Below are 55,639 nucleotides of genomic sequence, written 5' to 3'. Positions count from 1 at the left end.
CTTGATGTGAAGCCTGCCGACGGTACGCTTTACTACTTCGTCGGTTCCGACAAGCTGCGCTTCCGCCAGCCTGTGTTGCCAGGCGACCAGTTGATCCTTGAAGCCAAGTTCCTGAGCTGCAAGCGTCAGATCTGGAAATTCGAATGCCAGGCTTCGGTCGACGGCAAGCCGGTCTGCTCGGCTGAAATCATCTGCGCGGAACGCAAGCTATGAGTTTGATTGACCCTCGCGCAATCATCGATCCGTCGGCCGTTCTGGCTGACGGTGTCGAGGTCGGCCCGTGGTCGATCGTCGGCGCCGGTGTGGAAATCGGCGAGGGTACCGTGATCGGGCCCCATGTAATTCTTAAAGGCCCGACCCGCATCGGTAAGCACAATCGCATCTACCAGTTTTCTTCGGTAGGCGAGGACACGCCCGATCTGAAATACAAAGGTGAAGAAACCCGTCTGGTGATTGGTGACCATAACGTCATCCGCGAAGGCGTGACCATTCACCGTGGCACCGTTCAGGATCGTTCCGAAACGACGCTGGGCGACCACAACCTGATCATGGCCTATGCCCACATCGGTCACGACAGCGTCATCGGCAACAACTGCATTCTGGTCAACAACACCGCGTTAGCCGGCCATGTACACGTTGATGACTGGGCGATCCTCTCCGGTTTCACCCTCGTACATCAGTATTGCCACATCGGCGCCCACAGCTTTTCCGGCATGGGCACGGCGATCGGCAAGGACGTTCCGGCGTTCGTGACAGTATTCGGCAACCCGGCGGAAGCACGCAGCATGAACTTCGAAGGCATGCGCCGTCGTGGGTTCAGCGAAGACGCGATCCACACCCTGCGTCGCGCCTACAAAACCGTGTACCGCCAAGGCCTGACGGTCGAGCAGGCACTGGCTGAGCTGGCAGAACCGGCGGCGCAGTTCCCGGAAGTTGCGATTTTCCGCGACTCGATCCAGTCGTCGACTCGCGGCATCACTCGCTGATCATGGCCAATCTGCGTATTGCGCTGGTGGCGGGTGAGGCTTCCGGCGACATTCTCGGCGCCGGTCTGATGCGCGCCCTCAAGGCACAGCATCCGGCGGTCGAGTTCATCGGCGTCGGTGGCCCGTTGATGCAGGCCGAAGGCCTGACTTCCTACTTTCCCATGGAACGCTTGTCGGTCATGGGCCTGGTAGAAGTGCTCGGGCGTCTGCGTGAGTTGCTCAAGCGCCGCAAGGAGCTGATCGCCACGCTGATCGCCGAGAAACCCGATGTGTTCATCGGCATCGATGCCCCGGATTTCAACCTTAATATCGAATTGAAGCTGCGTCAGGCCGGGATCAAAACCGTGCACTACGTCAGCCCGTCGGTGTGGGCATGGCGGCAGAAACGCGTGTTGAAGATTCGCGAAGGCTGCGATCTGATGCTGACGCTGCTGCCGTTCGAAGCGAAATTCTACGAAGAGAAGGGCGTGCCGGTGCGGTTCGTCGGCCACACGCTGGCCGATGCCATTCCGCTGGAGGCTGATCGTGCTGCCGCGCGTGCCGAGTTGGGCTTGCCTGACGGCCCGCTGGTGGCCTTGATGCCCGGCAGCCGTGGCGGCGAAGTGTCTCGACTTGGTGCGTTGTTCCTCGATACCGCCGAACGTCTGCGTGCCATGCGTCCGGGGCTGCGCTTCGTTATCCCTTGCGCCAATGCCGAGCGTCGCGCGCAGCTCGAAGAGCTGCTCGCCGGCCGCGATCTGCCGGTGACCTTGCTCGACGGCAAATCCCATCTGGCCCTGGCCGCGTGCAACGCCGTGTTGATCGCTTCCGGTACCGCGACCCTTGAAGCGCTGCTGTACAAGCGGCCGATGGTGGTCGCCTATCGCTTGGCACCGCTGACGTTCTGGATTCTCAAGCGCATGGTAAAGAGCCCTTACGTGTCCTTGCCGAACCTGCTCGCCCAGCGTCTGCTGGTGCCAGAATTGTTGCAGGATGATGCGACGGTTGAGGCACTGGCCCAGACCTTGTCGCCGTTGATCGAGGGCGGTGAGGAGCAGACGCGCGGTTTCGACGAGATCCACCGCACGCTGCGCCGGGATGCCTCCAATCAGGCGGCGGACGCCGTCCTTAACCTGATCGGTCAAAAACAATGAGCAAGACAAGCATGCAGATGGGTCTGGATTTCACCCTGGTCGCCGAAGTCGAAGAACTGGTGGCCGGTGTCGATGAAGTCGGTCGCGGCCCGTTGTGCGGTGCCGTGGTGACGGCGGCGGTGATCCTCGATCCGAACCGGCCGATTCTCGGTCTCAACGACTCGAAGAAGCTCACCGAAGCCAAGCGTGAAAAGCTCTACGACGAGATCATCGAGAAGTCGCTGAGCTGGTGCATTGCCCGCGCCGAAGTCGAAGAAATCGACGAACTGAACATCCTTCACGCGACCATGCTCGCCATGCAGCGCGCGGTCGCTGGCCTGCATATTCAGCCGAAGCTGGCGATGATCGACGGCAACCGCTGCCCACACTTGCCGATGCGCGCTGAAGCGGTGGTGCAGGGCGACGGTAAGGTGCCGGCCATCGCAGCGGCATCGATTCTGGCCAAGGTCAGTCGTGACCGTGAAATGGCTGCATTTGAATTGATCTACCCGGGTTACGGCATCGGCGGCCATAAAGGCTACCCGACGCCCGTTCATCTGGAAGCCTTGGTACGTCTGGGCCCGACGCCGATTCACCGGCGCTCGTTCGCCCCGGTGCGTCTGGCTTACGAAGCGCTGGAAGGCCTGACGCAGGTTTAGTCGCAAGGCTGATGTTTTGTTCGAGGCCCGGTACAATCCGGGCCTTGTTGTCTCTATGTAACTGGACAGGATCACTATGCCGGCTTCATTCGTTCATCTACGCCTGCACACTGAATACTCGCTGGTCGACGGGCTGGTGCGGATCAAGCCGCTGGTCAAGGCGCTGACCGCCATGAACATGCCGGCGGTCGCGGTCACCGACCAGAACAACATGTGTTCCCTGGTCAAATTCTATAAAAACACCATGGGCGCCGGCATCAAGCCGATCTGCGGCGCCGACCTGTGGCTGTCGAACAAAGATCCGGACGCGCCGCTGAGCCGGCTCAGCCTGTTGGTGATGAACGCCAAGGGCTATCGCAACCTCACCGAGTTGATCTCGCGCGGCTTCATCGAAGGTCAGCGCAACGGCATGATCATCATCGAGCGTGAGTGGGTCGCTGAAGCCAACGAAGGCCTGATCATGCTGTCCGCCGCCAAAGAAGGTGAGATCGGCATGGCCCTGATCAGTGGCAACCCGGCTGAAGCCGAGGCCCTGACGCGCGAGTGGATGACGGTGTTCCCGGATCGCTTCTACCTGGAAATCCAGCGCACCAACCGTCCCAACGATGAAGAACAACTGCACGGCGCCGTGGCGCTGGCCGACAAACTCGGCGCGCCGCTGGTGGCGAGCAACGATGTGCGCTTCATCAAGCAGGAAGACTTCGCCGCCCACGAAACCCGCGTGTGCATTGGTGAGGGCCGCGCCCTCGACGACCCGCGTCGTTCGAAGAATTACAGCGATCAGCAATACCTGAAAAGCGCCGAGGAGATGATCGAGCTGTTCAGCGATATTCCCGACGCGATTGAAAACACCGTCGAGATCGCCAAGCGCTGCAACATCGACGTGAAACTGGGCACGCACTTCCTGCCCAACTTCCCGATCCCCGATGGCATGACCATCGACGAATATTTCCGCAAAGTCTCCTTCGACGGTCTCGAAGAACGATTGGCGGTGCTGCTGCCCAAGGACACCACCGAAGACTACGAAGCCAAGCGTCAGGTCTATGTCGATCGCTTGAATTTCGAGCTGGATATCATCATCCAGATGGGCTTCCCCGGTTACTTCCTGATCGTTATGGACTTTATCCAGTGGGCCAAGAGTAACGGCGTGCCGGTAGGCCCTGGCCGTGGTTCGGGTGCCGGTTCGCTGGTGGCCTACGTGCAGAAGATCACCGACCTCGATCCGCTGGAATACGATCTGCTGTTCGAACGTTTCCTTAACCCGGAACGGGTCTCGATGCCCGACTTCGACGTCGACTTCTGCATGGACGGTCGTGACCGCGTGATCGACTACGTGGCCGAGAAATACGGGCGCAACGCGGTAAGCCAGATCATCACTTTCGGTTCCATGGCCGCCAAGGCTGTGGTGCGCGACGTGGCGCGGGTGCAGGGCAAGTCCTACGGTTTGGCGGATCGTCTGTCGAAGATGATTCCGTTCGAAGTCGGCATGACCCTGGAAAAAGCCTACGAGCAGGAAGAAATCCTCCGTGACTTCATCAAGGTCGATGAAGAGGCCGCCGAAATCTGGGAGATGGCGCGCAAGCTCGAAGGCGTGGTGCGTAACGTCGGTAAACACGCCGGTGGTGTGGTTATCGCGCCGACCAAGCTGACTGACTTCTCGCCGATCTATTGCGACGAGGCCGGTGACGGTCTGGTAACCCAGTTCGACAAGGACGACGTTGAAGCCGCCGGTCTGGTGAAGTTCGACTTCCTCGGTCTGCGGACGCTGACGGTCATCGACTGGGCGCTGAAGACCATCAACCGCGACCGCGCCAAGGTCGACGAGCCGCCGCTGGACATCGCGTTCATTCCGCTCGACGACAAACCGACTTACACGCTGTTGCAAAAAGCTGAAACCACCGCGGTGTTCCAGCTTGAGTCGCGAGGCATGAAAGAGCTGATCAAAAAGCTCAAGCCCGACTGCCTGGAAGACTTGATCGCACTGGTGGCCCTGTTCCGTCCGGGCCCGTTGCAGTCCGGCATGGTTGATGACTTTATCAACCGTAAGCACGGTCGCGCCGAGCTGGCGTATCCGCACTCCGACTATCAATACGAAGGCCTCAAGCCGGTATTGGCACCGACCTACGGCATCATCCTGTATCAGGAACAGGTGATGCAGATTGCCCAGGTCATGGCCGGTTACACCCTCGGTGGTGCGGACATGCTCCGTCGGGCCATGGGTAAGAAAAAACCCGAAGAGATGGCCAAGCAGCGCGGCGGTTTTATTGAAGGTTGCAAGACCAACAATATCGAAGCCGACCTCGCCGGTAACATTTTCGACCTGGTGGAAAAATTCGCCGGTTACGGTTTCAACAAGTCTCACTCGGCTGCTTACGGTCTGGTTTCGTACCAGACGGCCTGGCTGAAGACCCACTACCCGGCGCCGTTCATGGCTGCGGTACTGTCGGCGGACATGCACAACACCGACAAGGTCGTGACCTTGATCGAAGAAATTCGCACCATGAAGCTGCGTCTCGACGCGCCGGATGTGAATACTTCGGAGTTCAAGTTCACGGTGAACGACGAAGGCCGCATCATTTATGGCCTCGGCGCGATCAAGGGTGTGGGCGAGGGGCCGGTCGAGGCGATCACTGAGGCGCGCGCGGACGGGCCGTTCAAGGATCTGTTCGATTTCTGCGCCCGCGTCGACCTCAAACGCATCAACAAGCGCACCCTCGACGGTTTGATCCGCAGCGGGGCGCTGGATCGTCTCGGCCCGTTCTTCCATGAAGAGCAAAAGGCTTATCAGGCCAACATCGACCGCAACCGTGCGGTGCTGTTGGCCGCGATGGAAGAGGCGATCAAGTCCGCTGAGCAGACGGCGCGCACTCACGACAGCGGCCACGCCGACCTGTTTGGCGGCTTGTTCGTCGAGGAAGACGCCGACGTTTACGCGGTGCATCGCAAAGCCAAAGAGCTGACCCTCAAGGAACGCCTCAAGGGTGAAAAAGACACCCTGGGCCTGTACCTGACCGGTCACCCGATCGACGAATACGAAGGTGAGATCCGCCGTTTCGCCCGTCAGCGCATCATTGACCTGAAACCGGCGCGTGACACGCAGACCGTGGCCGGGATGATCATTGCCCTGCGCGTGATGAAGAACAAAAAGGGCGACAAGATGGGCTTCATCACCCTCGACGACCGTTCGGGGCGGATCGAGGCGTCGCTGTTCGCCGATGCGTTCCACTCCGCGCAGTCGCTGTTGCAGACCGACGCGATGGTGGTGGTTGAAGGCGAGGTCAGCAACGATGACTTCTCCGGCGGCCTGCGCCTGCGGGTCAAGCGAGTGATGAGCATGGAAGATGCGCGCACCAACCTTGCCGAGAGCCTGCGCCTGAAGCTGCAAACCCAGGATCTGAAAGGCGATCAGCTACGCTGGTTGGGTGATTTGCTCAAGCGCCATCGCGGCGCGTGCCCGGTGACCATGGAGTACACCAGCCCCGATGCGAAGACCTTGCTGCAGTTTGGCGAGACGTGGCGGATCGACCCGGCGGATGCCTTGATTCAGGCTCTGCGTGACCAGTTCGGGCGAGACAACGTCTTCCTCCAATACCGTTGACCGGCGAGTGCCATCATTGCACTTGCCCGAAACCTGAATTTTTAATCTCGACCTCAGCGCGCCTCTCCCTTAAGGTAGGGCGCGAATAGACAACCGGCCGGCCCAAGCTTATTTGGGACTCGACCCAAGACGGACGCCTATGAACCCGAATTTTCTAGATTTCGAACAGCCGATCGCCGACCTGCAAGCCAAGATCGAAGAGTTGCGCTTGGTCGGTAATGACAATTCGCTGAATATCGGCGATGAGATCTCCCGCCTGCAGGACAAGAGCAAAACGCTGACCGAAGACATTTTCGGCAAGCTGACCAGCTGGCAGATCGCACGCCTGGCGCGTCACCCGAAACGCCCGTACACCCTCGACTACATCGAGCACATCTTCACCGAGTTCGACGAGCTGCACGGCGACCGTCACTTCTCTGACGACGCCGCCATCGTTGGCGGTATCGCTCGTCTGGAAGACCAGCCGGTGATGATCATCGGTCACCAGAAAGGCCGCGAAGTGCGCGAGAAGGTTCGCCGCAACTTCGGCATGCCGCGTCCGGAAGGCTACCGCAAGGCGTGCCGTCTGATGGAGATGGCCGAGCGTTTCAAAATGCCGATCCTGACCTTCATCGACACCCCGGGCGCTTACCCTGGGATCGACGCTGAAGAGCGCAACCAGAGTGAAGCGATCGCCTGGAACCTGCGTGTGATGTCGCGCCTGAAAACCCCGATCATCGCCACCGTTATCGGTGAAGGTGGTTCCGGCGGTGCACTGGCGATTGGCGTTTGCGATCAGTTGAACATGCTGCAGTACTCGACCTACGCGGTGATCTCGCCGGAAGGTTGTGCATCGATTCTGTGGAAAACCGCCGAAAAAGCGCCGGATGCTGCTGAAGCGATGGGCATCACCGCTGAGCGTCTGAAAGGCCTGGGCATTGTCGACAAGGTGATTGGCGAGCCTCTGGGCGGCGCGCACCGTGATCCGGCGACTGCCGCTGCTTCGATCCGTGCCGAGCTGAGTTCGCAACTGGCGATGCTGAAGAAGTTCGATAACGAAGCGCTGTTGAAGCGCCGTTATGATCGACTGATGAGCTACGGCCTCTAAGTCGAACGCAATACCCCTGTAGGAGTGAGCCTGCTCGCGATGAGGGCGTAACATTCAACCAATGTGTTGGCTGTCACACCGCTATCGCGAGCAGGCTCACTCCTACATTTGTTTTGGGGCAAAGAGTTGAATATGCGCCAGTCCATGATTGATTTGCCGTCCCGGCTGTTGCTGAACCTTGAGCCCTGGCGCAATGCCGCTCATTGGCGTATCGCCTTCTCTGGTGGTCTCGACTCCACCGTCCTGCTGCATCTGCTGGCCTCTCTGGCAAAATCCGAATCCCTCCCGCCGCTAAGCGCTGTCCATATCCATCACGGCCTCCAGGCTGCGGCTGATGCGTGGCCGCAACATTGCCAAGCCATTTGCAATGCGTTGGGTGTTCCGTTGCTGATCGAGCGGGTTACGGTGCAACCGGGTGCGAGTCTGGAGCGAGCAGCACGGGATGCGCGTTACGCGGTGTTCAGTGCGCTGACGCAGACCAATGATGTGTTGCTGACCGGGCAGCATCGCGATGATCAGGCGGAGACGCTGTTATTTCGCCTGTTGCGCGGCGCCGGTGTACGCGGATTGTCCGCGATGCCGGCGCAGCGGCCGGTGGGGCAGGGCACGCTGGTTCGGCCGCTGCTGGACATCTCCCGCGCCGAACTGGAGGCGTACGCACAGGCTCATCAATTAACCTGGATCGAAGACCCGTCCAATCAGGATCGGCAATTCTCTCGCAACTATCTGCGCCATCAAGTCATGCCGCTGCTGACCGGGCGCTGGCCGCAAGCGCAGGCGAGCATGGCCCGCAGCGCGGCGCATCTGCGTGAGGCGCAGGGGCTGCTCGATGAACTCGCGCAGATCGATCTGGCGCAGGCGAACACCCCGCACGATTTCCAATGGCTGGGTTTGCCGTCGCTGGAACTGGCGCCACTCGCCGCACTGTCCGCCGCGCGCCAACGCAACGCGATCAGTCATTGGCTCGAAGCCTTCACCCAACTGCCGGATAGCGACCATTGGTCGGGTTGGACGGATCTGTGCGAAGCGGCTTCCGATGCTTCGCCTATCTGGCGTCTGGCCAATGGCGAACTGCATCGCAGCGCCGGACGTGTGTGGTGGCTCAGCGGCCACTGGTTGCGCACGCCGATGATCGGCGCCGACTGGCAAGCGCCGTCGTCAACGCTACGCTTGGCCGATAACGGCCGTGTCATGTTCGCTGGGCATACTCCTTGCGGATCATTGCGCATCGCCTATCGTCAGGGCGGCGAAGTGATGCATTTGGCGGATCGCGGTCATCGTGATCTCAAACGCCTGCTCAATGAGCGCGCGGTACCGGGTTTTGTGCGTGGCAGATTGCCGCTGCTGTTTCGCGGCGACGAATTGCTCGCGGTGGCAAACCTGCCGGGGCTTGATGGCAATGGGCAGGACGGCTGGAAATTGCATTGGCAGCCAACAGGCGAAGATCTGGGTTTGAGCTGAAAGGAGCATTCCGGTAGACTACGCTCCCTTCTTGATACAACTTCTGTGGATTCGCCTGAATTGCAGGAGTTGCCGATTACCAAGCAGTCTTTGCTGGGCGATTCCAAAAAATGTGTAGCGAGCAACGTACCGGTGTTTCATCTGCCGGTCTGTCCCAACGCGGCGGTTTTTTTGAAAGGTGCACTGTGATTAATGCAGGTGATCGGGGGCTTCGGCCTTCCTTCGCTTCCCCCGGCGGCTCGGACCGCTTTAACGCAGACTTCTAGGGTTTTTCATGACGCGCTACATATTCGTCACGGGCGGTGTTGTTTCTTCTTTGGGGAAAGGCATTGCATCGGCTTCATTGGCAGCCATCCTGGAGGCGCGGGGACTTAAGGTCACCATGCTGAAGCTGGATCCGTACATCAACGTTGACCCGGGCACCATGAGCCCGTTCCAGCACGGCGAAGTGTTCGTCACCCACGACGGCGCCGAGACCGACCTGGATCTGGGCCACTACGAGCGGTTCATCCGCACGACCATGACCCAGAACAACAACTTCACCACTGGCCGTGTTTACGAACACGTGCTGCGCAAAGAGCGCCGTGGTGATTACCTGGGTGCAACCATCCAGGTGATTCCGCACATCACCGACGAAATCAAGCGCCGCATCATCAAGGGTGCTGGCGACGCTGACGTGGCGATGGTTGAAATCGGTGGCACCGTCGGTGACATCGAGTCGCAACCGTTCCTCGAAGCGATCCGCCAACTGCGTTTCGAAGTCGGCGCCAAGCGCGCGATGCTGATGCACCTGACTTTGGTGCCGTACATCGCCACTGCCGGCGAGACCAAAACCAAGCCAACCCAGCACTCGGTGAAAGAACTGCGTTCGATCGGCCTGCAGCCAGACGTACTGGTGTGCCGTTCCGATCACCCGATCGACATCTCGTCGCGTCGCAAGATCGCTCAGTTCACCAACGTTGAAGAACGTGCGGTGATCGCGCTGGAAGACGCCGATACCATCTACAAGATCCCGGGCATCCTGCACTCGCAGGGTCTGGACGATTTCGTCGTTGAGCGTTTCGGTCTGCAGTGCGGCAGCGCTGATCTGTCCGAGTGGGAAGCGGTGGTTGACGCCAAGCTGAACCCGGAACACGAAGTGACCATCGCCATGGTCGGCAAGTACATGGAGCTGCTGGACGCCTACAAGTCGCTGATCGAAGCGATGAGTCATGCCGGCATCAGCAACCGCACCAAGGTCAACCTGCGTTACATCGATTCCGAAGACATCGAAAACCAGGGCACTGCGCTGCTCGAAGGTGTCGACGCGATCCTCGTACCGGGCGGCTTCGGTCTGCGCGGCGTGGAAGGCAAGATCACCGCCGTTCAGTACGCTCGTGAGAACAAGGTTCCGTACCTGGGCATCTGCCTCGGCATGCAAGTGGCGGTCATCGAGTTCGCCCGTAACGTGATGGGCTGGAAAGACGCCAACTCCACCGAGTTCGACCGCGCCAGCGGCCACCCGGTTGTGGGTCTGATCACCGAATGGGAAGACGCGACCGGCGCTGTTGAAGTGCGTACCGAAGCGTCCGATCTGGGCGGCACCATGCGCCTCGGCGCTCAGGAATGCCTGCTTGAAGCCGGCTCCAAGGTGCACGACTGCTACGCCAAGGATGTGATCGTCGAGCGTCACCGTCACCGTTACGAAGTGAACAACAAGCTGCTGCCACAACTGATCGAAGCCGGCCTGAAAATCTCCGGTCGCTCGGCTGACGCAGCGCTGGTTGAAGTGGTAGAGGCGGCCGATCACCCATGGTTCGTTGCTTGCCAGTTCCACCCAGAGTTCACCTCGACACCACGCGATGGCCACCCGCTGTTCAGCGGTTTCGTCAAAGCAGCGTTGGCTCAACACCAGAAGAAGGCGTAACCCGATGGCACAGAAGATCATCCGCGTCGGCGACATCGAGATTGCCAACGACAAACCCATGGTGCTGTTCGGCGGCATGAACGTGCTGGAAAGCCGTGACATGGCCATGCAGGTTTGCGAAGAGTACGTAAAGGTCACCGAAAAACTCGGTATCCCTTACGTGTTCAAGGCCAGTTTCGACAAGGCCAACCGGTCTTCTGTGCATTCGTATCGTGGCCCTGGCCTGGAAGAGGGCATGCGCATCTTCCAGGACATCAAACAAGCCTTCGGCGTACCGATCATCACCGACGTCCACGAGCCTGATCAGGCCGCGGTCGTCGCTGAGGTCTGCGACATCATTCAACTGCCGGCCTTCCTGTCGCGCCAGACCGATCTGGTCGTCGCGATGGCCAAGACCAACGCAGTGATCAATATCAAGAAAGCCCAGTTCCTCGCGCCTCAGGAAATGAAACACATCCTGAGCAAGTGCGTGGAAGCGGGTAACGACCAACTGATCCTCTGCGAGCGTGGTTCGAGCTTCGGCTACAACAACCTCGTGGTCGACATGCTCGGCTTCGGCATCATGAAGCAGTTCGAGTACCCGGTTTTCTTCGACGTGACCCACGCGCTGCAAATGCCTGGCGGTCGTTCCGACTCCGCTGGCGGTCGCCGTGCGCAGGTGCTGGATCTGGCCAAGGCCGGCATGAGCCAGTCGCTGGCGGGTCTGTTCCTCGAAGCGCATCCTGATCCGGACAACGCCAAATGCGACGGCCCTTGCGCCTTGCGTCTGGACAAACTGGAGCCATTTCTGGCCCAGCTCAAAGCTTTGGACGAACTGGTGAAGAGTTTTCCGACGGTAGAAACCGCGTAACACTCAATTCTCCGGTAAAGTACCGCACGATTTGTCGCACATGCCCTCGGGCATGTGCGTTGTCGTCTGCAAGCTGCCCGCTGCACACCACTTGCCGACGGTAAAAAGATTTCCTCTAGCTGCGTCGTTTTCGTCAACTTTGGAGTGTTTACAACAATGGCAAAAATCGTCGACATCAAAGGTCGTGAAGTTCTCGACTCCCGTGGCAATCCCACCGTGGAAGCGGATGTGCTTCTCGACAACGGCATCATCGGCAGCGCTTGCGCGCCGTCCGGTGCATCCACTGGCTCGCGTGAAGCGCTCGAGCTGCGTGATGGCGACAAGAGCCGTTATCTGGGCAAAGGCGTACTGAAAGCAGTCGCCAACATCAACGGCCCGATCCGCGATCTGCTGCTGGGCACCGACCCAAGCGACCAGAAAGCGCTGGATCACGCGATGATCAAGCTCGACGGTACCGAAAACAAAGCGACCCTGGGCGCCAACGCCATCCTCGCCGTGTCCCTGGCTGCGGCCAAGGCTGCTGCACAGGATCAGGATCTGCCGTTGTACGCACACATCGCCAACCTCAACGGCACTCCGGGTGTTTACTCGATGCCGGTGCCGATGATGAACATCATCAACGGTGGCGAGCACGCCGATAACAACGTCGACATCCAGGAATTCATGGTACAGCCGGTTGGCGCCAAGTCTTTCTCGGAAGGTCTGCGCATGGGCACCGAGATTTTCCATCACTTGAAAGCCGTGCTGAAGGCCCGTGGCCTGAGCACTGCCGTTGGCGACGAAGGCGGTTTCGCACCGAACCTGGCCTCGAACGAAGACGCGCTGAAAGTTATCTCCGAAGCGGTGGCCAACGCCGGTTACAAGCTGGGCACTGACGTGACCCTGGCGCTGGACTGCGCGGCGAGCGAATTCTACGAAGACGGCAAGTACAACCTGTCCGGCGAAGGCCAGGTGTTCACCGCTGAAGGTTTCGCTGATTACCTGAAGGGCCTGACCGAACGTTATCCGATCATCTCGATCGAAGACGGTCTGGACGAGTCCGACTGGGCTGGCTGGAAAATCCTCACCGACAAGATCGGCGAGAAGGTGCAACTGGTGGGCGACGACCTGTTCGTGACCAACACCAAGATCCTGAAAGAGGGCATCGATAAAAACATCGCCAACTCGATCCTGATCAAGTTCAACCAGATCGGCACCCTGACCGAAACGCTGGAAGCCATCCAGATGGCCAAGGCTGCCGGTTACACTGCTGTGATCTCGCACCGTTCGGGCGAAACCGAAGATTCGACCATCGCCGACCTGGCTGTGGGCACCTCGGCTGGCCAGATCAAAACCGGTTCGCTGTGCCGTTCCGACCGTGTTTCCAAGTACAACCAACTGCTGCGTATCGAAGAGCAGTTGAATGGCAAAGCCAAGTACAACGGTCGCTCCGAGTTTCGCGGTTAAGCCGTAGATGGTAAAAAGACACCGGATTGTGTCGGAAAAGTCGTGACAGCGATGGATTTGCCACTAATCTGATGCCTTATATGCACAAGCCTGGATCTTCCAGGCTTCGTGCTATCAGATGCTTCAAAGTTTTGGCATGGCTGTCTTTTTTCACTGGATACCTGATATTCGATGCGCAGTCCCTACTGGTTGTTTCTCGTTTTGCTCTTGCTGCTGGCCGGTCTGCAGTACCGCCTGTGGGTGGGCAATGGCAGTCTGGCGCAAGTCGCCGAGCTGAATCAGCAGATTGCTGATCAACACGCCGAGAACGAAGCCCTGCTGGAGCGCAATCGGGTGATGGACGCTGAAGTCAGCGAGCTGAAGAAAGGCATGGAGACCGTTGAAGAACGTGCTCGCCATGAGTTGGGCATGGTCAAGGACGGCGAAACCCTCTACCAGTTGGCCCAATGATCAATTCCCTGCCGGCCTTCTGGGCCGTGATTCCTGCCGCGGGCGTCGGTGCCCGAATGGCCGCGGATCGTCCCAAGCAATACCTGCAACTGGGCGGACGCACAATTCTCGAACACAGCCTCGGCTGTTTCCTCGATCACCCAAGCCTGCAAGGGTTGGTGGTCAGTCTTGCTGTTGATGATCCTTACTGGCCGAACTTGGCGTGCGCAAGCGACTCGCGAATTCAGCGGGTTGACGGCGGGGCCGAGCGATCGGCTTCGGTGCTCAATGCCTTGCTGCACTTGCATGCGCAGGGTGCCGATGATGACGATTGGGTGCTGGTGCACGATGCGGCGCGGCCGAATCTGAGTCGCGATGATCTCGACAAGTTACTTGCTGAACTGATGGATGACCCGGTCGGCGGTTTGCTCGCCGTGCCGGCACGCGACACGTTGAAGCGGGTCGACAAGCACGGTCGTGTGCTTGAAACCGTCGATCGCAGTGTGATCTGGCAGGCGTATACGCCGCAGATGTTTCGTCTTGGGGCGTTGCATCGGGCGTTGGCGGACAGTCTGGTCGCGGATGCCGTGATCACTGACGAAGCGTCAGCGATGGAGTGGGCGGGGCTGAAACCGCGACTGATCGAAGGGCGCGCGGATAACCTCAAGGTGACGCGGCCGGAAGATCTGGAGTGGTTGCGGCAGCGTTGGGCGAATCGCCGCTGAGTGTTGTGGCGTTTGTCAGATTGCCTTCGCGAGCAAGCCCGCTCCCACATTTGACCGTGTTCGACAGGTAACTGCGATCAAATGTGGGAGCGGGCTTGCTCGCGAAAGCGATAGCCCAAGCGACGCATAACTCAGCTCCGATATTCCGGCCGCTCAGCCAATCCCTCCTTCAAAAAATCCACCAACTTGCGCACCTTCGGCGACAAATGCCGCTGCTGTGGATAAAGCGCCCACACCGCCGTATTCGGCGGCTGATGCGCCTCCAGCAGCGAAATCAACGCGCCATTGTGCAGGTGCTCCAGCACGTAATAATCCGGCAACTGACACAACCCGACGCCCTGCAACGCCGCGTCCAGCACCGCTTGCCCACTGTTGCAGCGCCAGTTTCCCTGCACCCGCTGAGAAAATTCCCGCCCGTTCTGTTCCAGTTGCCAAATGTCCGAACTGCCGATCAGGCAATTATGCCGACTCAATTCCGACAAACTGTGTGGGCGTCCATACCGTTCCAGGTAGGACGGTGACGCACACAGGTACATGCGCCGAGGTGCCAGTCGTGCCGCGACCAATCGCGAGTCCTGTAACCGACCCAGCCGAATCGCCAGATCCAGCCCTTCATGCACCAGATCAAGTTGGCGATTGCTCAGCTCGATATCGATGCGCAACTGCGGATACAGCCCCATAAACCGTGTCACCAGCGGCACGATAAAGCGTTCGCCGTACGCTACCGCGCAGGTCATGCGCAGCATGCCTTTCGGTTCGCTGGTCAGGTCGCCAACCGCGCGCAATGCTTCCTCGCGGCCATCCTGCAAACGTTGGCAATGCTGGAGGAACGTCTGCCCGGCCTCGGTCAGCGTCACCCGGCGGGTACTGCGATAGAGCAGACGCGTCTGCAAACGCTCTTCCAGTCGTACGATTTGTCGACTGACGTGGGAGGAAGAAACCCCAAGGCGTTCGGCCGCAGCGGTGAATTGGCTGCACTCGGCGACGGCGACGAACTCGTCGATGCCTTCCCAGCGGTTCTCGGACATTGGATTATCCCTGTACGGCAATAATATTTTGCATTTGTCCGGATTATTCATCAGCCAGCGCTGAACTACACTCGCTGTCTGGTTTTTTTATTCATTGGATTCACTGGAGAGTCAGCATGATCAAGTCGCGCGCCGCCGTTGCCTTCGAGGCCAAAAAGCCGCTGGAAATCGTAGAAGTCGATGTCGCCATGCCCAAGGCCGGTGAAGTATTGCTGCGCGTCGTCGCTTCCGGTGTCTGCCACACTGACGCCTATACCCTGTCCGGCGCTGATCCGGAAGGCATCTTCCCGTCGATCCTTGGCCACGAAGGTGGCGCCATCGTTGAAGCCATCGGCGAGGGCGTGACCTCGGTTGCCGTTGGCGATCACGTGATTCCGCTGTACACCCCGGAATGCGGTCAGTGCAAATTCTGTAAGTCGGGCAAGACCAACCTGTGTCAGGCGATTCGCGCAACTCAGGGCAAAGGTCTGATGCCGGACGGCACTTCGCGCTTTTCCTACAAGGGCGAAACGATTTTCCACTACATGGGTACTTCGACATTCTCGGAATACACCGTATTGCCGGAGATCTCCGTAGCAAAAATTTCTAAAGATGCACCGCTGGAAAAGGTCTGCCTGCTCGGTTGCGGCGTTACCACCGGCATTGGCGCAGTGCTCAACACTGCCAAGGTGAAACCGGGTGACACCGTGGCCATCTTCGGTCTGGGCGGTATTGGTCTGTCTGCGGTGATCGGCGCTGTGAAAGCCAAGGCTGCGCGCATCATCGCCATTGACATCAACCCGGCCAAGTTCGAGATCGCCAAGCAACTCGGTGCCACTGATTGCGTGAACCCGAAAGACTTCGATCGTCCGATTCAGGAAGTGATCGTCGACATGACCGATGGCGGCGTCGACTTCTCCTTCGAATGCATCGGCAACGTGCAACTGATGCGCGCCGCGCTTGAGTGCTGCCACAAAGGTTGGGGCGAATCCGTCATCATCGGCGTGGCCGGTGCCGGCCAGGAAATCGCCACCCGTCCATTCCAGTTGGTGACCGGTCGCGTCTGGCGCGGTTCGGCATTTGGCGGCGTGCGCGGCCGTACCGAGTTGCCAAGCTATGTTGACATGGCGCAAAGCGGCGAGATCCCGCTGGATACGTTCATCACCCACACCATGGGCCTGGAAGACATCAACAAAGCGTTCGACCTGATGCACGAAGGCAAGAGCATCCGTACCGTCATTCATTTCTGATCAATCGCCGGGATATGGCGACACGTCGTGAAGGCGTGTTGCCGTGACCGCGTAGGAGTCTTTACATGAGCCTGGAAAACATCTCCTGTCAGAAAAGTTTTGGCGGCTGGCACAAGCGTTACCGCCATCGCTCCGATGTGCTCGGTTGCGACATGGTGTTCGCCGTGTACCTGCCGCCGCAAGCGGAGCAGGGCGGCAAATTGCCGGTGCTGTACTGGCTGTCCGGCCTGACCTGCACCGACGAGAACTTTATGCACAAGGCCGGCGCCCAGCGCATGGCCGCTGAGCTTGGTCTGATCATCGTCGCGCCCGACACCAGTCCGCGTGGCCCGGATGTGCCGGGCGATCCGGATGGCGCCTGGGATTTCGGTCTCGGTGCCGGCTTCTATCTGAATGCCACGCAGGAGCCGTGGTCGCGTCACTATCGGATGCATGACTATGTCGTGCAGGAATTGCCTTCACTGGTTGAAGCGCATTTCCCCGCGTCGGATAAACGCAGCATCAGCGGCCACTCCATGGGCGGCCACGGTGCGTTGGTTTGTGCGTTGCGCAACCCGGGACGTTACCAATCGGTGTCAGCCTTTTCGCCGATCAATAACCCGATGGATTGCCCGTGGGGGCAGAAAGCATTCTCGCGTTATCTGGGCGAGGATCGTTCGAAATGGAAAGAGTGGGATGCCTGCGCACTGATCGCTGAAGCGGATGAACAATTGCCGCTGCTGGTTGATCAAGGTGATCGCGACGACTTTCTTGAAAAACAGCTGAAACCCGAAGCCCTGCAACAAGCGGCAAAACAAGTGGGCCATCCGCTGACATTGCGTCTGCAACCGGGCTACGACCACAGCTATTTCTTCATCGCGAGCTTCATTGACGACCACTTGCAACATCATGCACGCGCCCTCAAGGGCTAATGCGGGTAGAATCACGCCCTGACAAAAATCGGGGCGTTTTTTTTATGCGTATTGGCCACGGCTATGATGTGCATCGTTTCGCTGACGGCGATTTCATTACTCTGGGCGGCGTGCGCATTGCACACAGCTTCGGGCTGCTCGCTCATTCCGACGGTGACGTCCTGCTGCACGCCTTGAGCGATGCCTTGCTCGGTGCTGCGGCGCTGGGTGATATCGGCAAACACTTCCCGGACACCGACCCGCAATTCAAGGGCGCCGACAGCCGCGCGCTGCTGCGTCATGTGGTCGCGCTGATCCACGCCAGAGGCTGGAAGGTCGGCAACGTCGACAACACCATCGTTGCCCAGGCACCGAAAATGGCCCCGCATATCGAATCGATGCGCGCGCTGATCGCGGCGGATCTTCAAGTTGAGTTGGATCAAGTGAACGTGAAAGCTACCACCACCGAAAAGCTTGGCTTTGTCGGTCGCGAAGAAGGCATCGCCGTGCACTCCGTTGCCTTGTTGCTGCGCGCATGAATGAACTGCAACTGCTCGGCCCGCGTGCCTATGGCGAACCCCTCGGCACGGCGGTACTGAAAGCCATCGCTGAAGATTTTCAGGTTGATGAAGTCCTCGACATCCCGTTCAGCGGCGACGGTGAACACCTGTGGATCTGGGTCGAAAAACGTGGCCTCAACACTGAAGAAGCTGCACGGCGTATTGCCAAGGCTGCCGGCGTGCCGTTGCGCACCGTCAGCTATGCCGGCCTCAAGGATCGGCAGGCGCTGACCCGTCAGTGGTTCAGCGTGCAATTGCCGGGCAAGGCTGATCCGGATCTCTCGGCGGCGGAAAACGACACGCTGAAGATCCTCAAGACCACGCGCCACAAGCGCAAGCTGCAACGCGGCGCACACTCGGCCAATGGTTTCACCTTGCGCCTGACCCAGTTCGCTGGCGACAAAGACGCGATCGAACAACGTTTGCAACTGATCGCCCAGCAAGGCATTCCCAATTATTTCGGCGCCCAGCGTTTCGGCCATGACGGCGGTAACGTTGTTGATGCGCGTGGGTGGGCGGCGCGCAAAGCCTTGCCGGAGCAGCGCAACGTGCGTTCGCGACTTCTGTCGACGGCGCGTAGTTTTCTGTTCAATCAGGTGTTGGCGGCGCGTGTGGCCGATGGCACCTGGCAGCAAGCGCAAGTCGGTGATCTGCTCGCGTTTACCGACAGTCGCAGCTTTTTCCCCGCCGGTGAAGCTGAATGCAGCGACCCGCGTCTGGCGATTCTCGATCTGCATCCGACCGGCCCGCAGTGGGGCGAAGGTGACTCGCCGACCGCAGGCGTTGTCCATGAACTGGAGCAGGGGATTGCCGCGCGCGAAGCGGAGCTGCGCGATTGGTTGATTCACGCCGGCATGAGCCACGAGCGTCGCATCCTGCGGCTGCCCATTGGCGGGTTGACGTGGCATTATCCCCAGCCTGACATTCTGCAACTGGAATTCGTCCTCCCGGCCGGATGCTTTGCCACCGTATTGGTGCGCGAGCTCGTTGATCTGGTGCCGGTGGGGCAGACGGACAGCCCATGCGTATTCTGATTTCTAACGACGATGGGGTAACCGCACCCGGTCTCGCCGCGCTTTATGCTGCGCTGGCGGATTACACCGAATGCGTGGTTATCGCCCCGGAGCAGGACAAAAGCGGCGCCAGCAGTTCGCTGACGCTCGACCGTCCGTTGCACCCGCAATACCTGGCCAACGGTTTTATCAGCCTCAACGGCACACCGACCGACTGCGTGCACCTGGGCCTCAATGGCTTGCTGGAACGCCAGCCGGACATGGTCGTGTCGGGGATCAATCTCGGCGCCAATCTGGGCGACGATGTGCTGTATTCCGGAACCGTGGCAGCGGCCCTTGAAGGGCGCTTCCTCGAACGTCCGTCGTTCGCTTTTTCGCTGGTCTCGCGTCAGGTGGATAATCTGCCGACAGCGGCGTACTTCGCGCGCAAACTGGTCGAGGCCCACGCCGGGCTCGATCTGCCGCCGCGCACGGTGCTCAACGTGAACATTCCCAACCTGCCAATCGATCACATTCGCGGCATTCAGCTGACCCGTCTCGGCCATCGCGCTCGGGCGGCGGCGCCGATGAAAGTGGTCGATCCGCGTGGCAAGGCCGGTTACTGGATTGCTGCCGCCGGCGACGCCGAAGACGGCGGCCCGGGCACAGACTTCCATGCGGTGATGCAGGGCTACGTTTCCATCACCCCGTTGCAGCTTGATCGCACCTTCAACGATGCCTTCAGAAGTCTCGACGGCTGGCTGGAGGGACTGCGCTGATGGCTCGCGAACACGACGACAGACTGCGCAGCGGCATCGGCATGACTTCCCAGCGCACGCGGGAACGCCTGATCCAGCGTCTGTATGAAGAAGGCGTGTCGAACGCCAAGGTACTCGAAGTGATTCGCCGTACGCCGCGTCATCTGTTCGTCGATGAAGCGCTGGCGCATCGCGCATACGAAGACACGGCACTGCCGATTGGCCACAACCAGACCATTTCCCAGCCTTATATGGTGGCGCGCATGAGCGAGCTGCTGCTCGAGGCCGGGCCGCTGGATAAAGTGATGGAGATCGGCACCGGTTCCGGTTACCAGACGGCGGTGTTGTCGCAACTGGTTGAGCGAGTTTTTTCGGTTGAGCGGATCAAGGTTTTGCAGGATCGGGCCAAGGAACGTCTGGTCGAGCTGAACCTGCGCAATGTGGTGTTTCGTTGGGGCGATGGCTGGGAAGGCTGGCCGGCTCTGGCGCCGTACAACGGCATTATCGTAACCGCCGTGGCCACCGATGTGCCGCAAGCCTTGCTGGATCAATTGGCCCCGGGCGGGCGCATGGTGATTCCGGTTGGCTCCGGCGAAGTTCAGCAATTGCTGTTGATCGTGCGTGAAGAAAACGGTTTTTCCCGTCACGTTCTGGGGGCGGTGCGCTTCGTTCCATTGCTCAACGGGCCGTTGGCCTGAGCATTTGTTCGCTGCTGTTGAATTCCTTTCAACGGCTCCGGTCTTACACCGGCGATAGCGGATTAAACGTAGCGTATTGCCAGCTGGCAAACGTGTGCGCGAAGCGATTTCGCTTCATTAAGGGTAAAGCCGAATCTGCCCGTTATACTTGCGACAGTTCATGCCGAAATCCGGCATTCCAAATTTTTCAGCCACCACAAAGGGAGCGGCGGGTGAGTCTCACAGTCATTGCGCAGCGTATGGGTAACACGAGCTTTCAGCGCCTGGTGACTGGCCTTGTCTTGAGCACCTTGCTGGTCGGTTGCTCCAGCACCAAATCGAGCAACGTGAGTGTCGTCGATCGCAACAAGGCGGTCGCCCAGCGTCCGACAGTGACGACCGGGCAGTACGTAGTCCGTCCGGGCGATACGATGTTTTCGATCGCTTTTCGCTACGGCTGGGACTACAAAGCCCTCGCCGCCCGGAACAATATTCCTACGCCGTATACGATCCATCCGGGTCAGACAATTCGCTTTGACGGGCGCACCGGTTCAACGTCGAGCGCGGTGGTAAGTAACTCGAGTTCTTCGCCTTCTTCGTCGAGCAAAACCACGGTAATCCGGCGCCAGGCGAATGGCACGACGACCACCACAACCACCGGTTCTACGGGCGCTGCACCGTCCGTCGCGAATAAGCAAATCCCCGCTCCGATGCCTCCTGCAGGCCCGGCCCCGACCGGCTGGGGATGGCCATCTAATGGCATTCTCATTGGAAAATTCTCTTCAAACGGTAGTTTGAATAAAGGAATTGATATCGCCGGGGATTTGGGACAGCCTGTTTTAGCTGCGTCTGATGGGACGGTGGTTTACGCCGGGAGTGGCTTAAGGGGCTACGGCGAATTAGTCATCATCAAACACAGCGAAACCTACGTCAGTGCTTACGGTCACAACCGCAGGCTGTTGGTTCGGGAGGGTCAGCAGGTCAAGGTCGGACAGACAATTGCCGAAATGGGGTCAACGGGTACAGACCGGGTGAAACTGCATTTTGAGATTCGCCGCCAAGGTAAACCTGTAGATCCACTGCAGTTCCTGCCACGACGTTGATTTGTCATCCAGCCTGTTCCGTCGCGTAGAGGGGACAGGCTCCAGCGTTGCCAAGGATAAAGGCGTCGCTTGAGCTTGGGGTCGAACTCACCAAAGGACTATAACAATGGCTCTCAGTAAAGAAGTGCCGGAGTTTGACATCGACGATGAGGTTCTCCTTATGGAGGCCGGCATCGATTCGGATTCTTCGATGTCGAATGATGAAGGGGCTGCACCGCCTTCCGTTCGTTCCAAATCCAGACAATCTGCGACACTCAAACAGCATAAGTACATCGACTACACGCGGGCACTCGATGCTACGCAGCTGTATCTCAACGAAATCGGCTTTTCCCCATTGCTCTCTCCGGAAGAAGAAGTTCATTTTGCGCGCTTGTCGCAAAGTGGCGACCCTGCCGGACGCAAGCGCATGATCGAAAGTAACCTGCGGCTGGTGGTTAAAATCGCCCGGCGTTACGTCAATCGGGGCCTGTCGCTGCTGGATCTGATCGAAGAGGGCAACCTCGGACTGATCCGCGCGGTGGAAAAGTTCGACCCCGAGCGCGGCTTCCGCTTCTCGACCTACGCCACCTGGTGGATTCGTCAAACCATCGAGCGCGCCATCATGAATCAGACCCGGACCATCCGGTTGCCGATTCATGTGGTCAAGGAGCTCAACGTGTACCTGCGGGCTGCACGCGAGCTGACGCAAAAACTCGACCACGAACCTTCACCCGAAGAAATCGCCAACCTTCTGGAAAAACCGGTGGGCGAGGTCAAGCGCATGCTCGGCCTCAACGAACGGGTTTCTTCGGTCGACGTCTCGCTGGGTCCGGATTCGGATAAAACCCTGCTGGACACCCTGACGGATGATCGTCCGACCGATCCATGCGAACTGCTGCAGGATGACGACCTGTCGCAGAGCATCGATCAATGGCTCTCGGAACTGACCGACAAGCAGCGCGAGGTGGTGATTCGCCGCTTCGGCCTGCGCGGCCACGAGAGCAGCACGCTGGAAGATGTAGGCCTGGAGATCGGCCTGACGCGCGAGCGGGTGCGGCAGATCCAGGTAGAGGGCCTTAAGCGCCTTCGCGAAATCCTTGAGAAGAATGGCCTGTCGAGCGAGTCGCTGTTCCAGTAAGCGCCTCACACGACCGCCCGCAAAAAGCCCCGACTGGTTCGGGGCTTTTTGTTGCCTGCAACTTTTGATGTTGTTGCTGTTGCTGTTGCTGTTGCTGTTGCTGTTGCTGTTGCTGTTGCTGTTGCTGTTGCTGTTGCTGTTGCTGTTGCTGTTGCTGTTGCTGTTGCTGTTGCTGTTGCTTTTGTAGGAGCTGCCGAAGGCTGCGATCTTTCGATTCTGCTTTTTAAAATCAAGGTCAAAAGATCGCAGCCTTCGGCAGCTCCTACAGGGGGAGGGTTTGTAGTGTGCTGCTGTAAGCCTTGGCTTACTCTTTCGTAGGTGTTCGTTATTTTTACAGTTCGGCAGACGCCCATTCAGTCAGTCGACGATCACTAACCTGCTGACTAATAAGCTTATTTTGAAATATGAAGCGGTTATGACAAACGCTTTCGGCACCGAAGGCCGATTGCCCCCGCCGCAGAACCCTCTAGTATTCAGGTTGTGTCGACGGACAGACACACCCTTCAAGGAAGAAGGGAATGGACATCGCAGGATGCGATTCATCAGGACGATGAAAAGGAATACAGGGATTAGGGAAAAAATGTGGGCGGGTCAAACCGCCCCTTTTTTTGTCCGCAGAAAAGTAAAACCCGGAAAAACAAAAAGGCCCGCAAGGGGCCTTTTATTCGAGCGCGTGACAGATCAGCGTTCGAGGTCTTTGATCTTGCCTTTGACGCCATCCCACTCTTCGGCATCCGGCAGCGATTCTTTCTTCTCGGTGATGTTTGGCCAGATTTCAGCCAGATCAACGTTGAGCTGGATGAACTCCTGCATCTCTTCCGGAACTTCGTCCTCGGAGAAAATGGCCACGGCCGGGCATTCTGGTTCGCACAGGGCGCAGTCGATGCACTCATCCGGGTGAATCACCAGGAAGTTCGGGCCTTCGTAAAAGCAGTCCACCGGACAGACTTCTACGCAGTCGGTGTACTTGCACTTGATGCAGTTGTCGGTGACGACGAAGGTCATTTCTAATTTTCTCCTCAGGCGGCGGCAGCGTTGCCCCTTCACGGTTGGGGTCGCCAGGTTCGGGAGCGATACCTGCTGGCCAGGCTATTAGCCAGCAGCATCCCAAACCGCGCGAGATTCTAACAGCTTGAAGCCGTTTGCGTTATATCCGCTTCTTCAGTGCTTATATCCGGTTCTTCAGGGCATAGAGCATTTCGAGCGCACGGCGTGGTGTCAGGTCGTCCAGATCCAGTTTAGCCAGCTCATCGAGAACCGGGTGCGGCAGGCTGGCAAACATATCGCTTTGCTGCGGCGTCGCCGGTTTGCCCTTGGCCGCCGGTTTCGGCGCTTCATGGGGCAACGCGGTTTCTTCCAGTCGGCTCAGGTGCTCGCGGGCACGCACGATCACTTCGCTTGGCACACCGGCCAATTGCGCCACCGCGAGGCCGTAGCTCTGGCTGGCAGGCCCCGGCAGCACGTGGTGCAGGAAGACGATGCGTTCGTTGTGCTCGGTCGCATTGAGGTGAACGTTGGCCACCAACGGCTCAGCTTCCGGCAGCACGGTCAGTTCAAAGTAGTGAGTGGCGAACAGCGTGTACGCGCGTAGATGCGCCAGACGCTCAGCCGCCGCCCATGCCAGCGACAGGCCGTCGAAGGTGCTGGTGCCGCGACCGACTTCGTCCATCAGCACCAGACTGCGTTCGGTGGCGTTGTGCAGAATGTTGGCGGTTTCGCTCATCTCGACCATGAAGGTCGAACGGCCACCGGCGAGGTCATCGCTGGAGCCGATCCGGGTGAAGATGCGGTCGACCAGCGACAGTTCGCAGCTGGCCGCCGGCACGAAGCTGCCAATGTGCGCCAACAGCACGATCAAGGCGGTTTGACGCATGTAAGTGGATTTACCGCCCATGTTCGGGCCGGTGATCACCAGCATGCGCGTGTTGTCATCGAGGCTCAGGTCGTTGGCCACGAACGGCGTGGTCAGCACTTGCTCGACCACCGGGTGACGACCCTGAGTAATGCGCATGCACGGTTCGCTGACGAAACGCGGGCAGTTCAGATCAAGGTTCAGCGCACGCTCGGCGAGGTTGCTCAGCACGTCCAGTTCGGACAGGGAAGCAGCGGTGTCCTGCAACGGTGGCAATTGGCTGATCAAGTCTTCCAGCAACGCTTCGTAGAGCATTTTCTCGCGGGCGAGGGCGCGGCTCTTGGCCGACAGCGCCTTGTCTTCAAACTCTTTCAGCTCAGGCGTGATGAAACGCTCGGCGCCTTTCAGGGTTTGCCGGCGAATGTAATCCGCTGGCGCCGACTCGGCCTGCTTGCTCGGCAATTCGATGAAGTAGCCGTGAATGCGGTTGTAGCCGACTTTCAGGTGGCTCAGGCCGGTACGGGCCTTCTCGCGGGCTTCCAGATCAATAAGGAACTGGCCGGCGTTTTCGCTCAGCGATTGCAGCTCGTCGAGTTCGCTGTCGTAACCGGTTTTCAACACGCCGCCGTCACGGATTACCGCCGGCGGGTTGTCGATGATGGCTTTGGCCAGCAGCGCCGCCAGTTCCGGGTAAGTGCTGGTGGTGGTCGCCAGACCTTGCAGGTGCGGCGCTTCCAGATCAGTCATCGCCACTTGCAGCTCAGGCAGGGCGCCGAGGGCGTCGCGCAGGCGGGCCAGGTCACGAGGACGGGCATTGCGCAGGCCGATTCGCGCAAGAATCCGCTCGATGTCGCCAATTTCCTTGAGCTGTGGCTGCAGCTTTTCGAAACGGTAGCGATCGAGCAGGCAAGTGATCGAGGTCTGGCGCGCCAGCAACACGGTCAGGTCGCGCAAGGGACGGTTCAACCAACGCGTCAGCAGACGGCTGCCCATTGCGGTCTGGCAACGATCAACCACCGATTGCAAAGTGTTGTCGCGGCCACCGGCCAGGTTAGTGTCGAGCTCGAGGTTGCGACGGCTCGCGCCGTCGAGCACCACGGTGTCATCGAGACGTTCGTGACGCAGGCTGCGCAAATGGGGCAGGGCGGTGCGCTGGGTTTCTTTGGCGTAGGCCAGCAGGCAACCGGCAGCGCCGATGGCCAGCGTCAGATTCTCGCAACCGAAGCCTTTCAGATCCTGAGTGGAAAACTGTTGGCAGAGACTTTTCAGCGCCGAATCGCGCTCAAAATCCCACGGCGCACGACGGCTGACGCCACGGCGTTTTTCCGCTGGCAGATCGCGTGGCCAGTCATCCGGGATCAGCAATTCAACCGGGTTGACGCGCTCCAGTTCCGCCAGCAGGTTTTCCCAACCCTTGATTTCCAGCACGCTGAAGTTGCCGCTGGTGATGTCCAGCACGGCCAGACCAAACAGACGCTCGTCTCCCAACAGCGCGGCGATCAGGTTGTCACGGCGCTCATCGAGCAGCGCCTCGTCGCTGACCGTACCCGGCGTGAGAATCCGCACGACCTGACGATCAACCGGACCCTTGCTGGTCGCCGGGTCGCCGACCTGCTCGCAAATCACCACGGATTCGCCGAGCTTGACCAGTTTCGCCAGATAACCTTCCGCCGCGTGGTAAGGAATTCCACACATCGGAATCGCCTGCCCCGCCGACTGCCCGCGCGCGGTCAGGGTGATGTCGAGCAACTTGGCAGCCTTCTTCGCGTCTTCGTAGAAGATCTCGTAGAAGTCGCCCATGCGGTAGAACATCAGCTGATCCGGGTGCTGATTCTTCAGCCGCCAGTATTGCTGCATCATCGGAGTGTGGGAGGACAGATCTGAAATTGCTTTATTCATCAGAGGTTTAGCTATACCGAGAAAATGTGTCGGGGCAGAGGTGCTGGCCCCTGAGTTGATTCAGTGGGCGGAGTATGAAGTTTTTTTGAGGTGGATGCAGCAACGCGCCGCCGCTCGGGTTGGCATTGTGTCCTATAGTGCCGAAAAGCTATCGAATCATCGGAGTTCGTGGGTTGAAGGTCAGTTGAGGAAGCGGCGTGGAACAGTCTGAAGGCATCGGCTCGGGATCGTCATCGAGCGATTGTTACTACGATGCAGAAAAAATGACCCTCACTCGGGCGCAGCAGTCGGTCATTCTGGGCAGTAATGAGAGTGATCTGTTGCTGGCGTTGATTGCCGGGGTGACGGACAAGGAGCAGCTGATTTCGCGGGTCTGGGGCGAGCGCGGGCTGGTGATTTCCGACAGCAGTTATTACAAGACGCTGCACATGCTGCGCACGCATTTTGCTGATGTCGGTTTGCCGCGTGACAGCCTCAAGACGTTGCCGCGCCGGGGCGTTGTGCTGTTGTGTGAGATCCGTTTGATCAGCGCAGAGGTGCCTGAATCCGCACCGGCAGCGCCGGCGGTCATCTCGGTGACGAAGCCGCGGCGCCGCTACTGGCGTTTTCTGCTGCCTGCATTGGTTGTACCGGCTATCGCGCTTCCTTTGTTTTACGCCTACCTGATGTTTAAAAAACCAGCCGACCTGGAAGAGTGGAAACTCATCTGGCAAGACGGTGATGCGCAGTTGTACGTGGAAGAAAGTGAAAAGATGTCCAAGGACGAAATTGTAAAAGCACTCGGCGAGTTTGAACCGCCCATTGTGTTATCCGACATAAATTATTATGTAAGAAAGCCGCTCTCCCAGTTATTGATCAAGTGCGTCAAGCCTGAAAGTAAAGGGGAGGCCATATGCGTGAATTACCAGCTCGTTGGAAAAAAATAATCGCATTGATGGCAATCGCCTCTGTGTTGATTTTCGGTGGACTGGTGGTCAGGTATTACTACGTGATAAATCGTGATATTCCACGTGCACCGTGTTTTGCCTCTATCGACTTCGTCCATACCCATGATCACAAAGTTCGCTGGCATGGTGTCGGTGATATGACGATTGATCCAAAGGAAGGCGCTCTCTATGTGTATTACGTAGTGAAAACGCCAGAGGGGAAAGTTTTTACCTATGATCGAAAGTTCGACATTGCCCTGACGCATCTGGACACTTCAAGGTTCCTGTTCAAAACCCGTTCAGTAGTGAAATTCGACGCAGATACCGCTGGAGATGAGCTGCCGTTTATGGAACGAGGTTTTCAAGGCGGTATGGTCACGTTCAATTACTTCTCCGATGCCGAGTACTACTACAACATCAACAACCTGATCAATGGTGTCTGTCACGTTCCTCGCTGACTCAGCCCCCGGCGCGACTAAGTAAGACTGAGTAAGACGCCAGTAAGGCCACGACAGCCCCACATTGTTAATGTCATTCCCCGTAGGAGCTGCCGAAGGCTGCGATCTTTTGATCTTGCTTAAGAAGATCAGGATCAACAGATCGCAGCCTTCGGCAGCTCCTACAAAGGAAGCGATTCAAGCCAACAGCCTCTGCGACGGCACCGAAGAGTCCGCGCAGTTCGGCTGTTTTTATTGCCTTGAAGAATGTGACGATGTTTAGAGTGTTGAGGGGTTTTATACATGCTCTGGTTTTGCGTGCGCAGTAGTTGTGGCGTTCAGGCTCCAGTCTGGAAACGATCAATTGCGATAAATAGACAAGGCACTGTGTTTGTTGCGGCGGCGGTGGGTGGGAAAGAAAAAGAGGTAAGTATTTCCACACTGTCAGAACGGATCCCGGTATTGCTGTGTTTTGATCATGTTTATGTGCCGATGGCGTGGATGGTTGAACACTTTCCGATGTGCAAGGCACGTTGTCGCGACATGGTCATGGCAGCATTAACTGCGATACAAAGAAACTTGAATTGTCGCGATGCCTGGTCTCGCGTCAGTTATCTCCGTGGGCATTATGGCGAGAGAAGTTACTTGGGGTATGCCTCATGAAACTGAGTCTTTTCTGCAGTCTGTCCCTCGCAGTCAGCGGCGTATTTATCATTGAAAACTCATTCGCCGACTCGCGACAAGGTTGCGCCGAGCGCCGCGCTGAAATTATCCGCCAAATAGACCGTGCAGAAGCGGCGGATAACGTTTATCGCCAGGCCGGACTTGAGCAGGCGCTGGCCAATGTCGAGCGTTATTGCCGAGAGCCCTCTGCCGAGGATGATCATTCAAGAGCGATTCGCAAGGCCGAAGCCGAAGTGCGGCGCCGACAAAACCATCTGAAAGCAGCGCGTCAGTACGGCGATGTGAAAGTCATCAAGAAGCATGAAGCCAGGCTCGAACGCGCCGAGGAAAAATTGCAGCGGCTTGTGGATGAATAACAGCCGCCGTTGTGAACGATGTATGTGGCAATGCCCTCAGGAAACCTTCAAATGAAAACCGCAGTGATCTTCGCTTCAATCTTTACCTCAGCCATTTTGCTCACCGGCTGCACCGCCACCGATTGGGTACACGCCGCCGGTGGCATCATGGGCGCCAAAGACGATTACGACAAAAAGGCGCGCAATGATCGGATCAAACGCGCCAACGCGGCGGCTCGACGCGTTAAACCTTGATTTATGCATTTTTTATGCGCCTTTTATGCAATTCGGCATTTGTCTTGAGGTAAAACTTCAAGCACTATGCGCGTTATGCAAAAACGCAACGTAGCAACCGTCTTAAGAGCACTGCTTGATCAGCACGGGATCTCCCCCACGGAGCTTCACCGTCGCACCGGCGTGCCGCAATCCACTCTCTCGCGAATTCTCAGCGGGAAGATCGTCGATCCCTCGGATAAACATATCTCGAAGATCGCCGAGTACTTCGCCGTGAGCACCGACTTGTTGCGCGGGCGCGCGGATGCGCCGCCGGCGAGCGCTGGCGCGCGCAACAACGATGTGCACGCGGAACTCAAGGACATAAGCCTGTGGGACGACGACACACCGGTCGATGATGACGAGGTGTCGGTACCGTTTCTTCGCGAGGTTGAATTGGCGGCTGGATCAGGAAGATTCATCGTGGAAGAGAGCGAGCGCTCTAGTCTGCGCTTCGGCAAGCGCAGCTTGCGCCATAACGGTGTGCAATTCGACCAGGCCAAATGCGTGACCGTGCGCGGCAACAGCATGTTGCCGGTGCTGCGTGACGGCGCCACCGTCGGTGTCAACGCCGGCAAATGTGGCATCGGCGACATCATCGATGGCGACCTTTATGCAATCAACCACAACGGTCAATTGCGGGTGAAGCAACTCTATCGCCTGCCCACCGGTATCCGTTTGCGCAGCTTCAATCGCGACGAACATCCGGACGAGGACTACAGCTTCCAGGAAATCCAGGAAGAGCAGATCGTCATCATTGGTCACGTCTTCTGGTGGGGCATGTACGCCCGATAAGCAGATCGCCGTCAGATAAAACCCGCCTCTCGGCGGGTTTTTTTTCGCCTCGAAAAAGCCACCAGCGGCTTTAACCACGCGGCTTCTCATGCATTAACGCATTTCTAGCGCATAAATAAATGCATTTATGCATTGACTGTATATGCATCCATGCATATTCTTGTCACCAAGCCGCTCGACAAAGCGGCTGGCAAGACAAGCTCTTTAGTTCGACAAGAACAGGCAGCGATGAACCGGCCTCAACGGTTCAGAGGGTTGGCAACTGACCCGGGTGTGCAGCGTAAAGCACCAGAAGCAGTTATCCGGCGGGCAGGGACCGCGGTCGGAAAAACAATCTGAATGGACTCGTACCGCGCCAGTAGCGCCGAAAAGTCAGCTTCCTTCCGGGTTTCAGGAATTGAAGGAAGGCGAAGGAGCGCATTACTGAAAAGCCTGGCGGTTGACTGCCGGGCTTTTTGGAATGCCTGCCTCAAGAGAAACCGTTTGAACCCAACTCACATCACTCATCAAATCCTCAAGGAGGCGTGACATGACAAACGAGCAACAAGCATTGGCAGACATGCCGATCTGGCTGGTCATCCTCCTTGCCGTGGTGGGCGGGGTGTCCGGCGAAATGTGGCGCGCTGACAAAGAGGGCGCCCGTGGCTGGTCGCTGATGCGCCGCCTGGCCCTGCGCTCCGGCGCCTGCATGATCTGCGGTGTCTCGGCAATCATGCTGCTGTATGCCGCTGGCATGTCGATCTGGGCGGCTGGCGCTTTTGGTTGCCTGACTGCGATGGCCGGGGCCGATGTGGCGATCGGACTTTATGAGCGCTGGGCGGCGAAGCGGATTGGCGTCTGCGAAATTCCGCCGCGCGATCCGCAGTAACTCTGCATTTTCTACAGCACCTCAGTCCTGAAGTCGCTGCTTAAGACTGACCTGAAAACGCCGCAAATCCCTTGTAGGAGTGAGCCTGCTCGCGATAGCGGTGCCACAGTCGAACTTCATCTAACTGATCCACCGCAATCGCGAGCAGGCTCACTCCTACAGTGACCTGTGGTCAGTTTCATAATTTGGAACACCCCCATGAAGATCACCCCGATCCTCACGCAATTGCGTGCGCAATGCCCAAGCCTGGCCAATCACATTTCGGTGGGTATCGATCTGGCGTTGTTGCAGGGCAATTCCGCTCTGCCGACACCTTCGGCCCACGTGCTGCCGCTGGCTGATCTGGCCAGCAATAGCACCGCACAAAACCTCACCACCCAACCGATCCGCGACCGCTTTGAAATCGTTCTGGCGCTCGACGCCAGCGACCCTACAAAAGCGCTGGATCTGTTGCACGACCTGCGCGCCGAACTGTGGCGTGCGCTGGTGGGTTTCAAGCCCGATACCGACTACAGCGCCATCGTCTACGACGGCGGTGAACTGCTGTCGATCAACAGCAGCCGGGCGTTTTACCGGCTGCGCTTTTTTGCCGAGTTCCAGCTCGGCCGCAATCTGCCGAGTCAGCCTGCGGAGAGTTGGCACGAACGCGAACTGGACGGTTTGTCGTCCTTCACCGGGGCCACCGTGCGGGTCGATGCGATCGACCCGGCCGACCCCAATCTGAAACGCCCGGGCCCCGATGGGCGCGTGGAAATGACTTTCTCTGGAGACGTAACCCCATGAGTAATCGCATCACCGTACTGCCGGCCGCCGGTCGCGTCGTACCTGACCCGGAGGCAGGCGATCTGCTGCCGCTGGAAGGCCGTGAAGTGCTGGACAGCGCCTGGTGGCGCCGACGTCTGGCCGACGGCGATATCACCCTCAAAACCGCAACCGCTAAACAAAAGGGAGCCAAATAATGGCGATCGGATTCAGTAACATCCCCGCGGACATTCGTGTACCGCTGTTCTATGCCGAAATGGACAATTCGGCCGCCAATAGCGCGAGTTCGACCCTGCGTCGTTTGATCGTCGCTCAGGTCAACGACAACATTGCGCCGACCGAGGTCGGCAAACTGGTGTTGGTCTCCAGCGTTGCGCTGGCCAAAAGCATCGGCGGTCAGGGCTCGATGCTCGCCGCGATGTACGAGACCTTCCGCAAGGCTGACCCGATCGGCGAGATCTGGTGCCTGCCGCTGCACAACGCTGAAGGCGCGGTCGCCAAAGGCGTGCTGACCCTGACCGGCGCCGCCACTCAGGCTGGCGTGCTGAATCTGTATGTCGGCGGTGTGCGAGTGCAAGCCACCGTGGTCAACGGTGCTACCGCCGCTCAGGCCGCCACCGCGCTGGCGCAGAAAATCAACGCCACCGCCGACCTGCCAGTGAGCGCTGCCGCTGCCGAAGGTGTGGTTACCCTGAACGCCAAATGGACCGGCGACAGCGGCAACGACATCAGCCTGCAATTCAATCGTCTGGGCAAGAGCAACGGCGAAGAAACTCCGGCCGGTCTGACCTCCGCAATCACCGCCATGACCGGTGGCGCCGGTGTGCCGGATCAGGTCGAAGCCATCGCCGCACTGGGTGATGAGCCGTTCGAATTCATCGCCTTGCCGTGGTCGGATCTGTCGACGCTCAACACCTGGCAAGCGGTCATGGATGACAGCACCGGTCGCTGGTCGTGGGCCAAGCAATTGTTCGGTCACATCTACAGTGCCAAGCGCGGCACCGTCGGCACTCTGGTTGCCGCCGGCCAGGCGCGCAACGACCAGCACATGACCATTCAGGCGCTGGAGCCGGGCGTTCCGCAACCGTTCTGGGTACAAGCCGCTGCACTGGCTGCACGCACCGCAGTGTTCATCTCCGCCGACGCCAGCCGTCCGACGCAAAGCGGCAGCCTGCCGGGCGTTGATCCGGCACCGGCGAGCGAGCGCTTCACCCTGACCGAGCGTCAGTCGCTGCTTAACTACGGCATCGCCACCGCGTACTACGAAGGCGGTTACGTGCGCATCCAGCGTTCGATCACCACCTACCAGAAAAACGCTTACGGCCAGGCCGACAACTCCTATCTGGACAGCGAAACCATGCACCAGTCGGCGTTCATCGTGCGCCGTCTGCAAAGCGTGATCACCAGCAAGTACGGTCGGCACAAACTGGCTTCCGACGGCACCCGCTTCGGCGCCGGCCAGCCAATCGTCACGCCGAGCACCATTCGCGGAGAGCTGATTGCGCAGTACGCCAAACTCGAACTGGAAGGTCACGTGGAGAACGCCGAGCTGTTCGCCGAGCACCTGATCGTCGAGCGCGACGTGCAGGATCCTAGCCGCGTGAACGTGTTGTTCCCGCCGGATTACATCAACGGTCTGCGCGTGTTCGCACTGCTCAACCAATTCCGTCTGCAGTACGACGACGCGGCTTGATCCGCACGTTTGACGGCAAGCATTCAGCCCACCTCGCGTGGGCTTTTTTATTCAAGGGAGTAACACCATGGGTCAACTGATTGCAGGCACCTGCTACGTCAAAGTCGACGGCGCACAACTGACGATCAACGGCGGCTGCGAAGCCCCGCTGATGTCCACCAAACGCGAAACCATCGTGCCGGGTTTTTACAAGGAAACCGACGTGGCAGCGTCGTTCAAAGTGACCGCGCTGCACACCCCGGACTTCCCGCTCAAGCAACTGATCGAAGGCGTCGACATGACCGTCACCTGCGAATTCAGCAACGGCAAAGTCTACGTGCTGGCCGGTGCGTATCTGGTTGAAGAACCGGTTTCCAAAGGCGATGACGCCGCTATCGAACTGAAATTCGAAGGCATCAAAGGAACCTGGCAATGAGCGGCGCCGTGAAGCTTCAAGTCGCGATCGAAGCTCACGGCGAGCCCCTGACCGAACTCGTTCTGCGCCGCCCGACGGTGCAGGAAGTGCGAGCGATCAAGGCGCTGCCGTACAAGATCGACAAGAGCGAAGAAGTCAGCCTCGACATGGACGTGGCGGCCAAATACATCGCCGTGTGCGCCGGCATTCCGCCGTCGTCGGTCAACCAGCTGGATCTGGCCGACCTCAACGCGCTGAGCTGGGCCGTTGCGAGTTTTTTCATGAGTGCGGCGTCGGCGCCATCACCGACCTGATCGCAGTCGCCTATGACCTGGCCTGGTTCTGGAAGGTTGACCCCGAACAGATGATGGCCAGGCCACTGGATGTGCTCCGCGAATCGCTGGAGCACGCGCAACGGATCAATGCGATGCAGCAGGTGCAGTGATGGCAGACACAGAAAGCAAACCCAAAACATCGGTGCTGATCACTGGCATCGATGAGCTGTCGCCCAAGCTCGGTGCGCTTCGCGAGAAAGTCGACAGCTTCAAGAAAAACCTCGAACAGACCGGCCTCGGCAAACTCGACATCAGTGGCCTGTTCAAGGGCGGCAGCGTGATCACGCCGTTCGTGGACGGAATCAAATCGGCAGCGGCATTTCAGGGCAAATTGACTGAAGTCAGCGCGACGGCAAAAACCGTCGACCTGCCCGCCACGCCGAAAGTCGCTGCACAGAACATGAACGTGTTCAGTGCCTCGATGGAGAAGGTTTCGGCGGCCGTCGACGCCGCGCTGGTGCCGGCGGTAGGGGCGTTGGTGGTCGGGCTGGAACCGATGCTGACGCAGGTCGGCAGCCTGCTCGCCGACAACCCGAAACTGGTCGAAGGCCTGGCGGCGGGGGCGATTGCCTTCTCCGCCATGCAAACCGCCGTCACCGGTATGACCCAGGTGATGGACGTCATGAGCATGGTGCTCAAGACCAATCCGATCATGCTGATCGCCATGGGCATCGCGGTGGCGGCCGGTTTGATTTATGCCAACTGGACGCCGATTAGCGCGTTCTTCAAGGGCCTGTGGGAGGGCGTGAAAAACCTCGGTGCGAGTGCGATGGCAACGTTGCACTCGATCCTCGATTGGCGACCGCTGGATGCACTGGCGGCATTGTGGTCACCGATCGCGGGATTCTTCTCCGGGATCTGGGACAAGGTCAAAGCCGTCACTGCGCCGGTGATCGACTTCTTCAAGTCGGTGTTCTCCTGGACACCCGCCGGCATGATCATGGACAACTGGGCGCCGCTGACCGGGCTGTTTTCGGCGATCTGGGAATTGCTCAAGGCCTTGAGTGTGCCGGTGATGGCGTTCCTCAAAGGCCTGTTCGACTGGACGCCGTTGGGCATGATCATCAACAACTGGGGAGCGATCACCGGGTTCTTCGGCTCGATCTGGACGGCGCTGCAACCGGCGGCACAAGCGATCAAGGATTTCTTCGGCACTTTGTTCGACTTCTCCCCGCTGGGGATGATCGTCAATAACTGGGGCAGCATCGTCACGTTCTTCGAACCGATCTGGGCCGCGTTGCAAACGTCGGCGCAGCAGATCAAAAGCTTCTTTCAGAGCCTGTTCGAATGGTCGCCGCTGGAGCAGATCGCGCAGTACTGGCAGCCGATCAGCGAAGTCTTTTCGGCACTGTGGGGCGTGGTGCAAGCGCTGGCTGCGCCGGTATTGGAGTTTCTGCACAACATGTTCGAATGGACACCGTTGGGGCAGATCATCAAGAACTGGGGGCCGATCACCGAATGGTTCGGCGAGTTGTGGCAAAAGCTGCAAACCGTCATCGCACCGATCAAAGAGCTGTTCGACGGTGGTTTTGCCGGACTGATCGCCAAGGTCACCGGCAAGGTGGAAACCTTCACCGAGGCACAACGCCAGACCAATGCCGAAGGCAAAGGCGAACTGGCCCCAGCGTTCTTCGGCGCGAACCCTCAGGCATCGAGCAACGGCACGCTACAGGGTGGATCGTTGCCACAGAGTTCCGGTGCCCTGATCCAGCAAAGCGCCGCCAACAACCGTACGCAACTCGAGGGCGGCCTGACCGTACGCTTCGAAAATGCTCCGGCGGGGCTGCGCACTGATCAACCGCAAACCAATCAACCGGGCCTGGCGCTGTCGTCGCGCATCGGCTATCGCTCGCTGTCGGCAGGAGGTTCCAATGAACTGGCGTGACCGTTTGTTGCCGGCATCCTTTCGCGGTGTCGGCTTCTGGATCGATCAGGCGAAAACCCCGGTCGGTCGCAAAGGTCAGCTGCACGAATATCCGCAGCGTGACCTGCCGTATTTCGAGGACCTCGGCCAACAAGCCAAGACCCACGACATCACCGCGTTCATCATCGGCGCCGATTGCCTGGAGCAACGTGACAAGTTGCTCAAGGCGTTGGAGGCGGGCAGCGGTGAGCTGGTGCATCCGTGGCTCGGACGCCTGCAAGTCAAGGTCGGCGAATGCGACATGACCCACACCCGCCAGGACGGCGGCATGGTCACGTTCACGCTGAAGTTCTATCCCGATCAGCCGCTGCCGTTTCCGACGGCGACTGTCAGTACGCAGAAAGTCCTGCTGGTGAAAGCCGACTCGCTGCTCGGTTCTGCGGTGGCGCGTTTCGAACAGGCGATGACGCTGATCAAGGCTGCGCGGATCGGCATCGCCAATCTGCGCAACAGCCTCACCGGGGTTTACGAGGTGATCAAAGAGCAGCTGAAACCGCTGATCGCGCAGTACAAGCAGATCACTGAGCTGGTGAAAGCGGTCAAGGAATTGCCCAAGGAAGTGGCAGCGGAATTCAAAGGCTTGCTCGGCGATATCAAGGAGCTGAAAGCGTTCGCGAAGGAGGGCTACCGTAGCGTGATTGCCGACGTCTCCCAACAACTCGAGGCGATCCGCAAAGCCGATGCGCCGAAGATCACCACCGGCAAGGACACCAACGCGGCGGCGCAAGCCATGGCCGATCTGGTGCAGGACACGCTGCTGGTCAAAGTCGCGCAATGGGTGGCGTCGATGCCGGTCGCGACCACGCCGGTGAAGCTGCAATCGACACCGTCGGTGGGCCAACAGGCGACCACGCCGGTGACCCGTCAGGAAGTGCCCGTCAGTGATGACATGCAGGCCCTGCGCGAAGCGGTGAGCGCGGCGATTGATCCGATGCTGGACAAGGCCGGTGCCGGACATTTTCAGGCGATCAACGATGTGAAAGAGGCGTTGATCAATCACCTCAAAGCGGTGGCGTCGTCCGGTGTGCGGCAGGTCAGCAAGTCGTTTCAGGAAAGTTTGCCGGCGCTGGTGGTGGCCTACAAACAGTTCGCCGATGCCACTCGCGTCACTGAAGTGATTCAACGCAACGGTACTGTTCATCCGTTGTATCTGCCGCCCAACGACGTGAAAGTTTCCAGGGAGTAAGCCATGAGCGAGATGGATAATCGCGTCACGCTGACGGTCAACGACATGGAATACGGCGGCTGGAAAAGCGTCGAAATCAGCGCCGATCTGGAGCGTCAGTTTCGCACCTTCAAACTGGATATCACTTGGCAGTGGCCGGGACAAACTGTGGATCAGCGGATCAAACCCGGTGACCCCTGCGAAGTGAAAATCGGCAGGGATCTGGTGCTCACCGGTTATGTGTTCAAAGCGCCGATCAGCTATGACGGACGCCAGATCAGCCTGAGCATCGAAGGCAGTTCCAGGACGCAGGATCTGGCCGATTGCGCGGCCGCCAACCGGCCGAATCAATGGCAGGATCAACCCTTGCTGAGTATCGTCGAGGCCTTGGCGAGTGAGTATTCGCTGAAGGTCGTGAACGAAATTTCCGAGACGTCGCGGCTGGCCAAACACACGATCGTGCCGGGTGAAACGGTGTTTCAGTCGATCGATCGTTTGCTCTCGTTGTTGCGGGTTTTTTCCACCGATGACGAGCAGGGCCGGCTGGTGCTGGCCAAGCCCGGCAGCGGCGGTCGTGCCAGTGATGCGCTGGAACTGGGCAAGAATATTTTGTCTGCCAATGCGCCGATGGATCAGAGCCAGGTGTTCTCCGAATACCGGGTGATCGGTCAGCAAAAAGGCTCGGACACCCAGAGCGGGGCGGCGGTCAGCGAAGTTGAATCGACGGCGACTGACCTGACGTTCAAACGTCGACGCACCACGGTGATCAACGAGGGCACGCAACTGACCTTTGAGTTGGCGCAGCAGCGTGCCCAATGGGAAAGCGCCACCCGCCTGGGCCGCGCGCAAACCACTACGTATCAGGTGCAGGGCTGGCGTCAGGCCAATGGCGATTTGTGGCGTCACAACACGCTGGTGCGAGTGAAAGATCCGGTGCTTGGTTTTGACGGCGACATGCTCATTTCAAAAGTGACGTATTCATTGTCGGCACAAGGCTCGGTGACCACGCTGCAAGTGGCCCCGCCGCATACCTTTGACGCCAATCCCAGTCCCCCCAAAACCTGACTGTTCCTTAAAAGATCGCAGCCTTCGGCAGCTCCTACATATGCACACCGATCCAATGTAGGAGCTGCCGAAGGCTGCGATCTTTTAGGGCCTCATAGGAATTCAACATGAGCCTGATGACACGCCTGCTGGCGCGCGGCACTGTCGTGCTCGCCAATTCGGCCTCCAAGCTGCAATCGCTGCAAATGCGCCTCACCGCCGGTGAAGTCAACGACGACCTCGAACACTTCGAACCCTACGGCTTCACCAGCCATCCACTGGCCGGTGCCGAAGGCGTCGTCACCTTCATCGGCGGCGACCGTTCCCACGCCATCGCTTTAGTCATCGCCGACCGCCGCTACCGCCTGCAAGCGCTGGCCGCCGGCGAAGTGGCGATCTACACCGACGAGGGCGACAAGATCCACTTCAAGCGCGGACGGATCATCGACATCGAAACCGCCACGCTGAACATCCGCGCCAGCAGCGCGGTGAACTTCGACACGCCGGTCATCAATCAGAGCGGAAAAATCGTCTCCACCGGTGACCAGCTCGCTGGCGGTATCAGCCAGATCAAACACGTCCACGTCGGCGTACAAGCCGGCAGCGGCCAGACCGGTGTGCCGGCAGGAGGCCAGTGATGTTTATCAGCCAGAACCTCCACGCCGCACTGACCCGCGCCGTACTTATCAGCCTGTTCACCTGGCGCCGCGCTGCCGATGACGACGCCCTCGACGATGAAGAACGTTTCGGCTGGTGGGGCGACAGCTTTCCCACCGTCGCTGACGATCGCATCGGCTCGCGGCTGTGGCTGTTGCGCCGGGTCAAGCTGACCCGGCAAACCCAGATGGACGCCGAGTTCTATGCCCGCGAAGCCTTGCAATGGCTGATCGACGACGGCCACTGCAGCGCCATCGACATCCTCAGCGAACGCCTCGACGCGCAGCGTCTGAACCTGCGCACGGTGCTGACCCTGGCCGACGGCGAACGTCTGGACATTAACCCCGATAACAGTTGGCAGGTGATCTATGCCGTTTGAAACCCCTTCGCTGCCGGTGCTGATCAAGCGCACCCAAAGCGACCTGGCCGGCGATTCGCTGCGCCATTCCGATGCGCAAGTGCTGGCCCGCACCCTCGGCGGCGCCGCGTTTGGTCTGTACGGTTATCTCGACTGGATTGCCGAGCAGATCCTCCCCGACAAAGCCGATGAATCGACCCTGGAACGCATCGCCGCGTTGCGTCTGAACCAGCCACGCAAACCCGCGCAAGTGGCCACGGGCAGTGTCAGCTTCAGCGCTACGGCCGGTGCGATTCTGGACGTCGATACGTTGCTGCAAACCAACGATGGCCGTACTTACAAAGTCACCACTGCGCGGGTCACGGCCAACGGTGTCAACAGCACCACCATCGCCGCGCTCGATGCCGGCAGCCTCGGCAATGCTGACGCGGGCCTCGTGTTGACGCCGGTGCAGCCGGTTGCCGGTATCGTCAGCAGCAGTTTTGTAGTGCTGGCGCCGGGACTCAGCGGTGGTGTCGCGCGGGAGAGTCTGGAGTCGCTGCGTTCGCGAGTGATTCGTTCCTATCGCGTGATCCCTCACGGTGGCTCGGCTAGCGATTATGAAACCTGGGCGCTGGAAGTGCCGGGTGTGACGCGGGCGTGGTGTCGTGCAAGCGATGTCGGCTATGGAATTGTCTATTTGTTCGTCATGCGCGATGACGATTTGCAGCCTATTCCCAACGCAGAGCGGCTGGCAGAAATCCAGGCCTATATCGAACCCCTGCGTCCGGTCACAGCCGAGTTGCACGTGCTGGCGCCGCAACAAGTTTCGGTTACCTACAAACTACGTTTGAACCCTGATACCAGTGCGGTACGAGCTGCGGTCGAAGAGCAATTGCGCGACCTGCACAATCGAGAGGCAGGCATGGGCGATACGTTGCTGCTCAGTCACATCCGCGAAGCGATCAGCAGTGCAGCCGGTGAATACGACCACAGTCTGATTGAGCCAATCGGCGATGTTGAAGCTGCGGACAACCAGTTGCTCACCTACGGGGGGTGTGTATGGGTGGCATAAGGACGCCTGCTCAATATCAATCCCAGCTCCGCACTCTGCTACCGAGCGGTCCTGCCTGGGATCCTGAACGAGTGCCGGAACTGGAGGCAGTTCTTGAAGGTATTTCGCAGGAGTTATCGCGTCTGGACGCGCGTGCGGTTGACCTGCAAAACGAGATGGATCCGGCTGGCGTCAGTGAACTTGTACCGGATTGGGAGCGGGTCATGAACTTGCCCGACCCCTGCCTTGGTCAGAAGCCATTGTTTGACGATCGTCGCCTAGCGGTACGTCGGCGCCTGCTCGCGGTAGGCAGCCAAACCATCGGTTACTTCATAGAAATCGCCCAGACCCAAGGCTATCCCAACGCCACCGTCACCGAGATGCATGCACCCCGAATGGGGCGCTCACGTTTCGGCAGTGCGCACTTCGGCAGTTGGCGGGCGCAGTTCATGTGGACACTCAATACCGGTGGGCGGCAGTTCACCGGCCGCCGTTTTGGCGCCAGTTACTGGGGCGAGCGTTTCGGCGTCAATCCGGGCAGTGCTCTGGAATGCCTTATCCATCGCAGTGCGCCGGCGCATACCCGTGTGTACATCAATTATGACTAGAGGTTAGAAAATGGATTTCCCAAAAAATACGCCCGGCGTCGGCCTGGTGAACGGACAGTTTGCGGACGAAAATCCGGTGGCTGGAACTCCGGGTTCTTTGATTCCGGCAACGTGGGGCAACGCCGTCACGCAAGAAATTCTGAATGTGATTAAAGCAGCCGGGTTAGTCCCCAAAGAAGATGCTTCCACGCAATTGCTGGAGGCTATCCAGAGTTTCGCTGCCCACGATTTCAAGAACTCGGCCCGTGTTGCGACAACAGGCTCGATTGCCCTGAGCGGCTTGCAAAAAATCGACGGTGTGCAGCTCGCTGCAGCTGATCGAGTGCTGGTGAAGGATCAACCCAATGCATCGCAAAACGGTGTGTACGTGGTGGCTGCGGGGTCCTGGTCGCGAGCGGTGGATGCAACGCAGGACTATCAAGTAACCAGTAGTTTCATCATCGCGACCGATGAGGGTGTGGTGAACAAATCTCGCATTTGGCAGTTGACCACTCCGGGCCCGATCAAGGTCGGCACTACCGGTCTGACCTTCGAAATGTTTGCCGGCTACACCGGTGTGGCGTCTGGCGAATACCGCAAGGTCATGGTCAACGCGCGCGGGCAAGTAACCGCTGGCTCCAACCCGACCACGCTTGATGGCTATGGCATAACTGATGCCTACACAAAAGTGGCAGCGAACAATGCGTTCGTGAAGCAGGGCGGTGGCGCCGGACAGCTGGGCAACTCGGTGTCGATTGGCTGGGATGGTAAAAACATCCTTATCCAGGTGGACGCCACCAGTTTTGGCAACCTGTGGTGCTCTGCCAACTTTGACCCGGGCACCAAGGCCAACGTCGCCGATGTTTATTCAAAGACCGCGACGGACAGTTTTCTCGACAACAAGATCAGCGGCGATGCCTGTGCTATCGCGGGTTTCGCCAGCGGCAACTCCGCTGCGCCGTACATGCGAAACAGGAACAACAACGAAGTTGTCGTGCTGGCCAGAACCGCGACAACCTTGGGTGGTTATGGGATTACCGATGCGATGCCCCGCGCTGAAGCCAACAGTGCGATCAATGCTCGTGTGCTGAGTGACGGAATTACCTACGCAGGTTTCGCCAGTAACGATCTGTCCCAGCCTTATTTTCGTCGCGCCTCCGACAGCACTCTTCTGCTGCTACAGCCTCGACTTGGGTTTGTGCCGGTTCGTCAGGGCGGTGGTAATTTTCAATCCAACAATATGGTCATGATCGGTTGGGCGGCGGACGGAACGTCATTGCGGGCGCAAGTCGATGCTACGGATCTGGGCAGTATCTGGACCGACGGCATCGGCAATGTCAAAGCGATTTACGCACAGTCAACGGCAGAAACCGGGATGGTCGGTTCGTATGCCTTGCTGGTGGTCGGTGGTGGTGGCGCGACGGGGCCGGGAGCGCTCGCTGCAGGCGTCAATTGCCGCTTCACCGCCACCGATGGCTCTGCCTGGGGCGGCGCACCTGCCGGTACCTGGCGATTGATGGGCGCTATTCGTAATGCGGACGGCGCCAGTCCCGATTCCACCACCGTATGCCTGAGGGTTTCTTGAACATGATGAAAGTATTGAGTGCACGTCAGCCACGCTGGAATGACGTCGAACACACCTCGTTGAACCTGTTGGTCACCTTCGAAGAGTCCAAAGATACATTGGGGGAAATGCCATTTACGGCCTCTCCGAAAGATCCGGAATCGCACGGCCGTGAACTGTTTGAACGGGCGACGGCACTGGAGTACGGCGACATCGCCGAGCCCAGCGACGAGACTTTGAAAAATACACAGCGCATGAAATGCTCAGGCCTTTCAGCGTTGGCATCGTCGACGATCACAAAGTTGCAGGGCGACTTGAGTACGTTGCAGGACTCTATCGCCCTGGAAATGGCGACAGAGGAAGAGCTCGCTCAGGTGCCAGTGGTTCAGGCGCAGCTGGATCTTTGGAGAAAGTACCGGGTATTGCTTTCAAGAGTAGAAACCCAGGCCGCTTTTCCTCGCACGATCGATTGGCCGCAGCAACCTGATTGATTGCTGATGTAAGCGCGGGAGCGTCGGTTCATGACGCTCCCGCCAGTCTGCGGTGTCTTGCTAATGAAGGTTCTACTAAAGAGTGGTTGGATTGAAATGTCCGTTACCCAAGACCAACTGGTCAACATCCTCCCCAACGCCCGCACCCAAGCGGGCGTTTTTATTTCTGCGCTCAATGCTGCCATGGAGCGCTTTCTTATCAATACACCCACACGCATCGCCGCGTTTCTTGCGCAAGTCGGTCACGAATCCGGGCAATTGCAGTACGTACGCGAACTGGGCAACAACCAATACCTGAGCAAATACGACACCGGCACCCTGGCCTTGCGCTTGGGCAACACGCCCGAAGCTGACGGCGACGGGCAAAAATACCGCGGGCGCGGGCTCATCCAGATCACCGGGCGCAGCAACTATCGCCAGTGCAGCCTCGGTCTGTTTGGCGATGAACGCCTGCTGTCGCTGCCAGAACTGCTCGAACAACCGCAATGGGCGGCCGAATCTGCCGCTTGGTTCTGGGAGCAGAACGGCCTCAACGAACTGGCTGATCGCGACCAGTTCAACACCATCACCCGGCGAATAAACGGCGGGTTGAACGGCTTGCAGGATCGCCTGGAAATCTGGGCGCGGGCGAGGGCGGTGCTATGCCAATCCCCTGGCGAATGATTGGCTTACTCTTATTGGCCGTCGGCGCTTTTGTGGCGGCCTGGCAGTTTCAGGACTGGCGCTACGGCCGCCAACTTGCCGAGCAATCGCGTTTAAATACAGAAACGCTGAATCAACGGAGTCTCGCCGCCGCCTCGGCGCAACAGGCCGAGCAGGATAAACGCCTGGCGCTTGAGCAACGGCTCGTGACCAGTGAACAAACCCACTATCGAGCACTGAGCGATGCCCAACGTGATCAGGATCGCCTGCGCGATCGCCTTGCCACTGCTGATGTGCGCCTGTCAGTCCTTCTCGACGCAGGCGATGTTGCCCACGGCTGCAAACTGCCAGCCACCGCCAGCCCCGGCGGCGTGGATCATGCAGCCGTACGCGCCCGACTTGACCCGGCGCATGCTCAACGAATTATCGCCATCACCGACACCGGCGACCGCGGACTGATTGCCTTGCAGGCGTGTCAGGCCTATGTCAGAGCGCTCGCGCCCGAACATTTTGAATGACTCTGTGTCTTGAAAGCGCAACCGGCTCGTGTACGGTGGAGGCATTCCACACGATCCGGAGTGCGCCGTGAAAGAGATCACCCAATTGGCTGCTGAACTGGGCCGACGCCTGCAAGTGCTCAATGCCCATGTCACCACTGCCGAGTCGTGTACCGGTGGCGGCATCGCCGAAGCGATCACGCGGATTCCCGGCAGCTCGGCCTGGTTTGAAGCGGGTTACGTGACGTATTCCAACCGGCAGAAAACCCAGCAATTGAATGTGCCGACCGGGTTGTTCGAGACGGTAGGCGCGGTCAGTGCCGAGGTGGTTGAGGCGATGGTGCGTGGCGCGCAGGACAAAAGTCTGGCGCGATTTGCCGTGGCGGTCAGCGGTGTGGCGGGGCCGGACGGTGGTTCACCAAACAAACCGGTCGGCACCGTGTGGCTGGCCTGGGGGGTTGGCGAAACGGTGACCAGTGAGGTTCAACACTTCCCAGGTAACCGCGATGAAGTCCGCCGACAAACGGTGAAGGCCGCGCTAGAGGGGCTCCTGCGACTAGCGGCACGAGAAATCGAAAATCAGGGGTAGGCGATCCGCGAACGCTGTGGAATAATACTGGCTACTTATACAGGTGTTGGCCGTCAGGCCTTATTGATTACGTGAGGACTTTAATGGACGACAACAAGAAGAAAGCCTTGGCTGCGGCCCTGGGTCAGATCGAACGTCAATTCGGCAAGGGTGCCGTAATGCGTATGGGCGATCAGGACCGTCAGGCGATCCCGGCTATCTCCACTGGCTCTCTGGGTCTGGACATCGCGCTCGGCATTGGCGGTCTGCCAAAAGGCCGTATCGTTGAAATCTACGGTCCTGAATCCTCCGGTAAAACCACACTGACTCTGTCCGTGATTGCCCAGGCTCAGAAAGCTGGCGCGACCTGCGCATTCGTCGATGCCGAACACGCCCTCGACCCTGAGTACGCCGGCAAACTGGGCGTCAACGTCGACGACCTGCTGGTTTCCCAGCCGGACACCGGTGAACAGGCACTGGAAATCACCGACATGCTGGTGCGCTCCAACGCCGTTGACGTGATCATCGTCGACTCCGTGGCAGCCCTGGTACCGAAGGCTGAAATCGAAGGTGAAATGGGTGACATGCACGTGGGCCTGCAAGCCCGTCTGATGTCCCAGGCACTGCGTAAAATCACCGGTAATATCAAGAATGCCAACTGCCTGGTGATCTTCATCAACCAGATCCGTATGAAGATCGGCGTGATGTTCGGTAGCCCGGAAACCACTACCGGTGGTAACGCGCTGAAGTTCTACGCGTCGGTTCGTCTCGACATCCGCCGTACCGGCGCGGTGAAAGAAGGCGACGAAGTGGTCGGTAGCGAAACCCGCGTCAAGGTTGTGAAGAACAAGGTGGCTTCGCCGTTCCGTCAGGCCGAGTTCCAGATTCTTTACGGCAAGGGCATCTACCTCAACGGCGAGATGATCGACCTGGGCGTGCTGCACGGTTTCGTCGAGAAGTCCGGTGCTTGGTACGCCTACGAAGGCACCAAGATCGGTCAGGGCAAGGCCAACTCGGCCAAGTTCCTGGCGGACAACCCGGAAATCGCGAAAAAGCTTGAGAAGCAACTGCGTGACAAGCTGCTGACCCCAGCGGCCGACACCAAGGCTTCGCCGGTCAAAGAGACCGAAGACGACCTGGCCGACGCTGATATCTGATAGCAACGATGAGCACCGTCGTACTCGAAACCCTCGTCGCGGTGCGGCGAACCGCCATGGATCTGCTCGCACGTCGCGAGCACGGTCGAGTCGAGCTGACGCGCAAACTGCGTCAACGCGGCGCCGAGGCGGAGATGATCGAAACAGCCCTCGACCGTCTGACGGAAGAGGGCCTGCTTTCCGAAGCCCGTTACCTTGAAAGCTTTGTTTCCTATCGTGCCCGCTCCGGCTATGGCCCATTGCGGATTCGAGAAGAACTGAGCCAGCGCGGTTTGCAACGCGCTGATATCGAACTTGCCCTGCGCGATAGCGGTATCAGTTGGCAGGAGCAACTTCAGGAAACGTGGCGGCGCAAATTCTCCGGGCATTTGCCGATTGATGCGAAAGAACGGGCCAAGCAAGGCCGGTTCCTTGCGTATCGGGGCTTCTCGATGGAGATGATCAACCGCTTGTTCAGCGGTCGAGGGATGGACGATTAAGACGCCTCAATAAAAACGGCCCGCTATGGAAATAGCGGGCCGTTTTTTTTTGCCTTTAAATTGCCTTTGACGGCTCACGCGTACGTTGCGCCGCTTGCGGTTTGGACTGCGCCCAGTTTTCCGGCAAGTTGATGTAGTCAATCAGCTCCCTCAACCGCCCTTGATTGCGCGCATTGAAGGCGAAAGCCAATCGCGCCAGATGGCTGAATTGCGCTTCGTCGTGTTCCTCGCCGCTGTAGGCGTGTTGATGAAAGTGGTCGCTGAGACACAAATCGGCAAACGCCTCCTGCATATGCTCAAGCGCTTGTTCGCTGAGCTTGTGATTCATGCGAATCACGAACTGTCGCTTGAGCCAGCGGCTGGAGTGGAAGTTGCTGTAGAACTGGTTGATCTGCTCCACCGCCTCTTCGACCGTGTACACCAGGCGCATCAGTTTCATGTCGGTCGGCAGGATGTAGTGATTTTCCTCCAGTTGCTGGCGAATGAAATCCATCGCGCCCTGCCAGAACGTGCCGCCCGGAACATCCAGCAACACCACCGGCACCAGCGGACTTTTTCCGGTCTGAATCAACGTCAGCACTTCCAGTGCTTCATCCAGCGTGCCGAAACCCCCGGGGCACAGCACCAGCGCGTCGGCCTCTTTGACGAAGAACAGTTTCCGGGTGAAGAAGAAGTGGAACGGCAGCAAATTGTCGGTGCCGTCGACGGTCGGGTTCGCATGCTGTTCGAAGGGCAGGGTGATATTGAAGCCGAGGCTGTGATCGAGGCCGGCACCTTCGTGGGCGGCGGCCATGATGCCGCCACCGGCACCAGTGATGACCATCATGTCCGAGCGTGCCAGTTGCGCGCCGAGTTCTCGGGCCAGCGCATACAGCGGATGTTCGACCGGTGTGCGTGCCGAGCCGAACACAGTGACTTTACGTCGGCCCTTGAATTGCTCCAGCACGCGAAACGCCTGCTCCAGTTCGCGCAGGGCTTGCAGGGTGATCTTGGCGTTCCAGCGATTGTGGTCTTCCTGAGCCATGCGCAGCACGGTCAGGATCATGTCGCGGTAAATGGGAAGGTTCGGGCTGTTGGGGGAAACACGGCTGAGTTGTGCTTCGACCTGGCTGATGAGGTCGGGGCCGCTTTCCTGAAAATGACGACTCAACAGGTCATTCGGTTGGTAAGGCATTCAACGTCTCCTTCTGCACAGAGCGGGTGGCCCTGACGAGCGGCGTCAGGGCCGCGCTGCAAAAACACACACGATCGGCAGTTCCATTTCTGCCGTTAACAGGTAATCGGGAATACTTTGAATTTAGACCCTTGCGTGCAATTGCGCTGACCCGATCATTGCGCCGCAATGTTCTGGCTGGCAACCGCTTGTTGATATTCAGGGATCGGCACACCGCTCGTCTGAACGTGCTACGCGCGCTAAACCCTCTGATTAACTAACTTACAGGCGCCGTACGACAGCGTTGCGGCAATAACCGTACGCAAGGTGCACGTTTTTGAAGGATTTGCGGGTAGCCAGGAGGCGGGACATGACCAGAGTGGTTCTGGAGATCGATGCACAGTTGTATCGAATGTTGAAAGCATCTGCCGAGACCCATCAGGTCAGTCTCGAAGAGGAATGCTGCCGGCGTTTGGCGGGTGGCGAACATCCGTCGCAGTATCTTCAGGCCTTGCTGGCCGAATTGCGCGCCGAGGATGAACAGCGGCGCGCCAATTCGCGATGATTACTTCTTCTTCGCCGGGGCAGTTTTCGGGCAATCCGAATCCTGATAGCTGGCGGAGCCGATCGCCTTGTTGGTTTTCACTTCGGTGAAGTCGTAACGCATGACCGCGCCTTTGGCCATCAGCTTGCGAAACGCCGGGTTGTTGCACACCGAAGCGCCCAGTTGAAAGTACACAGCCTTGGGATCAGCACGCATTTTTTGCGCATGACTGGCCTGCACGCTCAGGTGGTTGATCAGCGTGGTGCCTTCAACGGTGAAACCCTGATCAAGAATGTCTTCACTGATGGCGCGTGGCGTGCCGACGCTGCTCTGGGCGGCGACGTTGCGCAGCTCGCGGTTCAGATTCTGCTCACTCAAGGATGCAGCCTGAGCGGTGAAGGACGACGCCAGCAGAATGGCAGCGGTGGGAACGATAAGGCGCAGCATGAAACTCTCCTGATTCGGTGACTGGTGGTTCGACCAGCCTCGGGGCTGTGCGTTCAGTGGCGCCGAATTATAGGGGAGCCGGTCGGGAGGGTACAGGCTTGTCCCCGTTGCTCTGGTAAACTGCCGGCCTTTATTGCCCTGCCGAGTGCTGTTCGTGTCGAGTTTCCCTGTCTGCCGGCGTTGCCCGCGATGAACCATGCCCCCAACGCCGTCGCCCGTTTGCGTGACCAGCGCGAAGATGAAGGCATCAAGCCGATTCAGGCCCGTGGCTTTCGCTCCGAGCGTTGCCGCGATTGCCGGGTGATCATCAGCCATTGCCTGTGTGCGTGGCGACCAAGCGTCGACACGCGTTCAGGCGTGTGCCTGATCATGACCGGCAAGGAAGTGTTCAAACCAAGCAACACCGGTTGGCTGATTGCCGATGTCGTGCGCGATAACCATGCGTTCATCTGGTCGCGCACCGAGCCCGATCCGCAGATGCTGGCGCTGCTCAACGACCCGCAATGGCAGCCTTATCTGGTGTTCCCCGGCGAATACGTCGAGCCGTCACGGGTGACCAACACGGTCGCGCCCGACAGCAGCAAGCGCCCGCTGTTTATTCTGCTGGATGCGACGTGGACGGAAGCGCGGAAAATTTTCCGCAAGAGCCCGTATTTCGATCGCTTGCCGATCCTGAGCCTGCTGCCCGACAAACTCTCGCGCTATCGCTTGCGCCGTTCGACCCGCAGCGAGCACCTGTGCACCGCCGAAGTCGCGGCGCTGTGCCTGGAGCTGGCCGGCGACGCGGATGCCGCCTCGGCGCTGGACGCCTATTTCGATGTGTTCAGCCAGCATTACCTCGGCGCCAAGCAACAACTGGACATGAATGAATCCACCCCCGCGCACGCCGAGTTGCTGCCCTATATACGAAAGCCGCAGCCGGAGTTGGCGCAATAGTGGCCCATACTGTAGCCACCGGCGGCCTTGCTGCTTGACCACCCAGTCTTCGCTGGGCATGCTTGGCGCCGATTAGGGTGCGGCCAAGGTTTGAAACGCCGTCTTTGCTGGTTATTGGCGTTGAACGTGCCCCTGTGGATACCGCTCGCAAGCGGCATCTTGAGTTGCTTTGGCCAGACCCGACTGCATCGGGTCTGCCATCAAAAACAGGATCATTTGAAAAATGGCCACATACGACATCCTGATTGCCGATGATCACCCCCTGTTTCGTAGCGCCCTGCATCAAGCGGTGACGCTGGGCCTTGGCCCGGATGTGCGACTGGTGGAGGTGGCGAGCATCGCCGAACTGGAAGCGCGCCTGACCGAAAAATCTGACTGGGATCTGGTGCTGCTGGATCTGAACATGCCCGGCGCTTTCGGGTTTTCCGGGTTGGTCATGCTGCGCGGGCAGTATCCGCAGATTCCGGTGGTGATGGTTTCGGCTCAGGAAGAAGCCTCTGTGGTGGTCAAGTCCCGTGAATTCGGCGCCAGTGGCTTTATTCCCAAATCCAGCGACCTCAGCGTGATTCAGCAAGCCGTGCGCAAAGTGCTTGATGGCGATGTGTTCTGGCCGCCGCAAGCGTTCGAAGCAGTTGCCGTGTCCGACGAAGCCAAAGCCGCCAGCGATGGCCTCGCCAGCCTGACGCCGCAGCAGTTCCGCGTGCTGACCATGGTCTGCGAAGGCCTGTTGAACAAGCAGATTGCCTATGAGTTGAGTGTGTCGGAAGCGACCATCAAGGCCCACGTCACGGCGATCTTCCGCAAGTTGAATGTGCGCACCCGCACGCAGGCTGCGTTGCTTCTGCAACAACTTGAGTCAATTCCGAGTCAATAAAGCCTGGCGCCTTCACGCTTTTTTGACTTTTGTTGATCTAGCTTTCTCACTCCTTTTTGGTTGGTCTCAACGTTATGTCACCTTTCAAGGGCCAGACCGGCCTGAAACGCATCCTTAATGCCTCCGGTTACTCGCTGGACGGTCTGCGCGCAGCTTTCACCGGTGAAGCGGCGTTCCGCCAACTGGTGTTGCTCAACGTGATCCTGATTCCGGTGACGTTCTTTCTGAATGTCAGCCGTGTTGAACAGGCGTTGTTGATCGCGGTGTGCCTGCTGGCGCTGATCGTCGAGCTGCTGAATTCGGCGGTCGAAGCGGCCATCGACCGCATCTCGCTGGAACTGCACCCATTGTCAAAGAACGCCAAGGACATGGGCAGCGCCGCGCAATTCGTCGCGCTGAGCATGATCGGTCTGGTGTGGGCAGTGATTCTGCTTTAAGCGATCGTTGGCAAGACGATCTCGTCGCTGCGCTGAACCCCGGCGGTGAAAGCGCGGCACAGTTCGAGAAACTCGCGCATCGCCGAGGTCTGGTATTTCTGTTTGTGCCAGATGAAGTAGAACTGCCGCGCCAGATCCAGATCCGGCGTTTCCACCGGCACCAGACTGCCGCGTCGGAACGCATCACGCAGCGCCAGTCGCGAAATGCAGCCAATCCCCAGCCCCGATTCCACCGCGCGTTTGATCGCTTCGGTGTGTTCCAGCTCCAGACGGATATTCAGCGCGCTGCGATGATGACGCATGGCCTGATCGAAGGTCAGCCGCGTGCCGGAACCTTGTTCACGCAGAATCCACGCCTCGTGCGTCAGCTCTTCCATGGTTGCGGTGCCGCGTTTGGCCAAGGGATGCTGCGGCGCGCAAAACACCACCAGCTCATCCTCAACCCAACTCTGCACTTCGATGTCCGGGTGGCTGCAATCGCCTTCGATTAGACCCAGATCAATTTCGTAGTGGGCAACTTGTTGCACGATATTGGCAGTGTTCTGCACGTGCAGCTTCACCTGACTTTCCGGGTGGCGCTGCATGAAACTGCCGATCAACAGGGTCGCCAGGTAATTGCCGATGGTCAGCGTGGCGCCGACCGACAGCGAGCCGAAACCGGATTTGCCGTTGAGCAGGTCTTCGATTTCCTTGGCCTGATCGAGCAGCGCCACCGCTTGCGGCAGCAACTGTTTACCGAGGGCGTTTAGGCTAAGCCGTTTGCCGGCGCGGTCGAACAGCTGGCAGCTGGACTGACGCTCAAGCTCGGTGATCGAAGTGCTGGCAGCCGACTGCGAGAGGTTGAGCAGACCCGCAGCACGGGATACGCTTTCCTGCTGGGCGACGGCGACGAAGACTTGCAGTTGACGGAGAGTAAATCGCATATCGATATAACCGATAACCCTTATCTTAATAATCCAGTTAACAGATATTGTCGTCGCTATTAGAATGCGATGCAATTGCGCACCGTCGCCTTCAAAAGCCAGCGCAGACCCAATCTCCAGGAGTCAAACGTACATGAGCAACATGAACCACGAGCGTGTCCTCAGTGTTCATCACTGGAACGACACTCTGTTCAGCTTCAAGTGCACCCGCGATCCGGGCCTGCGCTTCGAGAACGGTCAGTTCGTGATGATCGGCCTGCAACAGCCTAACGGCCGCCCGCTTATGCGCGCTTACTCGATCGCCAGCCCGAACTGGGAAGAGCATCTGGAGTTCTTCAGCATCAAGGTGCAGGACGGCCCGCTGACCTCGCAGCTGCAGCATTTGAAGGAAGGCGACGAGATCATCATCTCGAAGAAGCCTACCGGCACCCTGGTGCTTGATGACCTGAACCCGGGTAAGCACCTGTACCTGCTGAGCACCGGCACCGGTCTGGCGCCGTTCATGAGCGTGATTCAGGATCCGGAAACCTACGAGCGCTTTGAAAAAGTGATCCTGGTTCACGGCGTACGCTACGTCAACGAAGTCGCCTACCGCGAATTCATCACCGAGCACCTGCCGCAGAACGAGTTCTTCGGCGAAGCGCTGCGTGACAAGCTGATCTATTACCCGACCGTGACCCGCGAGCCGTTCGAGAATCAGGGCCGTCTGACTGACCTGATGCGCAGCGGTAAACTGTTCAGCGACATCGGCCTGCCACCGATCAACCCGCAGGACGACCGTGCAATGATCTGCGGCAGCCCGAGCATGCTCGACGAGACCAGCGAAGTGCTCGACAGCTTCGGCCTGAAGATCTCGGCGCGGATGCGCGAGCCGGGTGATTACCTGATCGAGCGTGCGTTCGTCGAGAAGTAAAACGCAATACCTGTAGGAGCCGAGCTTGCTCGCGAAGTAGGTCTGACATTCAACATTGATTTCGAATGTGAGACCGCTGATCGCGAGCAAGCTTTGCTCCTACAAAGATTTAGGTGTGACAGTAAAAGCCCGCGTTGCCTGAGAAGGCAGCGCGGGCTTTTTCGTTTCCGGGGGTTACGCTTCGGCAGGAATGACTTCGAGCACGCGAATCTGCTCAGGCGTCGGGTAATGCCAGCGCACGTCCAGATCCCAGAACTGCGCGCCGTATTCGCGCTCAGGTACCGGGGTTTGGTACGCCGGACGCGGATCCTGGGCCAGACACTGTTCAATCAACGCAACCAACGGTTCATCAAGGCGCTGAGCGTGTGTGTGCGCTTGTTTCAGTGCCGAGTCCGTCCACTGCACGTCAATCAGCTGCGGTGCTGCACTGGCGATGCTGTTGGAGGCTTCGGGGATGATATCGGCGTAAGGCACGTAGGGTTTGACGTCGAGAACCGGCGTGCCGTCGAGCAAATCGATGCCCGAGATGAACAGGCGATTGGCTTCGACCTTGTCCAGTTTCACCACAGACTGACCGATGCCGTTGGGTCGGTGAGTCGCGCGGGTGGCGAACACGCCCATGGACTTGTTGCCGCCCAAGCGGGGTGGGCGGACTTTCAGGCGTGGTTTTTCTTCGAGTGCCTGATGAAACAGGAACAGCAACCAGACGTGACTGACCTGTTCCAGGCCTTGCACGGCGTCACCCTGATCGAACGGCGCCACCAGTTCCAGCACGCCACGGGCGGCGGGGGCCAGTTGCGGCTGGCGCGGGATGGCGAATTTCTCCTTGAAGCAGGAGCGCACGAAACCGATGGGGGAGACGCTGTAAGTCATGGTTTGCATTCGAAGCGGGGCAGGGTGGGCATGATAACCCGGCGGGCCTCAAGTCTGGTGTTGGCAAGGCTGGCCTATTCGCGAGCAAGCTCGCTCCCACAGGGATCTTGTGCACGCCATAGATCCAATGTGGGAGCGAGCTTGCTCGCGAAGGCCGCGCCGCCGATCTACAGACTGAAACCACCATCCAGCGGAATGATATTCCCGGTCATATAGGCCCCGGCGGTACTCGCCAAACTGATCGCCAACGCCGCCATCTCTTCCTCACGCCCCCAACGCTTCATCGGAATCACCGCCGTGTCCTCAGCCAACGCCTTCTCATCATTGCCAATATGCTGAGTCATCTTGCTCGGAAACCTTCCCGGTGCGATCACATTGACATTGATGTGCTGGCTCACCAGCTCCCGCGCCAGAATTCGCGACAATTGGTGCAGGGCAGCCTTACTCGGCCCGTAGGCGTACGCCTGCTCCCCAAACGAAGAAATCCCCGCCACCGAACCAATATTGATAATCCTCGCCGGATTCGCCGCCGAGCCTGCCTTGCGCAACAGCGGCAGAAACTGCTGGATGCAGGTGAACACCGACGTCACGTTGAGCTGCATCACCTTCTCCCAGCCCTTGACCGGGTAGCTCTCCAGCGGCGCGCCCCACGTGGTGCCGGCATTGTTCACCAGAATATCCAGATGGGTGATTTGCTCGCCCAGACGCGCGGCCAGTTCCTGCACGCCTTCTTCAGTCGCCAGATTCGCTGCCATGCCGTAGCAAGTACCCAAAGCGCTGAGTTCTTCCGCGGTTTGATGACAGGCTTCGGCGTCGCGCGAGCAGACATAGACACGCGCGCCAGCCTCGACGAAGGCTTTGGCGATCATTTTGCCGATACCACGGGTGCCGCCGGTCACCAGAGCGGTGCGGCCTTGCAGGGAGAAATACGGGTGCATGGCGAGTCCTGAGTGCTAGGGATCAATACACCCTAGTCGTCAGCCGCGAAAAGCGGAGCCACTATTTTTGCAGGGAATGAACGGTCATGCATTGCGGTGGCGACCATCGATCGCCACCGCAGCGAGGATCAGGCCGGGCGAACGCGAAGGGTCAGACCTTTGAGGAAGTTGCGCAGCAACTGGTCGCCACACGGGCGGTAGTTGGTGTGGCCGACCTTGCGGAACAGTGCGCTGAGCTCAGGCTTGGACACCGGGAACTCGGCAGCCTTGAGGATCGCGTGCATGTCGTCTTCTTTCAATTCGAAGGCCACGCGCAGCTTTTTCAGGATGATGTTGTTGGTCACCGGCACTTCGATCGGCTGCGGCGGACGGCTTTCATCCTTGCCACGCTTGAAGATCACCAGGCCGTCGAGGAAGTGCGCGATGACTTCGTCCGGGCAGCGCACGAAACCTTCTTCGTCTTCTTCTTTCTTGTCGAGCCAGGTCAGCACGTCAGCGAGTGCTACGTCCATGCCGCCGAGTTTGATGATTTCGACAACTTTCTTGTCACTGATGTCGAGCATGTAGCGCACGCTGCGCAATACGTCGTTATGAATCATGTGAGTAATCCTGATAAGCGTTGTGGGCAGCACGCGGGCGCGCTGCCGGAATGTGTGGCGGCAGTGGAAGTCTTAGAACTTCTCTTTGCCGGACAGGTAGCGCCATTGGCCGACCGGGACTTTGCCGATCGAGACGCCGCCGATGCGGATACGGCGGATGCCGATGACCTTGAGGCCAACCGCTGCGCAGAACTGGGCGATGATCCCCGGCTGCGGGTTTTTCATGGCGAAGCGCAGGCGGTTTTCGTTCTGCCAGCTGGCCTTGACCGGCGGCAGCTCTTTGCCCTTGTGCGTCAGGCCGTGCTGCAAGCGGTTGAGGCCGTGGGCGACCATGTCGCCTTCAACTTCGACTACATATTCCTGCTCGATCTTCGCAGCGTCAGCGGTGAGCTTGCGCAGGATTTTCCAGTCTTGGGTGAACACCAGCAGCCCGCTGGCCTTGGCTTGCAGGTCGGCGCTGGCGGTCAGGCGCAGGAAGTGGCCGCGCAACGGGCGTTTGCCATAGCGGTGTTCTTCGCTGAGGGTGTCGATGCTCAGCGATTGCATGGCGCTTTCGACGTCCATGCCGGCCGGCGCGTTGAGCAGGATGGTCACCGGCTCCGGCGCGGTGGCCTGGGCGTCCTTGTCGAGCTCGACCTTCTGGTCGCCGACCTTGAACTGCGGTTCGTCGATGACTTCGCCGTCCACGGTGACCCAGCCGCCCTCGATGAACAGCTCGGCCTCCCGGCGGGAGCAACCGACCAGTTCGATGAGGCGTTTGGAGAGGCGAATCGGGTCAGTCATGACAGGGCCGTAACAAAAAAGGGGTGGGCATTGTACCTGTGTGGCGCCGGTTAAGCCCGGTTCCATTTACAGGCGCTGAATTCAATGTGGGAGCGGGCTTGCTCGCGAAGGCGTCATGCCAGTCTATGTGTGCAGTGACTGGTACACCGCATTCGCGAGCAAGCTCGCTCCCACAGGGTTCTACAGG

General features: G+C 58.9%; 60 protein-coding genes (1 of these 60 running past the window's edge). 50 read left to right on the top strand and 10 right to left on the bottom strand.

All coding sequences use genetic code 11. The features are described from left to right. The 12 genes from fabZ to ispD all read left to right on the top strand — a co-directional run. Positions 1–213, top strand: partial view of a 3-hydroxyacyl-ACP dehydratase FabZ gene (fabZ, locus tag KFS80_RS16415; protein WP_053117635.1) — the 3' portion only. The gene continues 228 nt to the left of window position 1, outside the view; the window shows 213 of its 441 coding nt (coding positions 229–441); its start codon lies off the left edge, out of view; its stop codon occupies positions 211–213. After that, a complete protein-coding gene (gene lpxA, locus KFS80_RS16410; protein WP_159813095.1) occupies positions 210–986 on the top strand; it encodes an acyl-ACP--UDP-N-acetylglucosamine O-acyltransferase in 777 nt (258 codons plus the stop codon). Before fabZ ends, lpxA begins: the two co-directional genes overlap by 4 nt. A gap of 2 nt (positions 987–988) precedes the next feature. Continuing rightward, complete coding sequence (gene lpxB / locus KFS80_RS16405) at positions 989–2,119, top strand: lipid-A-disaccharide synthase (protein ID WP_212545335.1); 1,131 nt, start codon at positions 989–991, stop codon at positions 2,117–2,119. 11 nt (positions 2,120–2,130) lie between these two features. After that, complete coding sequence (gene rnhB / locus KFS80_RS16400) at positions 2,131–2,757, top strand: ribonuclease HII (RefSeq protein WP_159813170.1); 627 nt, start codon at positions 2,131–2,133, stop codon at positions 2,755–2,757. Between the two features lie 76 nt (positions 2,758–2,833). Continuing rightward, positions 2,834–6,355, top strand: coding sequence for a DNA polymerase III subunit alpha (dnaE, locus tag KFS80_RS16395; protein ID WP_159813099.1), 3,522 nt, complete (start codon positions 2,834–2,836; stop codon positions 6,353–6,355). A 139-nt stretch (positions 6,356–6,494) separates the two neighbouring features. Further along, positions 6,495–7,442: an acetyl-CoA carboxylase carboxyltransferase subunit alpha gene (locus tag KFS80_RS16390; protein WP_053117644.1), complete on the top strand. Its 948-nt coding sequence runs from the start codon at positions 6,495–6,497 to the stop codon at positions 7,440–7,442. Positions 7,443–7,574: 132 nt separating this feature from the next. After that, entirely contained in the window at positions 7,575–8,903 is a 1,329-nt protein-coding gene (tilS, locus tag KFS80_RS16385) for a tRNA lysidine(34) synthetase TilS (protein ID WP_212545334.1), read from the top strand. 274 nt (positions 8,904–9,177) lie between these two features. Next, on the top strand, positions 9,178–10,809 hold the full coding sequence (locus KFS80_RS16380) for a CTP synthase (RefSeq protein ID WP_053117648.1): 1,632 nt from the start codon (positions 9,178–9,180) through the stop codon (positions 10,807–10,809). Positions 10,810–10,813: 4 nt separating this feature from the next. Further along, on the top strand, positions 10,814–11,659 hold the full coding sequence (gene kdsA / locus KFS80_RS16375; RefSeq protein ID WP_008081720.1) for a 3-deoxy-8-phosphooctulonate synthase: 846 nt from the start codon (positions 10,814–10,816) through the stop codon (positions 11,657–11,659). Positions 11,660–11,815: 156 nt separating this feature from the next. Then, entirely contained in the window at positions 11,816–13,105 is a 1,290-nt protein-coding gene (gene eno, locus KFS80_RS16370) for a phosphopyruvate hydratase (RefSeq protein ID WP_007908839.1), read from the top strand. 171 nt (positions 13,106–13,276) lie between these two features. Then, positions 13,277–13,555 carry a cell division protein FtsB gene (gene ftsB, locus KFS80_RS16365; RefSeq protein ID WP_003222158.1) on the top strand — a complete coding sequence of 93 codons (279 nt, stop codon included), beginning with the start codon at positions 13,277–13,279 and terminating at the stop codon, positions 13,553–13,555. Then, positions 13,552–14,259 carry a 2-C-methyl-D-erythritol 4-phosphate cytidylyltransferase gene (gene ispD, locus KFS80_RS16360; protein ID WP_053117650.1) on the top strand — a complete coding sequence of 236 codons (708 nt, stop codon included), beginning with the start codon at positions 13,552–13,554 and terminating at the stop codon, positions 14,257–14,259. The genes ftsB and ispD overlap by 4 nt, the downstream gene beginning before the upstream one ends. 131 nt (positions 14,260–14,390) lie before the next feature. Here the strand turns inward: ispD and KFS80_RS16355 are convergent, their stop codons facing one another. Then, positions 14,391–15,287 carry a LysR family transcriptional regulator gene (locus KFS80_RS16355; protein ID WP_212545333.1) on the bottom strand — a complete coding sequence of 299 codons (897 nt, stop codon included), beginning with the start codon at positions 15,285–15,287 and terminating at the stop codon, positions 14,391–14,393. A 116-nt stretch (positions 15,288–15,403) separates the two neighbouring features. Here KFS80_RS16355 and KFS80_RS16350 point away from each other — a divergent pair, with 116 nt between their 5' ends. From KFS80_RS16350 to rpoS, 8 genes are all read left to right on the top strand, one after another. Further along, entirely contained in the window at positions 15,404–16,516 is a 1,113-nt protein-coding gene (locus tag KFS80_RS16350) for an S-(hydroxymethyl)glutathione dehydrogenase/class III alcohol dehydrogenase (RefSeq protein ID WP_007908835.1), read from the top strand. 65 nt (positions 16,517–16,581) lie between these two features. After that, positions 16,582–17,427 carry an S-formylglutathione hydrolase gene (gene fghA / locus KFS80_RS16345; RefSeq protein ID WP_212545332.1) on the top strand — a complete coding sequence of 282 codons (846 nt, stop codon included), beginning with the start codon at positions 16,582–16,584 and terminating at the stop codon, positions 17,425–17,427. 44 nt (positions 17,428–17,471) lie between these two features. Further along, complete coding sequence (gene ispF, locus KFS80_RS16340) at positions 17,472–17,945, top strand: 2-C-methyl-D-erythritol 2,4-cyclodiphosphate synthase (protein ID WP_212545331.1); 474 nt, start codon at positions 17,472–17,474, stop codon at positions 17,943–17,945. After that, positions 17,942–19,000 (top strand): tRNA pseudouridine(13) synthase TruD, encoded by a 1,059-nt coding sequence (truD, locus tag KFS80_RS16335; protein ID WP_212545330.1) that lies wholly within the window; start codon positions 17,942–17,944, stop codon positions 18,998–19,000. Before ispF ends, truD begins: the two co-directional genes overlap by 4 nt. Continuing rightward, positions 18,988–19,737, top strand: a complete 750-nt coding sequence (gene surE, locus KFS80_RS16330) for a 5'/3'-nucleotidase SurE (protein ID WP_008081730.1) — start codon at positions 18,988–18,990, stop codon at positions 19,735–19,737. The genes truD and surE overlap by 13 nt, the downstream gene beginning before the upstream one ends. Before the next feature lie 41 nt (positions 19,738–19,778). Beyond that, entirely contained in the window at positions 19,779–20,414 is a 636-nt protein-coding gene (locus KFS80_RS16325) for a protein-L-isoaspartate(D-aspartate) O-methyltransferase (RefSeq protein ID WP_172680082.1), read from the top strand. A 212-nt stretch (positions 20,415–20,626) separates the two neighbouring features. Next, positions 20,627–21,496 carry a peptidoglycan DD-metalloendopeptidase family protein gene (locus tag KFS80_RS16320; protein WP_212545329.1) on the top strand — a complete coding sequence of 290 codons (870 nt, stop codon included), beginning with the start codon at positions 20,627–20,629 and terminating at the stop codon, positions 21,494–21,496. Positions 21,497–21,686: 190 nt separating this feature from the next. Beyond that, complete coding sequence (rpoS, locus tag KFS80_RS16315; protein ID WP_371925982.1) at positions 21,687–22,613, top strand: RNA polymerase sigma factor RpoS; 927 nt, start codon at positions 21,687–21,689, stop codon at positions 22,611–22,613. 681 nt (positions 22,614–23,294) lie between these two features. Here the strand turns inward: rpoS and fdxA are convergent. Together fdxA and mutS are read right to left on the bottom strand one after the other, a co-directional pair. Next, entirely contained in the window at positions 23,295–23,618 is a 324-nt protein-coding gene (gene fdxA, locus KFS80_RS16310) for a ferredoxin FdxA (protein ID WP_008077096.1), read from the bottom strand. Between the two features lie 163 nt (positions 23,619–23,781). Next, positions 23,782–26,352, bottom strand: a complete 2,571-nt coding sequence (mutS, locus tag KFS80_RS16305; protein ID WP_212545350.1) for a DNA mismatch repair protein MutS — start codon at positions 26,350–26,352, stop codon at positions 23,782–23,784. A 209-nt stretch (positions 26,353–26,561) separates the two neighbouring features. On the opposite strand from mutS, the gene KFS80_RS16300 reads away from it, so the two are divergent. The 25 genes from KFS80_RS16300 to recX all read left to right on the top strand — a co-directional run bounded on the left by KFS80_RS16300 (position 26,562) and on the right by recX (position 46,032). Continuing rightward, positions 26,562–27,290 carry a winged helix-turn-helix domain-containing protein gene (locus KFS80_RS16300; RefSeq protein WP_212545328.1) on the top strand — a complete coding sequence of 243 codons (729 nt, stop codon included), beginning with the start codon at positions 26,562–26,564 and terminating at the stop codon, positions 27,288–27,290. Then, the gene (locus KFS80_RS16295) at positions 27,257–27,748 is read left to right on the top strand and encodes a hypothetical protein (RefSeq protein WP_212545327.1); all 492 of its coding nucleotides are present in this window, start codon (positions 27,257–27,259) and stop codon (positions 27,746–27,748) included. Before KFS80_RS16300 ends, KFS80_RS16295 begins: the two co-directional genes overlap by 34 nt. Positions 27,749–28,386: 638 nt before the next feature. Further along, entirely contained in the window at positions 28,387–28,767 is a 381-nt protein-coding gene (locus KFS80_RS16290) for a DUF1090 domain-containing protein (protein ID WP_212545326.1), read from the top strand. Between the two features lie 51 nt (positions 28,768–28,818). Further along, complete coding sequence (locus KFS80_RS16285; protein WP_212545325.1) at positions 28,819–29,001, top strand: hypothetical protein; 183 nt, start codon at positions 28,819–28,821, stop codon at positions 28,999–29,001. A gap of 75 nt (positions 29,002–29,076) precedes the next feature. Then, positions 29,077–29,814, top strand: coding sequence for an XRE family transcriptional regulator (locus KFS80_RS16280; protein ID WP_053117672.1), 738 nt, complete (start codon positions 29,077–29,079; stop codon positions 29,812–29,814). Positions 29,815–30,343: 529 nt separating this feature from the next. Then, positions 30,344–30,682 carry a phage holin family protein gene (locus KFS80_RS16275; protein ID WP_053117676.1) on the top strand — a complete coding sequence of 113 codons (339 nt, stop codon included), beginning with the start codon at positions 30,344–30,346 and terminating at the stop codon, positions 30,680–30,682. A 198-nt stretch (positions 30,683–30,880) separates the two neighbouring features. Further along, on the top strand, positions 30,881–31,465 hold the full coding sequence (locus tag KFS80_RS16270; protein ID WP_212545324.1) for a phage tail terminator protein: 585 nt from the start codon (positions 30,881–30,883) through the stop codon (positions 31,463–31,465). Then, the gene (locus tag KFS80_RS16265) at positions 31,462–31,641 is read left to right on the top strand and encodes a DUF2635 domain-containing protein (protein WP_053117680.1); all 180 of its coding nucleotides are present in this window, start codon (positions 31,462–31,464) and stop codon (positions 31,639–31,641) included. Before KFS80_RS16270 ends, KFS80_RS16265 begins: the two co-directional genes overlap by 4 nt. Further along, positions 31,641–33,137, top strand: a complete 1,497-nt coding sequence (locus KFS80_RS16260) for a phage tail sheath subtilisin-like domain-containing protein (RefSeq protein WP_212545323.1) — start codon at positions 31,641–31,643, stop codon at positions 33,135–33,137. Before KFS80_RS16265 ends, KFS80_RS16260 begins: the two co-directional genes overlap by 1 nt. Positions 33,138–33,204: 67 nt before the next feature. Then, positions 33,205–33,552: a phage tail tube protein gene (locus KFS80_RS16255; protein ID WP_053117683.1), complete on the top strand. Its 348-nt coding sequence runs from the start codon at positions 33,205–33,207 to the stop codon at positions 33,550–33,552. After that, entirely contained in the window at positions 33,549–33,845 is a 297-nt protein-coding gene (locus KFS80_RS16250; RefSeq protein WP_007908778.1) for a phage tail assembly protein, read from the top strand. The genes KFS80_RS16255 and KFS80_RS16250 overlap by 4 nt, the downstream gene beginning before the upstream one ends. Before the next feature lie 130 nt (positions 33,846–33,975). Further along, on the top strand, positions 33,976–35,751 hold the full coding sequence (locus tag KFS80_RS16245) for a phage tail tape measure protein (protein ID WP_212545322.1): 1,776 nt from the start codon (positions 33,976–33,978) through the stop codon (positions 35,749–35,751). After that, positions 35,738–36,976: a DNA circularization protein gene (locus tag KFS80_RS16240; RefSeq protein WP_212545321.1), complete on the top strand. Its 1,239-nt coding sequence runs from the start codon at positions 35,738–35,740 to the stop codon at positions 36,974–36,976. The genes KFS80_RS16245 and KFS80_RS16240 overlap by 14 nt, the downstream gene beginning before the upstream one ends. A 3-nt stretch (positions 36,977–36,979) precedes the next feature. Further along, positions 36,980–38,020: a phage baseplate assembly protein gene (locus KFS80_RS16235; RefSeq protein WP_212545320.1), complete on the top strand. Its 1,041-nt coding sequence runs from the start codon at positions 36,980–36,982 to the stop codon at positions 38,018–38,020. A 107-nt stretch (positions 38,021–38,127) separates the two neighbouring features. Further along, positions 38,128–38,637, top strand: a complete 510-nt coding sequence (locus tag KFS80_RS16230; protein ID WP_212545319.1) for a phage baseplate assembly protein V — start codon at positions 38,128–38,130, stop codon at positions 38,635–38,637. Next, a complete protein-coding gene (locus KFS80_RS16225) occupies positions 38,637–39,035 on the top strand; it encodes a phage GP46 family protein (RefSeq protein WP_212545318.1) in 399 nt (132 codons plus the stop codon). The genes KFS80_RS16230 and KFS80_RS16225 overlap by 1 nt, the downstream gene beginning before the upstream one ends. Then, entirely contained in the window at positions 39,025–40,068 is a 1,044-nt protein-coding gene (locus tag KFS80_RS16220; RefSeq protein ID WP_212545317.1) for a baseplate J/gp47 family protein, read from the top strand. Before KFS80_RS16225 ends, KFS80_RS16220 begins: the two co-directional genes overlap by 11 nt. Next, positions 40,056–40,655 carry a YmfQ family protein gene (locus KFS80_RS16215; protein ID WP_159813141.1) on the top strand — a complete coding sequence of 200 codons (600 nt, stop codon included), beginning with the start codon at positions 40,056–40,058 and terminating at the stop codon, positions 40,653–40,655. Before KFS80_RS16220 ends, KFS80_RS16215 begins: the two co-directional genes overlap by 13 nt. Positions 40,656–40,665: 10 nt before the next feature. After that, on the top strand, positions 40,666–42,219 hold the full coding sequence (locus KFS80_RS16210; RefSeq protein ID WP_212545316.1) for a phage tail protein: 1,554 nt from the start codon (positions 40,666–40,668) through the stop codon (positions 42,217–42,219). A gap of 2 nt (positions 42,220–42,221) precedes the next feature. Further along, positions 42,222–42,689, top strand: a complete 468-nt coding sequence (locus tag KFS80_RS16205; protein WP_246541879.1) for a tail fiber assembly protein — start codon at positions 42,222–42,224, stop codon at positions 42,687–42,689. Between the two features lie 96 nt (positions 42,690–42,785). Next, positions 42,786–43,352, top strand: coding sequence for a glycoside hydrolase family 19 protein (locus KFS80_RS16200; RefSeq protein ID WP_212545315.1), 567 nt, complete (start codon positions 42,786–42,788; stop codon positions 43,350–43,352). Next, positions 43,331–43,849 carry a lysis system i-spanin subunit Rz gene (locus KFS80_RS16195; RefSeq protein ID WP_212545314.1) on the top strand — a complete coding sequence of 173 codons (519 nt, stop codon included), beginning with the start codon at positions 43,331–43,333 and terminating at the stop codon, positions 43,847–43,849. The genes KFS80_RS16200 and KFS80_RS16195 overlap by 22 nt, the downstream gene beginning before the upstream one ends. 67 nt (positions 43,850–43,916) lie before the next feature. Next, on the top strand, positions 43,917–44,417 hold the full coding sequence (locus tag KFS80_RS16190) for a CinA family protein (protein ID WP_053117718.1): 501 nt from the start codon (positions 43,917–43,919) through the stop codon (positions 44,415–44,417). An 83-nt stretch (positions 44,418–44,500) separates the two neighbouring features. Continuing rightward, complete coding sequence (recA, locus tag KFS80_RS16185; protein WP_159813148.1) at positions 44,501–45,553, top strand: recombinase RecA; 1,053 nt, start codon at positions 44,501–44,503, stop codon at positions 45,551–45,553. An 8-nt stretch (positions 45,554–45,561) separates the two neighbouring features. Then, entirely contained in the window at positions 45,562–46,032 is a 471-nt protein-coding gene (gene recX, locus KFS80_RS16180) for a recombination regulator RecX (RefSeq protein ID WP_212545313.1), read from the top strand. A gap of 55 nt (positions 46,033–46,087) precedes the next feature. On the opposite strand, the gene KFS80_RS16175 is transcribed toward recX, so the two are convergent. Then, entirely contained in the window at positions 46,088–47,206 is a 1,119-nt protein-coding gene (locus tag KFS80_RS16175) for an LOG family protein (RefSeq protein WP_212545312.1), read from the bottom strand. Positions 47,207–47,555: 349 nt separating this feature from the next. Here KFS80_RS16175 and KFS80_RS16170 point away from each other — a divergent pair, with 349 nt between their 5' ends. Further along, a complete protein-coding gene (locus tag KFS80_RS16170) occupies positions 47,556–47,750 on the top strand; it encodes a hypothetical protein (protein WP_053117727.1) in 195 nt (64 codons plus the stop codon). Here KFS80_RS16170 and KFS80_RS16165 read toward each other — a convergent pair whose 3' ends face one another. Then, positions 47,751–48,176, bottom strand: a complete 426-nt coding sequence (locus KFS80_RS16165) for a PA3611 family quorum-sensing-regulated virulence factor (RefSeq protein ID WP_053117728.1) — start codon at positions 48,174–48,176, stop codon at positions 47,751–47,753. It lies immediately after the preceding gene. A 189-nt stretch (positions 48,177–48,365) separates the two neighbouring features. On the opposite strand from KFS80_RS16165, the gene KFS80_RS16160 reads away from it, so the two are divergent. The 3 genes from KFS80_RS16160 (at position 48,366) to KFS80_RS16150 (ending at position 50,423) form a co-directional block, all read left to right on the top strand. Next, positions 48,366–49,112, top strand: a complete 747-nt coding sequence (locus KFS80_RS16160) for a tRNA-uridine aminocarboxypropyltransferase (protein WP_212545311.1) — start codon at positions 48,366–48,368, stop codon at positions 49,110–49,112. Positions 49,113–49,335: 223 nt separating this feature from the next. Beyond that, positions 49,336–49,986 (top strand): response regulator transcription factor ErdR, encoded by a 651-nt coding sequence (gene erdR / locus KFS80_RS16155; RefSeq protein ID WP_053117733.1) that lies wholly within the window; start codon positions 49,336–49,338, stop codon positions 49,984–49,986. A gap of 74 nt (positions 49,987–50,060) precedes the next feature. Beyond that, a complete protein-coding gene (locus KFS80_RS16150) occupies positions 50,061–50,423 on the top strand; it encodes a diacylglycerol kinase (protein WP_053117735.1) in 363 nt (120 codons plus the stop codon). On the opposite strand, the gene KFS80_RS16145 is transcribed toward KFS80_RS16150, so the two are convergent. Next, positions 50,420–51,346 carry a LysR family transcriptional regulator gene (locus tag KFS80_RS16145; protein WP_053117737.1) on the bottom strand — a complete coding sequence of 309 codons (927 nt, stop codon included), beginning with the start codon at positions 51,344–51,346 and terminating at the stop codon, positions 50,420–50,422. The two genes, KFS80_RS16150 and KFS80_RS16145, sit on opposite strands and share 4 nt — an antisense overlap. Positions 51,347–51,479: 133 nt before the next feature. On the opposite strand from KFS80_RS16145, the gene fpr reads away from it, so the two are divergent. Next, a complete protein-coding gene (gene fpr / locus KFS80_RS16140) occupies positions 51,480–52,259 on the top strand; it encodes a ferredoxin-NADP reductase (RefSeq protein WP_007908723.1) in 780 nt (259 codons plus the stop codon). A 174-nt stretch (positions 52,260–52,433) separates the two neighbouring features. Here fpr and tsaA read toward each other — a convergent pair whose 3' ends face one another. The 4 genes from tsaA to KFS80_RS16120 all read right to left on the bottom strand — a co-directional run bounded on the left by tsaA (position 52,434) and on the right by KFS80_RS16120 (position 55,452). Beyond that, complete coding sequence (tsaA, locus tag KFS80_RS16135; RefSeq protein WP_178124181.1) at positions 52,434–53,132, bottom strand: tRNA (N6-threonylcarbamoyladenosine(37)-N6)-methyltransferase TrmO; 699 nt, start codon at positions 53,130–53,132, stop codon at positions 52,434–52,436. Between the two features lie 167 nt (positions 53,133–53,299). Continuing rightward, positions 53,300–54,070 carry an SDR family oxidoreductase gene (locus KFS80_RS16130; protein WP_159813158.1) on the bottom strand — a complete coding sequence of 257 codons (771 nt, stop codon included), beginning with the start codon at positions 54,068–54,070 and terminating at the stop codon, positions 53,300–53,302. A 128-nt stretch (positions 54,071–54,198) separates the two neighbouring features. After that, on the bottom strand, positions 54,199–54,669 hold the full coding sequence (locus tag KFS80_RS16125; protein ID WP_053117744.1) for a YehS family protein: 471 nt from the start codon (positions 54,667–54,669) through the stop codon (positions 54,199–54,201). A gap of 72 nt (positions 54,670–54,741) precedes the next feature. Next, positions 54,742–55,452 (bottom strand): rRNA pseudouridine synthase, encoded by a 711-nt coding sequence (locus KFS80_RS16120; RefSeq protein WP_212545310.1) that lies wholly within the window; start codon positions 55,450–55,452, stop codon positions 54,742–54,744. Between the last annotated feature and the right edge of the window lie 187 nt (positions 55,453–55,639).

Source organism: Pseudomonas rustica, assembly GCF_018336155.1.
Taxonomy (GTDB): Bacteria; Pseudomonadota; Gammaproteobacteria; order Pseudomonadales; family Pseudomonadaceae; genus Aquipseudomonas; species Aquipseudomonas rustica.
This window is presented reverse-complemented; position numbering and strand designations above follow the sequence as displayed.

What these genes read in the sequence shown, in the direction of transcription:
- lpxA (WP_159813095.1), top strand. Translation starts at nt 210, where the DNA reads ATGAGTTTGATTGACCCTCGCGCAATCATCGATCCGTCGGCCGTTCTG.
- lpxB (WP_212545335.1), top strand. Translation starts at nt 989, where the DNA reads ATGGCCAATCTGCGTATTGCGCTGGTGGCGGGTGAGGCTTCCGGCGAC.
- rnhB (WP_159813170.1), top strand. Translation starts at nt 2,131, where the DNA reads ATGCAGATGGGTCTGGATTTCACCCTGGTCGCCGAAGTCGAAGAACTG.
- dnaE (WP_159813099.1), top strand. Translation starts at nt 2,834, where the DNA reads ATGCCGGCTTCATTCGTTCATCTACGCCTGCACACTGAATACTCGCTG.
- KFS80_RS16390 (WP_053117644.1), top strand. Translation starts at nt 6,495, where the DNA reads ATGAACCCGAATTTTCTAGATTTCGAACAGCCGATCGCCGACCTGCAA.
- tilS (WP_212545334.1), top strand. Translation starts at nt 7,575, where the DNA reads ATGCGCCAGTCCATGATTGATTTGCCGTCCCGGCTGTTGCTGAACCTT.
- KFS80_RS16380 (WP_053117648.1), top strand. Translation starts at nt 9,178, where the DNA reads ATGACGCGCTACATATTCGTCACGGGCGGTGTTGTTTCTTCTTTGGGG.
- kdsA (WP_008081720.1), top strand. Translation starts at nt 10,814, where the DNA reads ATGGCACAGAAGATCATCCGCGTCGGCGACATCGAGATTGCCAACGAC.
- eno (WP_007908839.1), top strand. Translation starts at nt 11,816, where the DNA reads ATGGCAAAAATCGTCGACATCAAAGGTCGTGAAGTTCTCGACTCCCGT.
- ftsB (WP_003222158.1), top strand. Translation starts at nt 13,277, where the DNA reads ATGCGCAGTCCCTACTGGTTGTTTCTCGTTTTGCTCTTGCTGCTGGCC.
- ispD (WP_053117650.1), top strand. Translation starts at nt 13,552, where the DNA reads ATGATCAATTCCCTGCCGGCCTTCTGGGCCGTGATTCCTGCCGCGGGC.
- KFS80_RS16355 (WP_212545333.1), bottom strand. Translation starts at nt 15,287, where the DNA reads ATGTCCGAGAACCGCTGGGAAGGCATCGACGAGTTCGTCGCCGTCGCC.
- KFS80_RS16350 (WP_007908835.1), top strand. Translation starts at nt 15,404, where the DNA reads ATGATCAAGTCGCGCGCCGCCGTTGCCTTCGAGGCCAAAAAGCCGCTG.
- fghA (WP_212545332.1), top strand. Translation starts at nt 16,582, where the DNA reads ATGAGCCTGGAAAACATCTCCTGTCAGAAAAGTTTTGGCGGCTGGCAC.
- ispF (WP_212545331.1), top strand. Translation starts at nt 17,472, where the DNA reads ATGCGTATTGGCCACGGCTATGATGTGCATCGTTTCGCTGACGGCGAT.
- truD (WP_212545330.1), top strand. Translation starts at nt 17,942, where the DNA reads ATGAATGAACTGCAACTGCTCGGCCCGCGTGCCTATGGCGAACCCCTC.
- surE (WP_008081730.1), top strand. Translation starts at nt 18,988, where the DNA reads ATGCGTATTCTGATTTCTAACGACGATGGGGTAACCGCACCCGGTCTC.
- KFS80_RS16325 (WP_172680082.1), top strand. Translation starts at nt 19,779, where the DNA reads ATGACTTCCCAGCGCACGCGGGAACGCCTGATCCAGCGTCTGTATGAA.
- rpoS (WP_371925982.1), top strand. Translation starts at nt 21,687, where the DNA reads ATGTCGAATGATGAAGGGGCTGCACCGCCTTCCGTTCGTTCCAAATCC.
- fdxA (WP_008077096.1), bottom strand. Translation starts at nt 23,618, where the DNA reads ATGACCTTCGTCGTCACCGACAACTGCATCAAGTGCAAGTACACCGAC.
- KFS80_RS16295 (WP_212545327.1), top strand. Translation starts at nt 27,257, where the DNA reads ATGCGTGAATTACCAGCTCGTTGGAAAAAAATAATCGCATTGATGGCA.
- KFS80_RS16290 (WP_212545326.1), top strand. Translation starts at nt 28,387, where the DNA reads ATGAAACTGAGTCTTTTCTGCAGTCTGTCCCTCGCAGTCAGCGGCGTA.
- KFS80_RS16285 (WP_212545325.1), top strand. Translation starts at nt 28,819, where the DNA reads ATGAAAACCGCAGTGATCTTCGCTTCAATCTTTACCTCAGCCATTTTG.
- KFS80_RS16280 (WP_053117672.1), top strand. Translation starts at nt 29,077, where the DNA reads ATGCAAAAACGCAACGTAGCAACCGTCTTAAGAGCACTGCTTGATCAG.
- KFS80_RS16275 (WP_053117676.1), top strand. Translation starts at nt 30,344, where the DNA reads ATGACAAACGAGCAACAAGCATTGGCAGACATGCCGATCTGGCTGGTC.
- KFS80_RS16270 (WP_212545324.1), top strand. Translation starts at nt 30,881, where the DNA reads ATGAAGATCACCCCGATCCTCACGCAATTGCGTGCGCAATGCCCAAGC.
- KFS80_RS16265 (WP_053117680.1), top strand. Translation starts at nt 31,462, where the DNA reads ATGAGTAATCGCATCACCGTACTGCCGGCCGCCGGTCGCGTCGTACCT.
- KFS80_RS16260 (WP_212545323.1), top strand. Translation starts at nt 31,641, where the DNA reads ATGGCGATCGGATTCAGTAACATCCCCGCGGACATTCGTGTACCGCTG.
- KFS80_RS16255 (WP_053117683.1), top strand. Translation starts at nt 33,205, where the DNA reads ATGGGTCAACTGATTGCAGGCACCTGCTACGTCAAAGTCGACGGCGCA.
- KFS80_RS16250 (WP_007908778.1), top strand. Translation starts at nt 33,549, where the DNA reads ATGAGCGGCGCCGTGAAGCTTCAAGTCGCGATCGAAGCTCACGGCGAG.
- KFS80_RS16245 (WP_212545322.1), top strand. Translation starts at nt 33,976, where the DNA reads ATGGCAGACACAGAAAGCAAACCCAAAACATCGGTGCTGATCACTGGC.
- KFS80_RS16240 (WP_212545321.1), top strand. Translation starts at nt 35,738, where the DNA reads ATGAACTGGCGTGACCGTTTGTTGCCGGCATCCTTTCGCGGTGTCGGC.
- KFS80_RS16235 (WP_212545320.1), top strand. Translation starts at nt 36,980, where the DNA reads ATGAGCGAGATGGATAATCGCGTCACGCTGACGGTCAACGACATGGAA.
- KFS80_RS16230 (WP_212545319.1), top strand. Translation starts at nt 38,128, where the DNA reads ATGAGCCTGATGACACGCCTGCTGGCGCGCGGCACTGTCGTGCTCGCC.
- KFS80_RS16225 (WP_212545318.1), top strand. Translation starts at nt 38,637, where the DNA reads ATGTTTATCAGCCAGAACCTCCACGCCGCACTGACCCGCGCCGTACTT.
- KFS80_RS16220 (WP_212545317.1), top strand. Translation starts at nt 39,025, where the DNA reads ATGCCGTTTGAAACCCCTTCGCTGCCGGTGCTGATCAAGCGCACCCAA.
- KFS80_RS16215 (WP_159813141.1), top strand. Translation starts at nt 40,056, where the DNA reads ATGGGTGGCATAAGGACGCCTGCTCAATATCAATCCCAGCTCCGCACT.
- KFS80_RS16210 (WP_212545316.1), top strand. Translation starts at nt 40,666, where the DNA reads ATGGATTTCCCAAAAAATACGCCCGGCGTCGGCCTGGTGAACGGACAG.
- KFS80_RS16205 (WP_246541879.1), top strand. Translation starts at nt 42,222, where the DNA reads ATGATGAAAGTATTGAGTGCACGTCAGCCACGCTGGAATGACGTCGAA.
- KFS80_RS16200 (WP_212545315.1), top strand. Translation starts at nt 42,786, where the DNA reads ATGTCCGTTACCCAAGACCAACTGGTCAACATCCTCCCCAACGCCCGC.
- KFS80_RS16195 (WP_212545314.1), top strand. Translation starts at nt 43,331, where the DNA reads ATGCCAATCCCCTGGCGAATGATTGGCTTACTCTTATTGGCCGTCGGC.
- recA (WP_159813148.1), top strand. Translation starts at nt 44,501, where the DNA reads ATGGACGACAACAAGAAGAAAGCCTTGGCTGCGGCCCTGGGTCAGATC.
- recX (WP_212545313.1), top strand. Translation starts at nt 45,562, where the DNA reads ATGAGCACCGTCGTACTCGAAACCCTCGTCGCGGTGCGGCGAACCGCC.
- KFS80_RS16175 (WP_212545312.1), bottom strand. Translation starts at nt 47,206, where the DNA reads ATGCCTTACCAACCGAATGACCTGTTGAGTCGTCATTTTCAGGAAAGC.
- KFS80_RS16170 (WP_053117727.1), top strand. Translation starts at nt 47,556, where the DNA reads ATGACCAGAGTGGTTCTGGAGATCGATGCACAGTTGTATCGAATGTTG.
- KFS80_RS16165 (WP_053117728.1), bottom strand. Translation starts at nt 48,176, where the DNA reads ATGCTGCGCCTTATCGTTCCCACCGCTGCCATTCTGCTGGCGTCGTCC.
- KFS80_RS16160 (WP_212545311.1), top strand. Translation starts at nt 48,366, where the DNA reads ATGAACCATGCCCCCAACGCCGTCGCCCGTTTGCGTGACCAGCGCGAA.
- erdR (WP_053117733.1), top strand. Translation starts at nt 49,336, where the DNA reads ATGGCCACATACGACATCCTGATTGCCGATGATCACCCCCTGTTTCGT.
- KFS80_RS16150 (WP_053117735.1), top strand. Translation starts at nt 50,061, where the DNA reads ATGTCACCTTTCAAGGGCCAGACCGGCCTGAAACGCATCCTTAATGCC.
- KFS80_RS16145 (WP_053117737.1), bottom strand. Translation starts at nt 51,346, where the DNA reads ATGCGATTTACTCTCCGTCAACTGCAAGTCTTCGTCGCCGTCGCCCAG.
- fpr (WP_007908723.1), top strand. Translation starts at nt 51,480, where the DNA reads ATGAGCAACATGAACCACGAGCGTGTCCTCAGTGTTCATCACTGGAAC.
- tsaA (WP_178124181.1), bottom strand. Translation starts at nt 53,132, where the DNA reads ATGACTTACAGCGTCTCCCCCATCGGTTTCGTGCGCTCCTGCTTCAAG.
- KFS80_RS16130 (WP_159813158.1), bottom strand. Translation starts at nt 54,070, where the DNA reads ATGCACCCGTATTTCTCCCTGCAAGGCCGCACCGCTCTGGTGACCGGC.
- KFS80_RS16125 (WP_053117744.1), bottom strand. Translation starts at nt 54,669, where the DNA reads ATGATTCATAACGACGTATTGCGCAGCGTGCGCTACATGCTCGACATC.
- KFS80_RS16120 (WP_212545310.1), bottom strand. Translation starts at nt 55,452, where the DNA reads ATGACTGACCCGATTCGCCTCTCCAAACGCCTCATCGAACTGGTCGGT.